The sequence below is a fragment of the Gordonia sp. VNK1 genome, assembly GCF_040049135.1.
GTDB lineage: Bacteria > Actinomycetota > Actinomycetes > Mycobacteriales > Mycobacteriaceae > Gordonia > Gordonia oleivorans.
This window is the reverse complement of sequence record NZ_JBDZDJ010000013.1, coordinates 57,672-115,342: the sequence shown is the minus strand read 5'-3', so window position 1 is coordinate 115,342 and position 57,671 is coordinate 57,672. Positions and strand designations below refer to the sequence as shown.

The following is a 57,671-nucleotide window of genomic DNA, read 5'->3' as shown; positions in this document are numbered from 1 at the left end:
TCAGCCGACGGGTCAGTGCCACTTCGAAATTGGCGACGGTGAGGTCGTCGGCGTCGAGGAATCGTTTGACGTTCTGGAAGAAGTAGTCGGGGCGTCGCCCGCTCTGTTCCCAGAGCGTCGGCAGCGAGTTCGAGGTGGAGAACTTGTCGTCGGTACCCAGGATGTTGTCGCCGGTGAAACTGAGGACCAGTTGCTGCTCGACGGGTGGGGGCTCGACGACCGCACTCGTCGATCCCGCGTGTATCGCCACGGCCCCGGTCGGTACCGCCGACGCCGCCGCCACGGCGACGACGACAACCGCCAGCACCACACCCACTCCGACAGCGCGCCATCGGGCTCTTTCACCGAACACCCTTGCATCCAACACGATTCACGTCTCGGGCGCGCGTCGTACAAACGGTGGAAATCGGCGGTGGCGCCCTGACGCGGGTCAGCGGCCGGGCAGGTACTTCAGTGCGCGCATCGCCATCGGGGTCAGCGCACGATAGACGTCCTTGGGGATTCCCGGTGCGCGGTCGATGCCGAGGAAACGTTGTTCGGCGATCGTCTGGGGCTCGGTGTACTTGAGCAATCCCTCCTCGCCGTGACGCCGCCCGACACCGGAGATGCCCATGCCGCCCATCGGGGCGGCCGTCGACGCCCACGCCGCGGCGTATCCCTCGTTGATGTTGACGGTGCCGGCGCGCAGTTTCTCCGCGATCCGCTGGGCTTCCTCGCTGCTGCCCGCGAAGACGCTCGCGTTGAGGCCGTAGTCGGTGTCGTTGGCGAGTTTGATGGCCTCGTCGATGGAATCCACCGGATAGATCGACACCACCGGACCGAAGGTCTCGTTGCCGTAGCAGGTCATCGCGTCGGTCACGCCGGTCAGGACGGTCGGCTCATAGAAGAACGGGCCGAGATCCGCGCGGCGTTTGCCACCGGCAATCACCGTGGCGCCCTTGGACACCGCGTCCTCGACATGCGCCTCGGTGGTGTCGACCTGCGCCGCCGAGGCCAACGAACCCATGTCGGCACGGAAGTCATAGGTCGCGTCCAGCTTCATGTTGCGCACGTATGCACCGAACTTCTCGGTGAATTCGTCGGCGATGATCGCGTCGACGTAGAGCCGCTCGATGGAGATGCACAGCTGTCCCGAGTTCGAGAAACAGGCCCGCGCGGCGCCCTCGACGGCCCGGTCGATGTTGGCACCGGCGGTCACGATCATCGGGTTCTTGCCGCCCAGTTCGGCGGAGAACCCGATGAGGCGTTGACCGGCCTGCGCCGCCAGGGTCGCGCCGGTCGTCGAGGAGCCGGTGAACATCACGTAGTCGGTGGTGGCGACGATGGCCTGCCCGACGACGCTGCCCGGGCCGGGAACGACGGCGAAGAGTTCCTGCGGCAGACCCGCCTCGTACAGCAACTCGGCCAGCGCCAGGGAGCAGTACGGGGTCTGGCTGTCCGGCTTGATGACGACGCCGTTGCCGGCGATGAGCGCGGCCACGGCGTCGGACACCGCGAGCGTCAGCGGATAGTTCCAGGGACTGATGACGCCGACGACGCCCTTGGGCTGGTAGCGCACCCGCACATTGGTCGCCCCCGGGATCAGGCCCTTGACCTTGTGCTCGGCCAGCGCCTTGGGCCCGACGGTGGCGTAGTGCCGCGCGGTGAGGGCGACGTCGATGACCTCTTCCTGCGCGTAGATCCGGGCCTTGCCCGACTCCGCCTGCGCGATGTCCATCAGCGAGTCGGCGTGGCGGTGCACGAGCTCGGAGAACTTCGCGATCACCTTGGCGCGGTCCGCAGCCGGCCGCGCGGCCCACCCTTCCTGCGCGACGCGCGCCCGGGCGACGGCGGTTTCGAGGTCCTGGGCCGTCCCCACCGGAATCGTGGCCATCTCGACGCCGCTGAACGCCTCGAGCACCGGACGGGTCGGACGCTTGTCGGCGTCGTCGATGGCCACCAACGCGCCCAATCGCGCGAAGTACGCAGACGTGGGTTTCGGCATGACGGGACTCCTCGGTGAGTGGTGCGGTCGGAAAGGTCAGACGGCGGCGACGAGGACGATGCCGTCGTCGTCGGAGTAGAGCGTGTCTCCGGGGGCGAAGGTGATCCTACCCAGTTCCACCGGGACATCGCGTTCACCGACACCGGTCTTGGTCGACTTGCGCGGGTTGGTGCCCAGGGCCTTCACACCGATGTCCATTCCGCCGATCGTCTTGGCGTCGCGGATCGCACCGTTGACGACGATGCCGACCCAACCGTTGGAGCGGCCGAGTTCGGCGATGAGATCGCCGACCAGCGCGGTGTGCACCGACGCATCGCCGTCGATGACGAGGACGCCACCGGGGTTGGATTCGCCGAGGATGGACTTCAGCAGCGCATTGTCCTGGAAGCATCGGACGGTGCTGACGGTTCCGACGAATTCGCGGACGCCACCGTACTGGGTGAACTGGGTGTCGCAGCTGCGCACGTCGGCGCCGATCTCGTCGACCAGATCCGCGGTCGGGGTGAAAGTGAGCTCACTCATGCCGACCAGCATAGGTGTTACCCGCGGGCACACGTATGGCCGGTGTGAGCAGGATGACCGTCGGCGCCCCGACAGCTGAGTCACACCTGAAGTTAGCCTTACCTAATCCTTAGGGTAGGGTCGGTTCTCGCCGACCGCCGCCGAGCAAGGAGACCCGACGATGCCGCTCCGGAGCACCTCCGCCACATCCGGATTGCGTCGTCCACGAACGCGCCTTGCGGTCTGCGCCGTCGCCGTGCTCACCACCGTCGGACTGGCCACCGGCGCCGGGCAGGCCTTCGCGGTCGACCCGACCGTCGTCCGGGACGGGTGTGCGTTCACCAGCGACGCCGATCGCGCGGCCAACATCCAGACCTGCTGGGTGTGGTCGGAGTCGATGCAGACCTCGGTGACGGTCAAGATCCGGCCGTCGGATCAGGAGGCAGGCGAATCCGAACAGGCCGTGTACTTCCTCGGCCAACTCAGCGACCCGAGCACCAACGGTCGCGGCGATCTGTACGGCACCGAGTACAACCTCGTCGCCATCCCCGACTCGGCCACCACCTGGTCGGCGAACTGGCAGTCGACACCCCGCGACAACGACGGCAACGTCCTCACGACCTACGAGGGCGGCGAGTTCGATCCGGCCTGGGAGACCTTCGTCGGAGAAGAACTGCCCGCATACCTGAATGAAGAATTCGATATCAGCACGTCGGGGAATGCCATTTCGGGTCTCTCGATCTCCGGCGGACAGGCCATCAATCTGGCGCTGAAATATCCCGACGTCTTCTCCGTCGCGGTGTCCCGTTCGGGCTATTACCAGACCGACAACATCTTCGGGTATCTCGCAGTACCGTTCATTCTCGCCACCCGACAGGGCGTGTCCAACGGCTTCGACGCCCTGTGGGGCAATCCGTTCCTGCCGGGTAACACGTGGGCCGCCAACGACGTCGCCGCGCGGATCGCGGAGGCGAAGGCCAACGGGCAGACCATCATCGTCTCCACCGGCAACGGCCTGCCCGCATCGCAGGCCGAGTGGGACGAGATGATGGCCCAGGGCGGGATCATCAACGTCGCGATCGGCGTCGGCCTCGAGGTCGTGTCGTTCGCGTCGACACTGCTGCTCAACGCACAGGCCGACCTCCTGGGACTGCCCATCGAGTTCATCTACACCGACGGCGCCCACACCTGGAATCGGTGGATTCGCACCGACGCCGAAGAAGTCGCCAAACTCGAAGAGGCACTGGAGAAGTACGCCGTCACCTCGCCTGCGGCCACCTCGACCGCGACCACCTCGACTGCGGCCGTGTCCGCACGCGCCGTATCTGCGGTGTCCGCATCGGAATCGTCCACATCGGAATCGTCCACATCGGGAGCCGATTCGGCATCGACACCCACGACATCGACGCCGGTGGCCACCTCTTCCGCCGAGACCGAGGACTCGCCGGCATCGTCGACGACACCAACACCGACGACACCAGAACCGTCGACCTCGGCGCCGACGTCCACACCTCCATCGGCGTCGACCGAGCAGAGTTCCGACCCGGCCACCCCCGACACGACGACACCCGCCTCGGAAGCAAGCGTTCCGGAATCCGATGATTCATCGGCCCCCGAAATTGCCACTGCCACATCCGCTGCACCGATAACAAAGAATGCACCCTCGGACTGAAAGAATGCGCATTCCCACTCGGTGATGGGCAAAAGAATCTGCTACATTCTTCCCGTGCCGAAAACGCGCTCCCGACAATTGTCGTCGACATTCCTTCGCCCCATTCTCACCCTCGGCGTGGTCGCCGCAGCCGTGGTCACATCTGCCGTGGTCGCGGCCGATCCGGGCGACGCACACGCCCTCGACCTCGGATCGTCGTCATCGGCCCGGTGCACCGCAACCGCCGCCGCCCAACATGGCTGGGGCACGCCCGATCACGCCGATGACTTCAACTCGCTGAGCAACTGGCACGTCTACGAGGGCGCCGGCCATGCCGGGAACGGCAGCCGCACGCGCGACGCGGTGTCCATCTCCGACGGCGCATTGGCGATCACCTCGAGCATCAACGGCGACTCCGGTGGCGTCACCCCCACGTGGGCGGGACGCAAGTACGGCCGCTGGGAGATCTGTGCTCGCACCACCATCGCATCACCGAACTGGCATGCGGTGGCGCTGCTCTGGCCCGACGCCGAGGACTGGCCGGTCGGCGGCGAGGTCGACTTCATGGAGATCGTCGACGCCACCCGGCAGGCCGTGCAATACAACCTGCACTACGGGGCGCAGGACACCGTCGAAACCCACACCACCTTCGTCGACGCCACCGCCTGGCACAGTTGGGCGGTGGAGTGGACACCGACGCACATCGCGGTGTTCCGTGACGGTGTCCAGTGGGCGATCAGCACCGATCCCGCACGATTCCCGCCGCGCGCCATGCATCTGGCCCTGCAACTCGACAACTTCGGCGGCATCATCGTCCCGACCGGGCAGATGTTCGTGGATCGGGTCGCCGAATACGGCATCTGAGTGGGCAATTCGGCCGCGGAGCCAGGCTCAGGCCGAATCGTCCCGATCGCCGAAGAGCCGGTCGACGTCGACCACATCGCGGACCGACGCGTCACCGATCTCGAAGTACTGGGCCGGCGTCACCCGATGCAGTGACGCCACCACCGAGGCGGGCACACTGCCGATCCTGGTGTTGAGCGCGCGGACATTGGCGTTGTAGAGACGCCGCGCGGCGGCGATCCGGTCCTCGGTGTCGCCGAGTTCCCGTTGCAGCACTTCGTAATTCCGTACGGCACCGAGGTCCGGATACTGTTCGGCCAACGCACCGAGCCGCCCGAGGGCGGCGGTCAGCGCATCCTCGGCGTCGCCCACCGCGGCGACGTCGATCGCCGCGGCCGCACCGACACTCTCGGCCCGCCGACGAGCCTGCGTCACCGCCAGCACGGTGTCCCGCTCGTAGTCCGCGGCCCGTTCCACGGTGGCCACCAGGTTCGGCACCAGATCATGTCGGCGCCGCAACTGCACATCGACACCACGCCACGACTCCGCGACCAGATTCCGCAGGCGCACAAAGGAATTGTAGGTCGCCACATACCACCAGAGCGCCCCGAGCACGACGGCCACCACCACGATGACGATCCAGATCATCAGAACTCCCTCCCGACCCGCGGCACTCCACGGTCACGCCAGACGAATCGGGGGATGCCGTCGGCGATGGTGACCAGTGCGTCGAAGACCTGGGAGATCTCCACGGGACGATTGCCGCGGGTGGTGATGGCGACGAACTCGTCTCCCAGGATCTCGAACTTCGTCAATGCCAGGGTGGCGTCACGGCGGGACAGGGTCAGCAGGGCGTCGATGGTCTGCGGGGTGAACACCGCGTGCGCGAATGCCGCGTCGGGGCAGTACACCATGAAGCGGTCGTTGAAGTCGCTCGATTCGAACAGCACCCGATCACCGGTGGAGGTGTCGACGTTGATCCCCAGTGTCAGACGGGGCAACGCAGCCGGCAGTCGCAGTGCGAACACATTGCGGTAGTGACTGCTCATCTGAATGCGGTTGTTGTTCCACCACGTGTAGTGGAAGTACGTCGCGGGGTACGCTCCGCGCCACCCGGTCATGCCGTCCCGGACGCGCTTGCGACGGGCCCGGCGGACCGAGAACGGCGGCACCTCCCACTGCGGTGCCGGCCACTGCGGATCACGCCGATAGGTGAAGTCGTTGGCGGTCGCCCACGCCCGTGTCCACCGACGGCGCATGACCTTGAGAATGACGCCCGCCGGGAGGAACGCCAGCAACGGCGTGGCGATGAGCAGCACCCACGTCAGCGGACGTCCGTGGTCGTGCCACCACCAGATCTGAGCTGCGAGCAGGACCACGAAGGTGAGTGCACTCAGCGAGTTCAGGAACGCCGACCGCGACCAGAACGGAATGCCCGCCTCTCTGCGCACATCCTCTCTGCGCACATCCTCTCTGCGCCCATCCTCCCCACGCACACACGCCCCACACCACGTGGTGCCCCCGTCACTCATGCCTGCAGGGTAGCCACCGCACGTGGGCACCGCCGAATCAGTTCTGCGGCCCGGTCGTTCCCCCGAATGGCCTCGGCAACGCCCGCACCTCGTCGACGATCCGCGCAAGTGCCTCGGGTTGGTCGAGGACGATGAAATGCCGTGACCGGATTGCCCGGATCGAACCGCCCAGCATCCGGGCATACCGTTGCTGCTTCCACCGCCAGACCCGTTGCCACACCGACGGTCCGGACAGTGCCACCACCACAACCACCGGCACCGGCGGGATCTCGGTCACCTTCCGCATCTGCCGAAGCGCTCCGTTGATGGCCGGGAATGCCGCATTCTCCACCAGCGTGGCCAGCAACATCGACGTACCCCCGAAGAGTTGCTCGGCCCACGCCTGCTCCGCCTCGCCGAACCCTTCCGGCGGTTGCGGCAGCAACCGAGCACGGAGCAACGCCCGACCGTGCAGCCGAAAGTCGGTGCGCCGGGCGACCTCCCGCAGGACGGCGATCAACCGGTGGGCGTTGGCGACGCGGAATGCGGTCGGCACCAGCCGCCACGGCAGCAGGACGAACGATCCGTCGAGCATCACCACCGCGGCAACCCTACCGGGATGTGCGCGCGCAAAGCCCTCGACGTAGAGCGAGGCCAACGAATGCCCCACCACGACCACCGGATCGGTGACCCCCACCGCGTCGAGAACCGCACGCATGCGCTCGATTTCGTCGTCGAGCGTCGGGATGTGACCGGGTGCCGGCTCCTCGGAGAAGCCGTATCCGGGGCGGTCGTAACGGATCACCCGCCGCGATCGTGCGCGCAGCCGCCAGGCGATCGCATCGAGATCGAACCAGTTGCTGCCCAGCGCCGCCATCAGCAGCACCGGATCGCCGACCCCCTGATCGACGACATGTGTTCTCCGCCCGGCGATCTCGATGAACCGCCCGGGTGGTTGCCGCACCGTCGTCAGATCCTGCATCGGCTATCCCTCGTCCGGTTTGACCAGCGGGAACGGCAGGGATTCGCGGATGGACTGGCCGGTGATGAGCATGACGACGCGGTCCACGCCGATGCCGAGGCCACCGGTGGGCGGCATCGCGTACTCCAGGGCCTCGAGGAAATCCTCGTCGAGTTCCATCGCCTCCGGATCACCGTCGGCGGCCAGGATCGACTGCGCGGTGAGCCGGGCCCGTTGCTCCACAGGATCGGTCAATTCGGTGTAGGCCGTGCCCAATTCGACGCCCCACGCCACCAGATCCCAACGTTCGGCGACACCCGGACGGCTGCGATGCGCGCGCGTCAACGGCGACGTCGACGTCGGGAAGTCGATGTAGAAGGTCGGGAAGGTGGTGCGGTCCTCACCGAGATGTTCGTAGAGTTCGAGTACCAGTGCGCCGGCATCCCAGTCGGGACGATGCGCGATCTCCAGCCGATCGCAGATGCGACGCAGGTCCTCGGCACTCGTCTCCGGGGTGATCTCCTCACCGGCACCTTCGGACACCACCTCGTGCACCGTCTTCACCGGCCACGGTCCGGAGATGTCGATGCGCTGGGTCTCGCCGTCGTCGCCGGTCCGGTAGATCACCGGTTCACCGTGCGCGGCGGTCGCGGCGAACTGGATCATCTCCCGCGTCAGATCAAGCATCTTGAGGTAATCACTGTGTGCCTCATAGGCTTCCAGGCTGGTGAACTCCGGGTTGTGGGAGAAGTCGACACCCTCGTTGCGGAAGTTGCGGCCGATCTCGAAGACCCTCTCCACCCCGCCGACGCACAGCCGCTTGAGATAGAGTTCCGGCGCGATCCGCAGGTACAGGTCGAGGTTGTAGGCGTTGATGTGGGTCTGGAAGGGGGTCGCGTTGGCGCCGCCGTGAATTCGTTGCAGGATCGGTGTCTCGACCTCGAGATAGTCACGGGTGGCCAGGAAGTCGCGCAGCGACTTGACCACCACGCTGCGGATACGCAGCAGATCACGACTCTGCGCGTTGGTGGCCAGATCCAGATACCGTTGCCGCACACGCGATTCCGGGTCGGCCAGGCCGGCCCACTTGTCCGGCAGCGGACGCAGGCATTTCCCGTTGATCCGCCACGCGTCGATGAGGATGGACAGCTCACCCTTACGGCTGGTACCGACCTCGCCACGTACCTCGATCAGGTCACCGAGATCCACATCCGAGCCGAAATCCGGTGTGCCCGGGATGATCCGGTCGGCCTCGACGAGCAGCTGCACCTGTCCCGACCAGTCGTGGACGTCGGCGAAGATGACCTTGCCGAAGTCGCGGATGCGGGTCACCCGCCCGGCGATCGTCACCTGCGTACCCATCGGCTCGGCGACGGCCCGCGCGATGGTGTGGGTCGGGGCGTCCGCGGGTGGATACGGATCGAATCCTTCCTCGACGAGCCGCTCGAGTTTGGCCATCCGGACCCGCACCTGCTCGGGGCGGTGGACCTCCACGGCGCTGCGGTCGGCCTCGGACTCGAACTGCGCGATCAGGGCGTCGACGTCGACGCCTGCCGGGATCGACGGCTGGCCCGCCTCATAGTGCTCCTTGCGTCCGAACCGCGGCAGCCGGACAAATCCCTCGGTGACCACGCTCGCCAGGCCCGCGCGCGGCAGCATCCGGGCATCCTCGAAGCACAGGAACCGCGGTTGCCAATCCGGCAGGTACTTGGCGTTGGACTTGTAGAGCGATTCCATCTGGAAGAACCGGGAACCGAACATCAGCACCGAGTAGGTGGCCCGCATGACCGGGCCGGCACCGATCTGGCCGCCCTGTTCGAAGAACGCGCGGAATGTCGCGAAGTTGAGTGAGACGTCGGTGACTCCGACCTGCTCGGCCTGCCGGCACAGTTCGGCGACCATCGTCTCGACGACGCCGTTGACGCCGTTGCGGTCGCGGCGCATCAGATCCAGCGATACCCCGCGCCGCCCCCACGGCACGAAGCTGAGCATGCCGATCACCCGTTCGGCGCCGTCGTCGCCGGTCTGGATCGCCTCGACGAGCAGACAGTTGTCGTCGGCCGGATCGCCGATCCGGGAGAGCGCCATCGCGAATCCGCGCTCCTCGTCGGTGTCGCGCCACGCGTCGGCACGCGCCACGACGTCGGCCATCTCGGCGTCGGTCAGCTCCCCGTGCCGGCGAATACGCACCGTCACCCCGGCCCGACGGTTGCGGGTGACGGCCTGACGAACACTCTTCATCGCCGACCCGGACAGACTGAACTCGCGGGTGTGGATGATCGCCTCGTCGCCGATGTTGAGGGTGTTGAACCCGGCCGCATCGTAGGCCTCCGCGCCGCGTTCGCCGGCGCCCATCGCCGCCGGATGCCACCCGTACCGTTCACACAGGGTCAGGAACTCCGCGATCGCGCCCGGCCACGTCTCCCGGTCACCGATCGGATCACCGCCCGCCAGGCCGACACCCAACTCCACCCGATAGGTGATGGCGGCACGGCCGTCGGGTGAGAACACCACCGCCTTGTCCCGGCGGGTGGAGAAGTAGGCCAGCGAGTCGTCGTCGCCGAAGCGGGTGACAAGCGCGCGGATGAGCCGTTCGTCCTCCGCCGTCATCAACGATTTCAGGCGTTGCGACCGGAACAGCACGATCGCCGCGCCGATGAGTGCCAGTGCGCCGAACAATCCCAGGAGACCGTTGATCGGCGCGTGGGCGTGACCGTCGAAGGTGCGTTGGTCGATGGTCGCGAAGGCCACCACCCGGTTGAAGGCGTACGGCAGACGCTCACCGGACTGCAGCGTTCCGGGGAACAGTGCCACCAGCGCCCACCCGAGGAGGGTGGCGACGAACAGGCCCACGATCAGGACGACGAGCGCGCGCAGCAGCGCCGCGCGCCGGACCCGCGTGTAGAACTGCCGATAGGTGAGAAGCAGGAAGATCAGGATCGCGACGTCGATCCCCAAGCCGATGACGAGGTTGACGCGTTCGGTCCGCGAAATCTCGAGTTCGTCGGCGACCGCCGGGATCAGCAGCAGGGAGTTGGTGAGCATGAACAGCACCAGGATGATGACGCAGATCCACCAGGCGATGCGTTTTCGGGCGGCCAGCGCGATGGCCACGAGCGCCAGCACATACGCCCACGCGAAACTCGTCTCCGGCATCGCGATGATGTAGTTGTCCACATAGTCGCGGGGCACGTGAATCCAGTGCCGGAAGAACGGCAGAATGCTCGACGCCAATGCGATCGCCGCCATGACGCCGACGACGGTGCCGGCGATCTGCGGTGCCCGATGTCCGAAACCCCGCGGGTGCCGGATCTGCTCGAGCAGATCCGCCGACCGCCGGTCGGCGACCGTCCGGTCGGGCTCATGCGGGACGTCGGTGCCGGTACGCGTGGGTGGGGTGTCGACCGCCATGGCAGCCAACGTTAGTCGGCGGTTGCGGTCGCCACGAGTGGTTCATTACGGGCACTATGGGCGTGTGTTCGACGTGACGATCAGAGATGACACGATCCGCCTCGGCCAGTTCCTGAAGCTGGCCAACCTCATCGAGTCCGGGGCGGAGGCCAAGGAGGTCATCGCCGACGGCGAGGTCTCGGTGAACGGTGAGGTGGAGACCCGACGCGGCCGGCAACTGGTCGTCGGTGACGTGGTCGAGTTCGCCGGCGAGTCGGCGCGGGTCGTCGCCGAGTAGCGGTACGGCCACCGCAGGCGGCCGCGGCGCGGGCTGACGCGGGCTACAGCGCCAGGCGCTTGAGTTCGGCGGGGGTTGCCAGTCGTTCCGCCTCGGCCGGGAACATCCGGGCCTGCCGGCGGCCACGCCGGTTGGCCAGCGCGGACAATTTGGAGGGGCGTCGGTGAGAGTTGATGCTGTCAGTCAATTTCATGACTTGAGGCTTCCCTGATCAGTACAACGGATACGAACTTCAAAATACTGTAGTTGTCGATTCCCCAATCGCAACTCACCCGTGTACGTCGATGATGACACGCCGAACGTTACCGATCCGGTAGCGACGCGCCAGCGCGTTGACCTGCGGAAAATCTTCCGAGTGGCACACGCCACACAGATTTCAGCGGGATTCGAGCACCTGTGTCATCTGTTTCGGCACCGAATCGGCCAGCCGGCCGAAGATGAATCCGAACAGCGGTTCGCCGATGAACGCGAACCGGTGGAAGTCGACCAGCGCGCGATACGTGATCGTCGTCCCGCCGCCGTCGGCGTCGGCGAAGGACAGGTCGTCGGACGTGGTGGCGGTCTTGTTGCTGCCGGAGAACACGACGTGGTCGGCGTCGTCGCGGACCAACTCGTAGGTCAGTTCGGTGGAGATGCCGTACAGCTTCGACTTGTTGTGCCAGCGGGTGCCGAGCCCGATCTCCCCCGGTGTCTCCTGCGTGCACTCGACGGTCCCGGGATCCCAGGCGGTGGCGTTGGCGAAGTCACGCAGATAGGCCACGACCTCTGCGCGCGGACGGCTGACGGTGAAGGTGCGGGATACGTCGACCACGGATGAGTCCTCTCGATCGGGTTCCCCAGCGATTCGACGGCGTCGCAGCTTCGGATGAGAGAAATTGGGTCCTGTTGGAAAATATGTGTGCTGTAGCACCCAGATTCTCCAACAGGACCGCCGTTTGCTCCCATACGGTGTCGGCTCGATCCCGACCAGTCACCGACCAGGCCAGAGCGACGCGTCGAGTTCACGTCGCATCGAGTGCTCGCGCAGATATCCGGCTGCGGATTCGGACAAGCGTCCGATATGGTGTGATCGAACTTCATATTTGATCCACGATGGTGGATCACCACTCTCGAAGGATCGGGGACCGATGAGATACCGAAACCGTGTGGCGATCGCGTGCGGCGCGATGGCGCTGGCCGCGACGTCGCTGACCATGACCGCATCGCCGTCACAGGCGGCGTCGCGGTTCCAAGACGGTGAATGTGAGTTGCGTGGTGACGGGCCGCTGCTCCCGTGCGAATACAGCACATCCAGTTCGACGCAGAGTTCCTACCCGGACGACGCAATCGGAACCGTCAAGGTTCACATCGAGGCGAAGACCAACACCGGATCGTCGATCACCTGCACACTGTCTGCGCGCGGAGTTCCCGAACTGGGAACCGACGAGGACTGGGCCGGCAGGACCTGGATGGATCTCGAGTTGCCCCAGAGAGCGGCCGAGACCCGCTACGACATCACCTGCGAGAGCTTCCTGTCCAGCGACGGCGAACTATCCGGCTCATTCGTGATCGACAGCAGTAACTGACGCCTGTCGCCGCCTCGGATTCGAGGCGGCGACAGACGATTGAGGCTCGTGGCGCGTGCCGATCAGCGCTGAGCGACCTGCGTCGGATAGATCGGCGAGGGCAGATCGGTCTGACCGGCGAGGAACGCGTCGGCGGCCGCGGCGGCCGAACGGCCCTCGGCGATGGCCCACACGATCAGCGACTGGCCACGGCCGGCGTCACCGGCCACGAACACACCCTCCTGGCCGATCGCCCGGAACTCGTCGTCGCGCTTGATGTTTCCGCGCTGGTCGTACTCGACGCCGAGCTTGTCGAGCAGATCATTGCGCTCGGGTCCGACGAAGCCCATGGCCAGCAGGACGAGGTCGCATTCGAGCTCGAAGTCGGAGCCCTCGACCTTCTGGAAGCGACCGTCGACCATCTTCACCTCGTGCGCCTGCAGCGCGGTGACCTTGCCGTTTTCGCCGACGAACTGCTCGGTGTTGACCGAGAACACCCGCTCGCCGCCCTCCTCGTGGGCCGAGGAGACGCGGTACATCAGCGGATAGGTCGGCCACGGGGTCGATTCGGCGCGTTCCTGCGGCGGACGCGGCATGATCTCGAACTGATGCACGATCTCGGCACCCTGACGTAGCGAGGTGCCCAGGCAGTCGGCGCCGGTGTCGCCGCCACCGATGATGACGACCTTCTTGCCCTTGGCGGTGATCTGGGATTCGACGGTGTCGCCCAACTGGATTCGGTTGGCCTGCGGCAGGAACTCCATCGCCTGATGGATGCCGTCGAGGTCACGGCCCGGGATGGGCAGGTCACGACCGATGGTCGAACCCATCGCGAGCACCACCGCGTCGTAGTCGGTGCGCAGCTGCTCGATGGTGATGTCGACGCCGACGTTGACGCCGGTGCGGAAGACGGTGCCCTCGGCCTTCATCTGCTCCAGACGACGGTCGATGTGGCGCTTCTCCATCTTGAACTCGGGGATGCCGTAGCGCAGCAGACCACCGATGCGGTCCGCCCGCTCGTAGACGTACACGGTGTGACCTGCGCGGGTGAGCTGCTGTGCGGCAGCCAATCCCGCGGGACCCGAGCCGACGACGGCCACGTTCTTGCCGGTCCGTTCGGTCGGCAGCACCGGGGTGACCAGACCGGAATCCCAGGCGTTGTCGATGAGTTCGACCTCGACCTGCTTGATGGTCACGGCGGGCTGGTTGATACCGAGCACGCACGACGCCTCGCACGGCGCCGGGCACAACCGACCGGTGAACTCCGGGAAGTTGTTTGTGGCGTGCAGCCGTTCGATGCCGGCATCCCACTGGTTCTTGTAGACCAGGTCGTTCCACTCGGGGATCAGGTTGCCCAGCGGGCAACCGTTGTGGCAGAACGGGATACCGCAATCCATGCAGCGACTGGCCTGCGTCTTCAGCTCATCCTTGCCGAAGTCGGTGTAGACCTCTTTCCAGTCGAGCAGCCGCAGGTCGACGGGTCGACGGTCGGGCAGCTCACGCTCGGTGTGCTTGAGGAATCCTCTGGGGTCAGCCACGTGCGGCCTCCATGATCGCTTCGTTCACGTCTCGTCCATCTCGCTCGGCCGCTGCCGCCGCCGCGAGCACCCGCTTGAAGTCGCGGGGCATCACCTTGGCGAACTGGGTCTGCGTGGTCTCCCACTCCGTGAGAACCGCTGCGGCAACCGGAGATCCGGTCTCGTCGCGGTGCTCGGTGATCGTCGCCGACAGGAACGCGATGTCCTCGTCGTCGAGCGGCTCGATCTCCACCAGTTCGGTGTTGAGGTTGTCGGCGAATCGTCCCGCCGGGTCGTACACGTAGGCGATGCCGCCGGACATGCCGGCCGCGAAGTTGCGCCCCGTGTCACCGAGTACCACCACGCGGCCACCGGTCATGTACTCGCAGCCGTGATCGCCGACGCCCTCGACGACGGCGGTCGCACCCGAGTTGCGCACGCAGAACCGCTCACCGACCACACCGCGCAGGAAGATCTTGCCCGCTGTGGCACCGAAGCCGATCACGTTGCCGGCGATGATGTTGTCCTCGGCCACAAAACCTTCCGGCGCGTTGGTCGCCGGGCGCACCACGATACGACCACCGGAGAGTCCCTTGCCGACGAAGTCGTTGGCGTCGCCCTCGAGGCGCAACGTGATGCCCTTGGGCACGAACGCACCGAAGCTGTTGCCCGCCGACCCGGTGAAGTCGATCATGATCGTTCCGTCCGGAAGACCCTGCGCGCCATAGGTCTTGGTGACCTCGTGGCCGAGCATGGTGCCGACGGTGCGGTTGACGTTGGTGATCTTCGAGGTGAAGCTCACCCGGGTACCACTGTCGATGGCCTCGCGGCTCTGCGCGATCAGCTGCTGGTCGAGGGCCTTGTCCAGACCGTGGTCCTGCACGCCGGAGCAGTACAGATCCTGGTTCATGAACGGCGACTCGGTCAGCGCCAGCACCGATGACAGATCCAGCTTGCCGGCCTTCTCCGACGCCCAATGCGCTTGCGCCTTACCGGTATCGAGTGCCTCGACGTGTCCGACGGCCTCCTGCAGCGTCCGGAATCCCAGACGCGCCAGCAGTTCCCGGACCTCTTCGGCGATGAACAGGAAGAAGTTCTCGACGAACTCCGGCTTGCCGGTGAAACGCTCACGCAGCAGCGGGTTCTGGGTGGCCACACCCACCGGGCAGGTGTCGAGGTGGCAGACCCGCATCATGATGCAGCCCGACACCACCAGCGGCGCGGTGGCGAAACCGAACTCCTCGGCACCGAGCAGCGCTGCGATCACCACGTCCCGACCGGTCTTGAGCTGACCGTCGACCTGCACCGAGATGCGGTCGCGAAGTCCGTTGAGCAGCAACGTCTGCTGGGTCTCGGCCAGACCGATCTCCCACGGCGCACCGGCATGCTTGAGGGAGGTCAGCGGCGACGCGCCGGTACCACCGTCGTGACCGGAGATGAGCACCACGTCGGCGTGTGCCTTGGACACACCCGCGGCGACGGTGCCGACACCGATCTCACTGACCAGCTTGACGTGAATCCGCGCCTGCGGGTTCGCGTTCTTCAGGTCGTGGATCAGCTGCGCGAGATCCTCGATCGAGTAGATGTCGTGGTGCGGCGGCGGCGAGATGAGGCCGACACCCGGCGTCGAACCACGCACCTCGGCGACCCACGGGTACACCTTGTGCGGCGGAAGCTGCCCGCCCTCACCGGGCTTGGCGCCCTGCGCCATCTTGATCTGGATGTCGGTGCAGTTGGTCAGGTAGTGCGAGGTGACGCCGAAACGTCCCGACGCGACCTGCTTGATCGCGCTGCGCCGCCAGTCGCCGTTCTCGTCGTGGTGGAAGCGACGCGGATCCTCGCCGCCCTCACCGGAATTCGACCGGCCACCGAGACGGTTCATCGCGATCGCCAGGGTCTCGTGCGCCTCGGCCGAGATCGAGCCGAAACTCATGGCGCCGGTGGAGAATCGCTTGACGATCTCGCGGGCGGATTCGACCTTGTCGATCGGGATCGGGTCGCGGTCACCGAAATTGAAGTCGAACAAACCACGCAGGGTGGCCAGCTTGCGCGACTGATCGTCGACGAGCTTGGTGTATTCCTTGAACACCTTGTACTGCCCGGTGCGGGTGGCGTGCTGCAGCTTGAACACCGTGTCCGGGTTGAACAGGTGGTACTCACCCTCACGGCGCCACTGGTATTCACCGCCGACCGGCAGTTCGCGGTGCGCCCGCTCCGAGGGACGCTCACTGAACGCGAGTTGGTGGCGGGCGGCGACGTCGGCGGCGATCTCGTCGAGACCGATACCACCGAGCTGGCTGCGCATGCCGGCGAAGAACTCGTCGACGGTCTCGGTGTTGATGCCGATGACCTGGAAGAGCTGGGCGCCGGTGTAGGAGGCCACCGTCGAGATGCCCATCTTGCTCATCACCTTCAGCACGCCCTTGCCCGCGGCCTTGATGTAGTTGGTGCGGGCGGTCTCGAAGTCGATGTCGCCGAGCACTCCACGTTCGACCATGTCCTCGATGGACTCGAACGCCATGTACGGATTGACCGCTGCCGCACCGAATCCCACCAGCGTGGCGACGTGATGCACCTCGCGGCAGTCGCCGGATTCGACGATCAGGCCGACGCGGGTGCGCTTGCGCTCACGCACCAGGTGATGGTGCACCGCGGCGGTCAGCAGCAGCGACGGGATCGGGGCGAGGTCCTCGTCGGATTCCCGGTCGCTCAGGATGATCAGGTTCACCCCGTCGGCGATCGCGGCACTGACCTTGGCGCGGACCTCGTCGAGGGCCTTGCGCAGTCCGGCGCCACCCTCGGCCACCGGATACAGGCCGTGGATGTGGGCGCTGCGGAAGTCGGGCAGGTTCTCGTCGTCGTTGATCCGGACCAGCTTGGCCAGGTGATCGTTGTCGAGAACCGGTGAGGGCAGGGCGATCTGGCGGCACGACTCGGGGCCCGGGTGCAGCAGGTCGGCCTCGGAGCCGATGGTGGCACCGATGCTGGTGACGATCTCCTCGCGGATCGCGTCCAACGGCGGGTTGGTCACCTGCGCGAAGAGCTGCTGGAAGTAGTCGAAGAGCATCCGCGGCCGCGCCGAGAGCACCGCGATCGGGGTGTCGGTGCCCATCGAGCCGATGGCCTCCGCGCCGGTCTTCGCCATCGGCGCGACCAGCAGGTTCAGCTCCTCGGTGGTGTAGCCGAAGGTCAACTGGCGCAACGTGACCCGGTGATGCGACATGTGCTCATGCGGCAGTGCCTTGACGTGATCGATGTGCACGAGCCCCTGGTCCAGCCACTCCTGGTAGGGGTGCTCGGCGGCGAGTTCGTCCTTGATCTCCTCGTCGTCGACGATGCGGCCGGCCGCGGTGTCGACGAGGAACATGCGGCCCGGCTGCAGGCGCATCTTCTGCACCACGTCGGAGTGGTCGATGTCGAGGACGCCGACCTCCGACGCCATCACGACGAGGCCGTCCTTGGTGACCCAGATGCGGCTGGGGCGCAGGCCATTTCGGTCGAGAACCGCGCCGACGACGGTGCCGTCGGTGAAGCACACCGACGCCGGTCCGTCCCACGGCTCCATCAGCGTCGCGTGATACTCGTAGAACGCGCGATGCTCGGGCTTCATCGACTCGTGACGTTCCCACGCCTCGGGGATCATCATCAGCACCGCATGCGGCAGGCTGCGGCCACCGAGGTGCAGCATCTCGAGCGCCTCGTCGAAGCGCGCGGTGTCCGACGCTCCGGGCGTGCACACCGGGAAGATCTTCTCGGCCGTGCCCTCGCCGCCGAAGAGTTCGGTGTCGATGAGCGCCTCACGGGCCCGCATCCAGTTCTCGTTGCCGGTGACGGTGTTGATCTCACCGTTGTGGGCGACGCGGCGGAACGGGTGGGCCAGCGGCCACGACGGGAAGGTGTTGGTGGAGAAGCGCGAGTGCACCAGGCCGAGCGCGGACTCGACGCGCGAGTCCTGCAGGTCGACGTAGAACTCCCGCAACTGCGGGGTGGTCAGCATGCCCTTGTAGACGAAGGTCTTGCCGGACAGGCTCGGGAAGTACACGGTCTCGCGGCCCGGGCCGTCGGCGCCGGCGCCCTTGTTGCCGAGTTCGTGCTGGACGCGCTTGCGGACGACGAACGCCTTGCGCTCCAGCGCCATGCCGTCGGCGTCCTCGACGTCGTCGGGCAGCGACAGGAACACCTGACGGAAGGTCGGCATCGCGTCGCGTGCGAGCGCCCCGAGACCGTTCTCGTTGGTGGGCACCTCGCGCCAGCCGAGCAGGTTCAGGCCCTCGGACTCGATGATCTTCTCGACGCCCTTGACCGCCTCGGTCACATCCTTGGAGCCCTGCGGCAGGAAGGCGATGCCGGTGGCGTAAGCACCCTCGGCGGGCAGCTCGAAGTCGACGACCTCCCGCAGGAAGCGGTCCGGAACCTGGATCATGATGCCGGCACCGTCACCGGTGTTCGGCTCGGCGCCGGCGGCACCGCGATGCTCCAGGTTGACCAGCGCCATGATCGCCTTGTCGACGATGTTGCGGCTGCGTCGACCGTGCATGTCGACGACGAAGGCGACACCACAGGCATCGTGCTCGTGGATGGGGTCGTACAGACCGGTCGGACCGGGAGCATGCTTCATATTCGCCCTCACTTTGCGCGCGACTCTGCGCACCGATTCATCCGTATACGTCTTGTGCGGACTCGACACCCCCGACCCCGTCTCGACAGGCCCCGGTTGGTGGGCTGACCTGGGCATTGTCGAGGGTCGAGCGGTGGCGTCCCGAGGGTCAGCGCCATTGCTGACTGATTCCACCCGACATCAGTTGTCGGGCAGGACTCACCCTGCTCGCTGAGCATTGTCAATTATTTTCTCACGGCGGGTACCCAGTATCGAAATCCGGTTACCACAACGATGCCGTCCACGCAGCGTATGAGGCATTGCGTGTCCTCCCCAAGGTCCTCCCAAGGTCCTCGCTGACAGCGCCCGCCACCCCACTGACAGCGCCCTCCCCCACGTTGACAGCGCTCGATTTCGCACCGACAGCGCCCGATTTCCCCCACCGAGGGGCTCCGCAGGCATAGTGTCGCGTTTGTGAACCCCACGTCAGGTGCCGCGGCGGAGCTGCCCGACACCAACGATCCCGCCGCCACGGGCGCCCACGACACGGACACCCACGACGCCCCGATTGACGACCGGCATCCCTCTTCGGCCCTCGCGTCGCGGCGGACGCTGGCACTCAACTCCTATCTGCGTCGGGTCACCCGCCCGCTGATGGCGGGTGCCCGCTACGGCTCCCCCGCCATCACCGCGCAGGTCATCCGCACGACCCGACCGGGACTGAACCGGGCGCTGGAGGCCATGAGTCCGATCCCGGAGCGCGTCGTCACCCGGCCCGTCGCGACGCGATTCGAGGGCGGGCAGGTCCGCGGCGAATGGGTCGGCGACAGCAGCCGTCACGGCGTGCACCTGACCATCGGCCGCGATCGCCCGGTCATCTATTACCTCCACGGCAGCGGATACGTCGTCTGCTCGACGCGCACCCACCGCGGACTCGTCGCCCGGTTGGGCCGACGGACCGGATGTCTGGCCTTCAGCCTCGACTACCGACTCGCACCCGAGTATCGGTGGCCGGCCGGCGGCGACGACGCGATCCGCGGATATCACTGGCTGCTGTCCCAGGGCATCGATGCCGAGCAGATCATCGTCGCCGGCGATTCCGCGGGCGGGCATCTCGCGCTCGACCTCCTCGCCGACAACCAGCGCACCGGTACTCCGCAACCGGCCGCGATGACGCTGTTCTCACCACTGTTCGACCCCACCTTCGACACCGCCGTCGCCCACCAGCGCGCCGGCGCACGCGACCCGATCATCGACGCGATCGGGGCACGCAAGATCCTGCGCCTCTACACCGGCAACGCCGATCCCGACCACCCCCGCATGCGCATCTCGGTCGACGATCGAACACCGTTGCCGCGCACACTGATTCAATACGGCGGTCTCGAGGTGATGGGCCAGGACGCCCGCAACTATCACCAGATGCTGACCGATGCTGGTGCCGACGCCCGGATCGAATCGTGGGCCGGGCAGGGGCACGTCTTCCAGATGTTCCCGCGCCTCTCACCCGAATCCGGCCACGCGCTGCGCAGTGCCGCCTCATTCATCTCCGAATCCGTGACGACGCCCCGAACCAACACACCCCGAACCAACACACCCTGACACAACACCCCGACCCAAGGAGTAACGACGTGTCCGACATCGACGACCTCATGTCCCGACTCCCCATCGGCGACATCGCCGGCCAGCTCGGCGTCGACGAGACGACCGCGCGTTCCGCTGTCGCGCAAGCACTTCCGGCCCTCGTGGGCGGTCTGCAACACCAGTCCGCCGACGAGTCCTCGGCACAGGGCATCGCCACCGCGTTGTCCGCCCACGACAACGATCTCGCGCAGGGCACCATCAACATCGACGACGTCGACACCGCCGACGGCGACAAGATCGTCTCGCACATCTTCGGCGACAAGACCGATTCGGTGGCCACCGCGCTGAGCGATCAGGTGCCCGCCGCCGCGGTGGATCAGGGCCTCATCAAGAAGCTGCTGCCCATCCTCGCCCCCATCGTCATGAGTTTCCTGGCGTCGAAGATCCTCAACAAGGGTGGCGCATCGTCCACCACCGCGTCCGGCGGTGCCGGAGACCTCGGCTCCATCCTCGGCGGCGCCCTCGGTGGCGGCGCGGGCGGCGGGCTCGGATCCATTCTCGGCGGTGTTCTCGGTGGTGGCTCGAGTGGCGGCTCGGGCGGTGGCGGTGGCCTCGGGGATCTGCTCGGCAGCATCCTCGGCGGCCGCAAGTAGCGCTGGGCACCAGGACGTCTCGGACGGCGGCACCCGACCGGCTCGACGCGTCGCTCGGGCGAATGACAAGCGCCGCTCGCGATGAGAAACACCTGAGGATTCGTTGTTAACCTCCCGGCATGTTCGCACGACGCATCCTCGCCGCCCTGACGCTGACCGTTTCCCTCACCGGCGTCGGCCTGGCCCTGTCTCCGGCCGCGCCGGCCGCGGCCTACGACTACAACTTCGGCGCCATCGCCTACGACAACTACGGCGGAACCGCCGCCGCCTGGAACTACCCGACGGCTCAGGCGGCGGCCGACGTGGTCGAGGCGCAGTGCGGCGAGGAGTGCGGCTACTTCACCTTCTACAACTCCTGCGGTGCGGTCGCCTACTCCAACGACGGTGAGTCCGTCGCCTGGGCCCGCGGTTACGACACCCACGAAGGGGCGCGTCGCGCAGCGTTGCGCAAGCTCGGCGCCGGCGTCCCCGGCCACATCGCACGGTCGGTCTGCACCGACCGCTGACACACGCGTCGATCCGTCAATCATCAAGCACCCCAGCCCGTCACGGGTCTGGGGCGCTTGATGTCTGCCCGCTCGGTGTCTACTCGCGCGGTGTCTGCTCACTCGTGGCGGCTACAGTGCCGTACCCCGTTCGGAGCCGTATCCCTGCCGGTCGGGGTCGGCGGCGAGCCGACGGTCGAGCGGCACCGTCCATTCCTGGGCGAGTTGCACATCGAGGGCCTCGAGTCGTTCGAGAATCGGCGATTGCTGATCGTCGGCGCACTGCGCGGCGAGCGTTTCATAGAGGGCGCGTAGCCGACGGTGTACCTGCGCCTGGCCATGGCTGTGGCGGCGGATCTCGTCGGTGCCGATGGCCACGTAGTCGGCCCAGCTGCGCCGGTAGCCGCGCACGAACCGCGACCGGCGGGCGGCGCGTACCCGTGGTGCCAGCATCAGCAACAGATCCTCGATGTGGTCGAGGGCCAGGACCGCACTGCTCGGATCGTTGCCCGCGGTGGAGATCGCCTTGAGTGCGATGTCGGTGATCGCCTGCAGCGCCGCGGCCGGACTCACCGACGGCTGATGGGTGTCGCCGAAGAGAAGGCAGCCCAGCACTTTTCGCTGGAACTCCGCGTCGCCTCCAGGCTTGCCGCCGGTGCTCGGCCCGATGACGGCGATCACCCCGACGTTGTGGGAGACGTTGTCGCCCACCCGGACCAGCAGGTCGAATCGCACCTGCCGCGACGCGGCGTACCGCTCCAGCATCGGCACGTTGACGGCCAGGAGTATCCGGCCGCGGGCACCGAGTTCCGGAAGTGTGATGGTGGTGCGCGATTCAGTTGCGGCACTGGCCCATTCGTCGAGTTCGGAGCCGTGGTCCGTGGTCTGCCCACCGACGACGGGATACTGCCGCCGGATCGCCGAACGACCGTCGGCGGCAATCCACCGCAGCAACTGAGCGGAGTTGAGCACCGAGCCGACCTTGGTCACCAGGGCGATGAACAGGATCGCCGACACCACGGTGAGGAAGGCCGCGATGGCGGTCGACGCGCCGGGGGTGCCGTCGTCGGGCCCCGACAACGCCAGGTCCATCGCGATGATCACGCTGAACACGAAGGTCGCCAGGAAGAAGCCGATGGACCAGCGCATCACCGGTTCGCGCTGCAGCATCGGGATCACCCGCACCGAGATCTGCGACGCCCCGAACTGCATGGCAAGGGTCACCGCCGTGAAGACCAGACCGGTGAGTGTGGCGGTCGCACCGGCGATCACCCCGAGCACGGTTGCCAGCGTGCCGGAATCGACGTCGAGACCCAGGTTCTCATCGATGGTCACGCACGCGATCGCCGCGATGATGGCCAGCATCACCAGGATCACCGGAAGCCGCCAGGTCGGCACCACCTTCAGTTCCCGCCGGATGCGGCGCCAGCGGATGGCGGTCGCGATGCGGTTGGGCATCTGCACGGACGGGGATTGCGCGATCGGGGCGGGCACCGGCGCGACCGGTTGCGACGCCGGCGGGGCGTCGGGCACCCCGAATCTGCCGGCGAGCGCCTCCTGCACGACGATCTTCCACCGGATCATCGGTTCACGCAGTCGTCGCTCGCGCCGGATGGCCTTCTGGTGCTTACCGTCTCGACTTCCGTAGAACCACCGCGCCCACGGGGAGGCCGGTCGGGCCACCCGGATGGCACCGACCACGAGCAGCACCGGGATGAACATCCCGATGAGCCCGGTCCATAGTTTGCCCTTCACCAGGGTGATGATCGCCAGCACCACGTTGACCGCGATGCCCACCACCACGACGATCCGACCCACCACGTCCGGGTCGTCACGGAATTCGCCCACCGCCGAGGAGAAATCGAGTGGACGAAACCCCATCAGGAACAGCAGCCCGATGGCGATGGCGACGAACACCGCGTCCACCGACGCGCGTCCTTCCTTCTCCCAGTAGACGTCCCGCAGATGCAGGATCAACGCGAACTCGTCGAGCACCAGCGCACATCCGACACCGAACAGCGACGCGAGCACCGCGTCGGCGATCGGGGTGTCGAACCGTGACACGGAGATCAGCCCGAACCCGGACAGGGTCATCACGATGACCCCGAAGAATTCGTGATGCAGATGCAGACCACCGGGGGTCACGTTGCCCGGCCACCACCGGACCTGCGCCCGAATCATCCGGACGCTGAATCGGATGAACAGGAAGGTGAGGATGAACGCGACCAGGAAGACGAACAGCGGCAACCGCCCCGGGTCGACGATGGTGCGGGTGAACCACGAGGTCACCGCGCCCGCCTCGGATGCACGATGGGGCGTCGGCAGTTCATGGCGGTGAGTCTAATTCGCCCGCCGACGGGGCACCGACCGTTTGACTCTCCCTGCCCCCCGATTCCGGGCGCAGCCGCCTCACATCATGTGTTTGGGATGCACGTTCTTCGGCATCAGTTGCAGCAGCGACATGTCCCACACCGCGTTGCGGAGTCGGCCGACCGGCTCGGCGTAGAGATCCTCGAGGGCGGCCTTCCCGAGATTGTGGGGGCCGACGATCCGGTAGCACGACTGGTTGAAACTGCCGAACCACAACTGCTTGAACAGCTTCGGGTTGATCAGCATCCGCCACATCGGGACCAGGACACCCATCTCCTTCGCGATCGAATCCAGGTAGACCACCTGCGAGGGAATCGATTCGGTGTGCCGAGGACTCAGCGCGGTCCAGTACTCCTCCCACTGCTTCTCGCGCAGGATGCGGTCGTCGACGTCCGCCGGGAGCTTCTGCTTTCCGCTGCACAGTCGCGCGAAGTAGCGGGCCTGCATCTCCGCGCAGATCGGGATACCGCCGGAGAAGGGCCGCACGAACCCGATGAACGCGGCGGTCCCGTCGTGCTCCGGCGGAATCGAATGCTTGTAGAGGTTGCGGACGTTGCCGTCACGGACCGTCAGGTCGCCGATCGCGAGTCGTTCGGTGGTGAATCCGGTGCACAGTACGACGGTGTCGAAGTCGGCGGCCGTCGCATCCTTGAAGAAGACCTTCTTGCCGTCCGACCGATCGATCCCGGCGTCGTTGAGCGTGACCTTCCCGGACACGAGGCTCGGGATGAAGGTGACGTTCTTGCAGAAGATGCCCCGCTGGGTCCAACTGCCGTCGGGATGCGAACGCCGGTTCCAGGTCCGCAGCATCTCCCAATTCGCCTCGTCCTCAGGCGTTCCCAGATCCATCTTGAACGGGCGGACCGGCTCACCCATGGGATTGAGTGCGGGTTCGTCCGGTTTCCGTCCGGTCCGGCGGGCGAGTTCACCGCGCAACCCGCCGACGCCGGCCGTGATGAACCCGAGGATCACCGAGGCTGCGAGGAACACCGCCTTGGCGAACCTGTTGCGTCCCCAGAACGTCTGCAGCGGGAACGGGTAATCCGTTGAGCGACGCAGCATCTCATGGTGGTGGGAGCGGACCGTACCGTAGTCGGTGGTCTTGTCGCCTTCGAACACCCGGGGCAGCAACCACGTGTAGGAACGGATCGACAGCGTGGCGGACTCGGCGACGTCGCCGATCTCGCGGACGATGTCGGCGCCGGATTCGGCGAGGCCGACGATCAGGACGCGCTTACCCCGGAAGCGTTCGTTGTTGCGGTACTGGGCGGAGTGCACGATCTCACCGTCGAAACCCTCGAGGCCGGCGATGGCACGGTTGGGAGTCTTGAACGGGCCGGAGCAGATCGCGACGGCGCCGAACTCCTCGCTCGACTCGACACCGTCACGGCGCACCGACACCATCCACGACCCGCCGGTCTTGCGGACGTCGGTGACCTCGCTGCCGAACCGGATGTGATCGCGCAGCCGGAAGCGGTCGGCGTAGTCGCGCAGGTAGCCGTAATACTGCTTGCGTGAGTAGAAGACCCGGCCGCCCTTGAACGGATGGTCGGAGTAGGCCATCAGTTTCATCGAGATGGTGAGCATCAGGTTGTCGAAGGCCTTCATCTCGTCATCGTCGCCGGCGTGCCGGAGCCAGATCCCGCCGATGTCGGCGTTCTTGTCGAAGCAGACGACCTCATGTCCTTCGTCGCGGAGTTGCTTGATGGTCGTCAGGCCGCAGGGGCCCGCTCCGACGACACAGACCTTCATGGACTACCTCCGCCTGACTCAGGCGCATGCTGTACCGCCGACCACGGACAGTTTCCGCAGTGTAGGCTTACCTTACTATGCGTTCTTCCGTGTCGACCGGCCCAGGCGGCTTCCGCACCATGATCGGGACCTTGGTCCTGGCCGTCGTGTCCGCCTTCGCGATGGCGCCGTGGGCCACCGCCGCGCCGCAGCCGAGCACCGGGTCGACCGGTGGGTTGACATTCGTGGAGCAACTCGACGACAACCTGTGGCTGGCCACCGCCCATTCGGCGGCGATGAACGCCGACATCCCGCTCCAGGTGATCCGACCGGCGGGCAATCCGGCCGACGCACCGACGCTGTATCTGCTCAACGGCGCGGGCGGCGGGGAGGACGGCGCCAACTGGCTCGCCCAGACCGATGCCCGGACGTTCTTCGCCGACAAGCTCGTCAACGTCGTCATCCCGATGAAGGGCATCGGCAGCTACTACACCGACTGGGTGGCCGACGACCCGAAGATCGGCCGCCCGATGTGGGAGACCTTCCTGACGCGGGAACTACCGTCGGCCGTCGACGCGACGTTGAAGACCAACGGACGCAACGCGATCGCGGGCCTATCCATGTCGGCGACATCGGTCCTCACCCTCGCCGGCGAGACCGGTGACCTCTACCGGTCGGTCGCGTCCTACAGCGGTTGCGCACGGACGAGCACTCCCGAGGGCGCGGCCGCGGTTCGGGCATCGTCTACACCGCCGCCGGCGCCAATGTCGACAACATGTGGGGACCCACCGGCTCCGCCGACTGGATTCGTCACGATCCGTACATCAATGCGGCCAAACTCCGCGGCCGGACGCTCTATCTCTCCGCCGGCAGCGGCCTCGCCGGGCGCTACGACACACCCGAACACCAGGCCCCGGGCGCTCCGCCGGTGGCCAATCAGATCGTCGTCGGCGGGGCACTGGAGGCCGCGGCCCGTCAGTGCACCGAGCAGATGGCGCAACGACTCCGTGATCTGAACATCCCTGCGACGGTGAATCTCCCTGCCACCGGCACACATTCGTGGATGTACTGGCAGGACCAACTGCATCGATCCTGGCCGACGATCGCCGCCGGCCTGAACTCATGACCCACTGCGCCCACGGTGCCGACGACGACTCGCCGCCGGTCGACCTCGACACCGTCCGCCGCGGGCTACCGGAAACGGCCGTGGCGCACTGGCGGGCCGTCGCCGCGGCCCGCGCCGACGAGATCGCGATCCTCACCCCCGAGGCGTCCATCGGCTTCGCGGAGGCGTTGGCGCACACCGAGGATCGCGCACGGGCGATCGCCGCGGTCACCGACGCGGGCCGCCCGGTGGCCGTCGACACCGAATCCGACGTCGACTCGGTGCTCGCCCTGCTGTCGGTACTGATGTCGGGACGCCCGGTCATCATGCTCGACCCGCTACTGCCCGACGACCGCCGCGAACACATCCTGCAGCTGTCCGGTGCAATCCCGATGAGTCCCGCGCGGATCAACGAATTGCCCTCCAGTGCAGAACCATTGGCAGATCCGGCACCCGATGACCCGGCCGTCGTCATCTTCACCTCCGGTTCCACCGGAAAGCCGAAGGGCGTCATCCATTCTCAGCGCGGCTGGGTCAACCAGGCGGTCGACGCACACGAGTTCATGGGCCTCGGACTGGCCGACCGCGCCGCGGTCCTGCTGCCACTGAGTTTCGGAGCCGGATTCGACTGCCTGATCATGACGCTGCTCAACGGCGCCACCATGATGCTGTGGGATGTCCGGCGCCGCACCACCACCGGCCTGCGAGACTGGCTGGACACCACCGACGCCACCACCCTGCACTGCACTCCGTCGCTGCTGCGTTCCTGGCTGCCCGATCTCGACGACCCCGACCTCGACGACACCTCGCTGCACTCGCTGCGACTGGCCTCCACCTGCGGCGAGCCGGTCACCGCCGCCGACGTGGCACTGCTGCGGCGAACGGTTCTGCGCCACGGCGTCTTCTGCAGCTGGTCGGGTTCGTCGGAGATGGGCGATCTCGCCTTCAATCGCTTTCCGCCGGAACGGGATCTGCCCAGCGGTCCCATCCCCGTCGGCACCCCCGCATCGAATAAGCAGGTTCGGATCGTCGGTGAGGACGGAGGTGACCTCCCCGCCGGGACCGCGGGTGAGATCGTCGTCGAATCCGCTTATCTCGCACTCGGTTACCTCAATGATGCCGATCTGACCGCCCGCCGGTTCGTCGCACTCGACGACGGCCGGACACGGCTGCACACCGGCGATCTCGGCCGTTTCGACGACGCCGGTCACCTCCATCTGCTCGGTCGCCGTGATGACGCGGTCAAGATCCGCGGATACCTCGTCGAACCGATCGAGGTGGAGGCGGCGCTGCGGGCTTTGCCCTGGACCGTCGACGCCGTGGTCACCGGCGACCGTGACGCCGGCCGGCTCATCGCCCACGTGGCGGTGGACCGGGAGAAGTGGTCGCCGTCGCCGGCCGAGATCCGCATCGCGTTGGCAAAGACGTTGGCCCCGTGGATGATTCCACGTGACGTCGTGGTGATGACCGAGTTGCCACGCACCGAACGAGGCAAGGTGGATCGTGCGGCGCTGCCGCCGGTTCCCGAGCGCGGCGATGTCGTCGGACCGCACGGCCCGACGGAGGCGATGCTCACCCTGCTGTGGCAGGACACGCTCGGTATGGACCCCGTCGGACGGGACGAGGACTTCATCTCCCTCGGCGGCGATTCCCTCGCCGCGCGCACCATGCTGGCCGACCTCGAGCACCGCTTCGGGGTGCGGCTGGACACGGCGATGCTCTCGGCCGCCCCCACCATCGCCGAGTTCGCCCGCGTCCTCGACGCCGCCAACGATGAACGAGCCCGCACGGCAACCGGAAACACCATGGTGCAGTTGCGGACCGGTGCCAGTGAGCCGATCTTCGTCATCGCCGGAGCGGGGTCCCTCGCCACATCACTGACCCCGCTCGCCCGCGCCCTCGACACCGAACGTCCGGTGTACGGAATCCAGGCCCGCGGCATCGAGGGCCGTGGCCGCACCGACCATTCGATCGCGGCCGCCGCACGCCGCGCCATCGCCGACATCCGTTCGGTCCGGCCCCGCGGCCCCTACCGCATCTGCGGATACTCGATGGGCGGCTTCATCGCGATCGAGGCGGCGGCCGCCCTGACCCGGGCCGGACACGCATGCGAGCAGGTGATCGTCCTCGACCCACTCATCGACCCGATCCTGGCCGATCGGCTCGTCGGTCGCGAGATCGGTGGCCTCCGCCGCCTCCGAGCCGAATTCGCCGCATTGACAGCCGATCACGCCGTCCTTCCGGACCGTTCCGCGACGGCGGCGGCCTCCACCCGGACTCGGTTCCAGCAGGCCTGGAATCTGCTCGCGATGAACGTCCTGATGATCACCGCTGGGCTGGTCCGGTTGCCGACCACCCTGCAGTGGACGGTCTTCTTCGACCTCGGCACCCGGATGATCCGGCGCTACCGCCCCAGCGGTTACGGCGGTCCGATCCACATCATCCGGGCCCGCACCAATCACGACGACCCGGCCCTGTGGACGCATGTGACCTCCGGTGAGGTGACGTTCACCGATGTCGCCGGCGACCACCACTCGATGGTGCGCGCGCCGTACGTCTCCGAGACCGTGACGGCCTTCGACGAGGCGTTGTCCGACGTGCCGGCGGGTGCGCCGTCATGACCATCGCCCCCACCGGCGTCGCCGCCGTGATCAGTGCGTTCGAACCCGACGAGGCCCTGGTGGCCACCGTCGACTCGGTTCGCGATCAGGCCGGCCAGGTGATCATCGTCGACGACGGATCACCCTCTTTGTCAACCGATCCCGACGGTGCGGTCGCACAGATCCTGGAGAAGTGCGCCGCCGCCGGCGCGACCGTCCTGCGCTCCGGTGACAACCGCGGCATCGCCCACGCACTCAACCGCGGCATCGAACTCGCCCTGCAGGAGGGCGCCGAGGCGGTCCTCACCCTCGATCAGGACACCGACCTGCCCACCGACTACGTCTCCCGCATGCTCGATCACCTCGCGTTGACCCGGTCACTCGACATCGACCTGGTGATGCTGTCGCCGAGCCTGATCAACGACGACGTCGCACCATTCTGGTTCGCCCACAAGGGTGTGACGTTGGCATTCGAACCGATCCAATCAGGCATGATGTTCCCGCGGGCGCTGCTGGAGCGGGTCGGTCTCTTCGACGAGGGACTCTTCATCGACTGCGTGGAGACGGAGTTCTATCTGCGGGCCCGCGCGCTCGGAGCCCACGCGGTGATCGTGCCGGGTACGCGCATCACCCACCGGCTGGGCCGGGCGGCGCAATGGACACCGCCGCGCCCGCTCCGCTGGATCTTGCGGGGCCGGGCCGCGGGCGCCATCGAGTTCACCGAGGACGCACCGTTCCGGCATTACTACATTGCGCGCAACCGGCTCACGCTGTATCGCAGATATGCTCGCAGCGAGGCGCTGTGGACCGCGGCATCGATATCGAAGGACGTGTTCCTCCGCGGCCGCGCAATGGCGATCGGAACCGATCGACTCTCCCGGATCTATCTGACCGGCAGCGGATTACGCGCATCCCTACGTGACGAGGTGGGACGCATCCCACCCACCGTCCTGCGTCGGGCGCAGCGACTCCGTCACGACGGTGACTCGCAGGCCACTCCCCCGCGTGAGCGACATTCGAATCGATCGCGGCAGTTGCCCGAGCTCGTATCGGTGGTGATCCCGGTGTTCAACGCCCGCAACGTCATCGATCTGCAGCTCGACGCGCTGGCCGATCAGACCTACCAACGCCCCTTCGAGGTGATCGTCGCCGACAACGGCTCCACCGATGGGTTGCGTGACCACCTGTCGGATCATCCGCTCCGAGATCGGCTGCGGCTCAAGTGGGTCGATGCCGGCGCGACGAAGGGCAGCGCGCACGCCCGCAACGCCGGGGTCGCCGCGTCCGATGGGGACTTCGTCGCCTTCTGCGACGGGGATGATCGCGTCGATCCGGCGTGGCTCACCGAGTTGACGAGGGTGGCAACCTCCTACGATGCGGTCGGCGGAGCGGTGGAGACATCGACTCTCAATTCCGTTCGCGCCCAGAGCTGGCGGGGCATGCTCCCGCCGGAACAACCGTACGAGTTCCCCGGATTCCTGCGCGTCTCACCGACCTGCAACCTCGGGGTCTGGCGCGACACCTTCGACCGGGCCGGCGGATTCGACACCGCGTATGACCGCGGCGGTGAGGATTCCGACTTCACCATCAGGGTCCAGCTGACCGGCGGAGCGCTGGGCCATGCGCCGCGAGCGCTGGTCGCGTACCGACTGCGCGATACCTTGGCGGGCATCTGGGATCAGTCGGTGATGTGCGGCGAGGGCGACGCCCGCCTGTACTCCGACTACCGTCACTACGGAATGCCGCGGCGCCCCTGGTACGCGACGCTCGACGTGATAGCCTACCTCCTTCTGCGGAATCCCCTTCTACCGACCCGTCTGACCCGTGTTCCGCTGGGTCGCTGGCTCTTTCATGCCGGGAACCTCCTCGGCAGGGCGAAGGGCAGCATCCGACACCGCAGCCTCTACATCTGAACCGATCCGCCACCGTCGAGAGCTACCGACGGGTGGCGGCCACCCGGTAGCCGACGACCGCAGGGCCTGCGCAGATGACTGCCACACCGACCGACCACGCGAGGGTCGGCAGCAGCGGCCCGACGATCGGGCCGCCGTCGGCGAACGCGCGGATGGCGTCCACCGCGCAACTGAGCGGCTGGTATCGAACGATGGGCTGCAGCCATTGCGGATACGCGTCGGCGGGTACGAATCCGGTGTTGAAGAACATCGCCAGATTGGTTCCGATGGCGGTCCACTCGACGATGTGCGAGTCGCGGCTCAGCAGCGCCATCGCAGTCACCATCATCGAGAACGACAGCCCGAACAACAGCGCCACGCCGATGATCGCCGCGTAGCCGAGTACGCCTGTGCTGATGCGGAATCCGATGATCGTGCCGACCAGCAACACGGCGCTGACGGTGACGACGATCCGGACCGTCTCGGCCGCCAGCCGGCCCACCATGGCCGACGCACGATGGACCGGCAGCGTCCACGTCTTGGTCAGCAACCCGGATTGGACCTCGCGTCGCAGACCCAGCCCGCTGATCGACGCACCCGACATCGCGCCGATCAGGGCCACCATCGGCACCATGCCGAAGACACTGGACGATCCGGCGTGGTCGGTCACCGAACGGTCGAGTACCAGCCAGAACAACAGCACCATGAGCGCGGGGAACAACAACGATTGCAGCAGGGTCACCGGGTCCTTGACCCACTTCACCAGGATCCGTTCGCACTGAATCCGAGAACACCGCACCAGTGCCCGCACAGTGGCTTCGGGAGCCCACGCGTCGCGGTCCGGGAACGGCATTCGCACGCCCACCACCACACCGTCGTCGATTCGAGAGCTCACGGTTCCAACCGCCGATGCGTCTCGACGTAATAGGCGGTGATCACGAAGACCACCGCGAGAGCACCGAGCCAGATCAGCGCAGGCATTGCGGTCTGCCACGTCGGATCACCGGCGGCCAACCCCCGCATCGTGGTGGCGAAGTGCGAGATCGGCTGATTCCGCGCGAAAGGTTGTGCCCAGTCCGGGAAACCGGATTCCGGCACGAATCCGGTCGACAGCAGCCCGAGGACGAGCTGGGGCAGCACCAACAGTTGCGACGTCGCCTCCGGCCCGCGCGCGACCAGGCCGAGGGAGTCGGCGCCGAGGGCGAAGACGAGACCCACGGCAAGTCCGAACGCCACGAAGGCCACCGTGTCGAGCACACCGCCGTCGAACGAGAAGCCCAGCATCGCACCGAAGATCAGGGCGGCCACCACCGACACGGTCGACCGTGCCAGCGATGTCGACATCCGCGACAACAGCGGCACCAGCGGACGCACCGGCATCGACGCGAGCCGCCGGGTCATTCCACGGATTCTGTCCAGGCTCGCGCGCTGTGCAGCGGCAACCGCCGTGAATGTCACCGCCTGCAGCACGATGATCGGCATCAGGAACTGCGCGTAGTCGATCCCCTGCTCGGCCATGATGAGCCGCAGCGGCAGGTAGAAGCCGAGCGCGAAGACGAGCGGCATCACGATGGCGATCGTGAACTCGCCCTCCTTGTACGCCGACCGAATGGCCCTGGCGGTCATCGTCTTCCACTGCCGGAGGAAGAACCAGCGGGTCGTCGCGACGGCCGGATCGTCCCGATCCGGCCAGGTCAACCGCGGTGGCGAAACCGGAGTGGTCACGGCTCGTCTCCGGTGCGTGCGGTGTTGCCGGTGAGGATGAGAAAGGCATCGTCAAGCGACGGACTGCGCAACGACACGTCGTCGAGACCCACCCCGGCCGCGCGGGCGATCTCGATGACCGCGGCCATCGTGTCGACGCCGTGCGGAGCGGTCAGGGTCACCGCGGAGTCATCATCCACCGCGGCCCGGTATTCCGGACCGAGGTGCCGGGTGAGCGTGGCGGAGAAGTCGGCCGCCACCGCCGGGTCGGACATCACAACCCGGCAATGAGTGCCACCCACCTTGCGTTTGAGGGATTCCGCGGTCCCCTCGGCGATGACCTCACCACCGTCGACGACGATGATGTTGTCGCTGAGGCGATCCGCCTCGTCCAGGTACTGCGTGGTCAGCAACGTGGTGATGCCGTCGGCCTTCAGCTCCTCGATCAACGACCAGACGTCCTGCCTGCTGCGGGGGTCGAGGCCGGTGGTGGGTTCGTCCAGGAACACCACCGACGGCCGCACCACCAGTCCGCAGGCGATATCGAGGCGTCGGCGCATCCCGCCGGAGTAGCCCGAGACCGGCCGCTCGGCGGCGGCGGTCAGGTCGAACCTCTCCAGCAGGTAGTCGGCGCGCTCACGAGCCGACCGACGACGCAGACCACGCATGCGGCCGAAGAAGACGAGGTTGTCGCGACCGTCGAGCGTTTCGTCCAGTGCGGAATACTGCCTCGTCATCGAGATCAGCTCACGCACCGCAGCCCCGTCGGTGACCACGTCGTGTCCGGCGACACTGGCCGAACCCGAGTCCGGCGCGAGCAGGGTGCACAGGATGTCGACGAGCGTCGTCTTACCTGCGCCGTTGGGTCCGAGAACGCCGAGGACGCTACCCGGCGGCGCCTCGAACGAAATCCCTCGCAGGGCATGAACATCGTCAAAGGATTTGGTGACCGCGTCCACTTTCAGCGCGGGCAGATAGTCGGCGCCGGCGTCGTCGGTGATTCCGGCCATCATCGATCACCCGGCTTTCCCATCGAACGCGAACGGCGACTTTGCACCGACTGACATCATGTTAAGGTTAGCCTGTGCTAATTCATCCGCGCGAGTCCACCCCTCGATGGGCGTACCGACTCACCTCCGATGATGCCGCACCGGGCGAGGCACCGATGTAGCGGTCCCCCGTCCACCACCGTCGACGACGAACCCCGCCGCGGCGATTTGCGCCAGGAAAGGCACTCACCCCCACGGGCCGCAGAGCCCGCCATGTGGCGTGCCCACATAGTCCAGAAAAGTTGACACAGCGTGACAATCAACGACATTCGCGAGTCATCGCGAACGGAAGAGGCCCCGGAACAGCCCCGCCTACACGGCGATCTCGTGGTCCCCCTCTCCGCTGCACAGCGCAGCATCTGGTTCGCGCAACAACTCACGCCCCACGTCCCGTTCTCCATTGCCCAATACGTCGACATTCACGGCGATGTGGACACCGAACTGTTCACCGACGTCGGACGGCGGGTGATTCGGGAATTCGGCACGGCAATGGTCCGATTGATACCGAACACCGACGGTTCCGGCGAACCTGCGCAATTCCTGGACGATTCCTTACGGGATGAAATGGTGCACATCGATTTTCGTGATCGACCCGATCCGGAGGCCGCCGCACATGAATGGATGAATGCGGAATTCCGCCGCCCCCTTGACCTCTTCACCGATCGTCTGATCGAGTCGGCAACGCTGCGCGTCGCCGATCACCGCTACTTCTGGTACACCCGCGTCCACCACATCCTGCTCGACGGCTACGGCGCCGCCGCCTTCGCCGAACGTGCCGCCGCGGTCTACACCGCCCGCGCCACCGGGACGGAGATACCGCCGAACCGGGCCGGGACGCTCACCGATCTGCATGCCGACGACGTCGCCTACCGGTCCTCGACCCGCTTCGACCGCGATCGCCGGCATTGGGACGAGCGACTTGCCGAACTCCCCGATCCCATCCGCCTCGCCGATCCGGTGACCGGCAGCCGAACCGACGTTCCGGCAGCCCAATCACATACCGCCGGTGGCTCACTCGATCCCGCAGTGCGCACCGCCATCGAAGCCTTCTGCACGGCGCACAACTCCACCGTCGCGGCGGTCGTCGCCACGGCGGCGTCGGTGTTCATGGCCCGGATGTCGGGCAGCGACGACGTGGTGCTGAGCCTGCCCGTCTCGGCGCGCACCAACGCACTGCTCCGCCGATCCGGTGGCATGGTGTCCAACGTCGTTCCGGTCCGCACCCACATCGACGCGCACACCACCATCGGTGACCTGCTGGCCGCGGTGACCACCGAACTCACCGGCGCACTGCGTCATCAGCGTTATCGCTTCGAGGATATGCGGCGAGCCCTGCCACGATCGGCCGCCGACACCGCGGGCCGCGGATTCTTCGGACCCGCGATCAACGTGATGATGTTCCGCAACGAGCTCACCCTCGGCACCAACACGGGGCGCAGCCACATCCTGAGTACCGGCCCGACCGAAGACCTCGCCTTCACCGTCCACACCGGCACGGGCGAACTGCTCATCGACCTCGAGGGCAACGCGGCGGCCTATCCCGCCGAGGATCTCGCGGCCCTTCGCACCCGGTTCCTCACCGTCCTCGCCGCGCTGGTCGACGCCGATCCGGCCGCCCGGGTGTCCACGCTCGACGTGCTCACATCGGCCGAAAGCAGCCACGTCGTCCCGGCCCGAGGTGCCAGCCCCGCCGTGCCCGAAACCCTCCCCGATCTGCTCGCCCGGGTGGCCCACACCCACTCGTCGGTCACCGCCCTCATCGCCGGCGACACCGATCTGCGCTACGACGAGCTCTGGAATCGCGTATACCGCATCGCGCGGGTCCTCATCGCCCACGGCGCCGGACCGGGATCGATTGTGGCGGTGCTTCTCCCGCGGGGCACCGCGTCGATCGCCACCGAACTCGCCGTACTCACCGCCGGTGCCGCCTTCGTCCCCATCGACCCGTCCCTGCCCGACGAACGCATCGCCTACCTGCTCGCCGACAGTGGCGCCGGCCTCGGTATCGCGTCATCGAAGGCGGATCGCCGTCTCGACGGGATCGACGGTCCCGCAACGTGGTTGCATCTCGACGACGAACGCGTTCGGATGGCTTACCGGCGCGCCTCGGCCGAACCGATCACCGACGCCGACCGCATCCGGCCCCTGCACCTCGACGATCCCGCCTACCTGATCTACACCTCCGGGTCGACCGGCACACCCAAGGGTGTCCTGGTGCCCCACCGCGGTCTCACCTCGTTCATCGCCGAACAGCGACGCCGATACCGTGTCGCTCCCGGGGAGCGCACCCTGCACTTCGCCTCTCCCAGCTTCGACGCCTCGATTCTCGAACTGCTGCTCGCCGCCGCGTCGGGCGCGACGTTGGTGATCGTCGATCCCGAGATCTACGGCGGCGCCGAACTGGCGCGGCTGCTCCGCGTCGAACGCATCACGCACGCCTTCCTCACCCCCGCCGCGCTGGCGTCGGTACCCGACGGCGACTTCGACGATCTGCGTACCGTGATCGTCGGCGGTGAGGCGTGCCCGCCGGATGTGGTGGCCCGATGGGCTTGCGGGCGTGCGATGTTCAACGCCTACGGCCCCACCGAGACCACCATCATGGCCACCCTCGCCGGTCCGCTCGACCCGCATGCCCCGGTGACGATCGGCTCGCCGATCACCGGCACCACCGCCGTCGTCCTCGATCACCGCCTGCAGCCCGTGCCCCTCGGCGCCACCGGGAACTCTATGTCGGCGGCGTCGGCGTCGCGCTCGGATATCACCGTCGGATGCCACTCACCGCATCACGGTTCGTGGCCGATCCCTACGGCCCCAGCGGTTCTCGCCTCTACCGCACCGGAGACCTGGCGCGCTGGTCACCCGCCGGCGAACTCGAGTACCGGGGTCGCGCCGATCGCCAGGTCAAGATCCACGGATTCCGAATCGAACTCGGCGAAGTGGATGCGGCGATCGGCGGGGTACCCGGCGTCGACTACGCGGTCACCGAACCGCAGGTCATGCCCACCGGGCAACGGGTCCTCGTCGGCTATCACGTCGGCACCGCCGACTCCGACGACATCCGTGACCGGCTGCGCGCCACCCTCCCCTCCCACATGGTGCCCGCGGCGATCGTCGCCCTCGACGAACTCCCGATGACCGGTTCCGGAAAGCTCGATCGTCGGGCGCTACCGATCCCGACCATCCGCACCGCACCGTACGTGGCTCCCCGCGGAGAGACCGAAGAGATTGTCGCGCAGGCATTCGCGGAATCCACCGGCACCGACCGGGTAGGCCGCGACGACGACTTCTTCGCCATCGGCGGCAACTCGCTGGTCGCCACCGCACTGGTCGGCACCCTGGCCACCCGACTCGGCATCGACGTCCCGGTACGACTCGTCTTCGAGGCCCCCACGGTGGCCACCCTCGCCGACCGGCTCGCCACCTCACCCCGGCGTAGCACCCCACTCCTGCAACACGACGCCGCCACCGACGCCGTGCCGGTCTCTCCGCAGCAGAAGCGGATGTGGATCATCAACCAGCTCGACCATCGGTCGGCGATCTTCAACATCCCACTGGCACTGCGCCTTCGGGGAGACCTGGACACCGCGGCACTGGCCGCCGCGATCACCGACGTCATCGGACGCCACGAACCCCTCCGCACGGTCTACCCCGACAGCCCCGACGGTCCGGTGCAGCAGGTGCTCGACGCCGCACCGGTGAACCTCCTCGGAACCATCGAACAGGTCACCGCCGCCGCCGTCGACGACCGGCTGGCCGAACTCGCCACCATCGGTTTCGACGTCGCCGCCGAGATACCGCTCGCGGTCCGGCTGCTCCGGCTGGCCGCCGATGACCACATCCTGGTGTGCGTCGCCCACCACATCGCCGTCGACGGATCGTCGACCGCACCCCTCGCCCGAGACCTCGCTGTCGCGTATCACGCTCGGCGGCAGGGACTTTCACCGCACTGGGCGCCACTGCCGGTCACCTACCGGGATTACACGCGCTGGCATCACGAACTCATGGGTGCCGAACGCGACGCAGATTCCCTCGAGTCACGTCAGCTCGACTTCTGGCGTCACCACCTCGACGGACTACCCGACCTCCTCGGGCTGCCCACCGATCGCCCGCGCTCCGCGACGGCCGGCGGCCGGGGAGGCGAGGTCCACCGCGAACTTGATCCCGCAGTCGTCGGCCAACTTCGGACGCTGGCCGCCGAGTCGGGAACCACCCCGTTCATGGTCGCCCATGCCGCGCTGGCCATCGTGCTGGCCCGGCTGGCCGACACCTCCGACATCGCGGTCGGCACCCCGGTGGCCGGGCGTGGGCACCCCGATCTCACCGAACTCGTCGGAATGTTCGTCGGAACGGTGGTGTTGCGCACCCGCATCGCGCCCGAATCGACCGTCCCCGAACTGCTCCGGCAGATCCGGGAGGCAGACCTCGCGGCGTTCGAGAACGCCGACATCCCCTTCGACCGGCTGGTCGATCTGATGCGGCCACGCCGCTCACCGGCCCATCATCCGCTGTTCCAGGTCGGCTTCTCCTATCAGAACATCACGCTGACCGGCTTCAACCTCGACGGACTCGACGTCGAGCTCCTCGAACCGTCACTGGGCGTGGCGAAGTCGGATCTGCATCTCACCCTGGTCGAGTCGACCGATCCGGACCCCGACACCGGAACCGCCGTCGATCGGCTTCGGGTGCACTGGGATTGCGACCGAGATCTGTTCGACCACAGCACCATCGAGCGATGGCATGAGTTCTTCGTCGACGTCCTCGCCGCCGTCTCCACCGCCGAGGACACCCCGGTCGGCGATCTGGCCGCCGGCGGACCCGCGTCGGCCGGCTCCGGTGTGCTCACCGGACCGGACTCGGGACGCGCCGAGGCCACCCTGACCGCGCTGCTGCAGGCGAGTGTGGCACGACATCCGGACGCCATCGCCACCCTCGACGACCGTGATGGCCGGGCCGCCACGTACCGCGAGACCTTCGGTCGGGCGAACCGGTTGGCCCGCAGACTCATTGCCGCCGGGGTGGGTCCCGAGACACGCGTCGCGGTGGCCATCGGACGCTCCCGCGATCTGGTCGAGGCGATACTCGCGGTGCTGATCGCCGGCGGCGCGTACGTCCCCGTCGATCCGTCGGCGCCCCGGGAGCGGACCCGACTGATTCTCGATTCCGCCCGTCCGACACTGATTCTCACCTGTGGCACGATCTCCGCCGACGAGGTGGACCCCGCCGGACTCCCGGTGATCGACCTCGCCGACATCATCCCGGAGTCCGGGTTCTCCGACTCGCCGGTCACCGACGCCGACCGTCGACGCCCGCTGCGGCCGGACAACACGGCCTACGTCATCTACACCTCCGGATCCACCGGGACCCCGAAGGGCGTCGCCGTCGAGCACCGGGCCATCGCCGCCCAGTTGCGGTGGAAATCGGAGACATTCCCGGTCGGTCCCGACGACACGCTGCCCCTCAAGACGCCGGTCACCTTCGACCTGTCGGTGTGGGAGTTGTTCTGGCCGTTGATCAACGGCGCGCGATTGGGCCACGCCGGACGGTCATCGGGATCCCCGCTATCTGGCCGGATTCTTCGCCCGCGCCGGAGTGACGTCGGCGCACTTCGTTCCGTCCCTGCTCGACGCCCATCTCGACGCGATCGGCGACGGCGCGGCACCCGCGCACCCGCTCGCCGAGATCCTGTGCATCGGCGAGGCACTGAACCCCACCACCGCACACCGTGCCGCCGATGTTCTGCGTGGGCGGGCGATCAATCTCTACGGTCCGACGGAGGCGGCCGTCGGGATCACCTACACGCCGGTGGTCTCGGAGACGGTGGCATCGAAGACTGTGGCATCGGAGACTGTGGCATCGGAGACGCCGGCATCGGGGAGAGCTGTGTCTGCCGTGCCGATCGGCGTCCCCGTCGACGACGCCGCCGTGTCGATTCGCGACCGCCGATTGCACCGCGTACCAGCGGGAGTCGTCGGTGAGATGTATCTGCACGGCCCACAGCTGGCCCGCGCGTACGAGGGCCGGTCCGATCTCAGCGCCGAACGGTTCGTGGCCGATCCCGACGCCGACGGCCGGCGCATGTACCGCACCGGCGACCTCGCCCGCATCGACGGCGACGGGCACCTCGACTATCGGGGACGCAACGACTTCCAGGTCAAGATCCGTGGTCAGCGGATCGAACTCGGTGAGATCGAGTCGGCACTGGCCGTCGATCCCCGGCTGGCCGCTGCCGCCGTCACCGTTCACCACGACTCCCTCGTCGCGTACCTGGTTCCCGCCGGCCCCGAGACCACCACCGACCCCGACGCCGGTCAACACTCCGCGCCACAGCTTGATTCGGACGTCGTCCTCGCCGGCCTGCGGGAGCGCCTGCCCGCCTACATGGTGCCGTCGGCGGCCATGGTGCTCGAGAGGCTGCCGCTCAGCGCCCACGGCAAGATCGATCGCGCGGCACTGCCCGCTCCCGAACACGTCGAACGCGCCCATGTCGCACCGCGCACCGCCACCGAGTATGCCCTCGTCGACATCCTCACCGCGCTCGTCGATCCCGAGCCCGACCGCCCGATCGGCTGCGAGGACGACTTCTTCGACCTGGGCGGCAACTCACTGCTGGCCGCGCGGCTCGTCGGCCGCATCTCCGACCTCCTCGGCGTCACGCTGCCGGTTCGCGAGGTGTTCGAGGCATCGTCGGTCGGTGACCTCGCCGCCCGCATCGACACCTGCGCGGGCGACAACCGCCCGGCCATCGTGCCCACCGATCGGAGCACTCCGATCCCACTGTCCCGAGCGCAGCGACGTATGTGGCTGCTCGATCAACTCGATCCGGGTAGTGGTGTCTACAACCTGCCGCTGGCCCTGCGTGTTCGCGGCCTGAGCACCGAGCGACTGCACCTCGCGCTCCGGGCCGTCCTCACCCGGCACGAGGTGCTCCGCACCACCTATCCCGCCGCCGACGATGTACCCCACCAGCGGATCCACGACGTCGACGACGCGCTCGCCTTGCTCGAGCTCGACGACAGCGGTTTCGACACCACGGACCTCCTCACCGAGGACGCCGCAACCGACCACCTGACCGCGACCGCGGCGCGCGGCTTCGATCTGACCGAGCGACTCCCCCTGCGCGTCACCGTCTCCCGGACCGGACCCGACGAGCACCTTCTGCTGCTGGTGATCCATCACATCGCCGCCGACGGCTGGTCGCTTCGACTGCTGCTCGCCGAACTCCTCACCGACACACCCCCGCAAGCCGTGTCCGACACGGTCACGGTGCAGTACGCCGACTACGCGCGGTGGCAGGCCGAGATGCTCGGCGATGACGGCCACCCGCGCCACCCCGCGGTGATCCGCCAGGACGACTTCTGGGCCACCGAGCTGGCCGGGCTCCCGGCACCACTCGACCTCTCGCCCGACCGGAAACGACCGGTGGATCCCACCCACCTCGGTGGCACCGTCGACGTCGAGATGCCACCGGAACTCACCGACCTGCTGGTGTCCTTCGCACGCGGACAACGTATCTCGCTGTTCCATCTGGTCCACGCCGCACTCGCGGTGGTCCTCGCACGGCTGTCCGGTTCCGCCGACATCGTGATCGGTACCCCGGTGGCCGGGCGCCCGAGCGCCGTCCTCGACGACGTCGTCGGGATGTTCGTCGAAACCCTCGTCCTGCGTACCCGGATCGACGAGTCCCTGACGATCACCGACTTCCTCGGCTCGGTACGTGACGGAGATCTTGCCGCGCAGGCCAACTCGGAGATCCCGTTCGACGAACTCGTCGATCGATTCGAACCCGACCGCGCCGGAGCGCACCATCCGATCTTTCAGGTGATGCTCGCGTTCGGCGATCCCTCCCCCGGACCGATCCGCACTGAATCGCTGACCGCCGACATCGTCGAGGTGGAGCTGCCGCTGTCGCGCTTCGATCTGCACCTGACGGTGGACGTCCCGGCAGATCCGTCCACCCCGAGCACCCCCATCCGCACCCGATGGACCTACTCGCGGGACCTCTTCGATCACTCGACCGTCGCCGCGGTGGCCGCGGGACTGCTCCGGGTGCTGCGGGGAATCGTCAACCGCCCCGATCGGCGGGTCGGGGACATCGATGTCCTCGATCCCGCCACCCTCACCACCCTCGAACGGTGGTCGGGCGTCGCCGCACTGCCGGCGGGCACCCGGCAGCCGGTCACGCTGCCGGATCTGCTCGCCCGGCGTCCGGTCGGCGACGCATCCTTCACCTGTGCCCCCGTCACCTATGCCCCCGTCACCTATGCCCCCGTCACCTGTGCCCCCGTCACCTATGCCCCCGTCACCTGTGCCACCGTCACCGACGCGACCGAAACCATCGACGCGGCGGAGTTCGACCGCCGCGTCGCGCGCGCCGCCCGAGCTCTCATCGTCGCCGGTGCCGGTCCCGAAACCATGGTGGCCGTGCTGATTCCGCGGTCGATCGATATGTTGGTGGCCATCCACGCGATCGTCGCCGCCGGCGCCGCGTATGTACCGGTCGATCCCACCGTGCCCCTCGCCCGGATCGAGACGATGCTCACCATCACCGATCCGGTCGCCATCTGCGCGAGCGCCTCGAGCCGGGCGTCGATCCCGGCGGCATTCGGCGACCGCCTCGTCGATCTCGACGCGGCCGGCCGGGCACATCCCTCGCATCCGGTCACCGACTCCGATCGCCACTCGCCGTTACGTCCGGACCATCCCGCCTACATCCTGTTCACCTCCGGCTCCACCGGGGTACCCAAGGCGGTCAGTGTGCCGCACGGCGCCATCGTGAACCGGTTGCGGTGGATGCAGGACCGCTACCCGATCGACGGTGACGACGTCGTCGCCCAGAAGACCCCGATCACCTTCGACGTATCGGTCTGGGAGTTGTTCTGGCCGTTGGCATGCGGGGCGCACCTGGTGCTGGCCGCACCGGACGCCCACCGCGACCCACTCGAGTTGTCCGCGCTGATCGCCGCACACCGCATCTCGGTGATCCATTTCGTCCCGGCGATGCTCGACGTGTTCCTGGCCGCGCGCATCGACGACGCCGACCTGCGTTCGCTGCGTCTGGTGTTCACCAGCGGTGAGGCACTCGGATCACATTCGGCGACGGCGATACTGGAGCGCACCGACGCCGGCCTGCACAATCTCTACGGCCCCACCGAGGCCGCCGTCGACGTGACCGCCGCGGAGATCACGACCGAGCTGCTGAAGGTCGGGCCGGTACCGATCGGGCGCCCCACCGACGGCAACACCACCCACGTGCTCGACGCCCGGCTGCGCCCGGTCCCGCCCGGTGTCGCCGGCGAGCTGTATCTCGGCGGCGTGCAACTCGCCCGCGGGTATCACGGACGTGCCGACCTCACGGCGACCCGCTTCGTCGCGGCCCCCTGGGGAACGGGTGAACGTCTCTATCGCACCGGCGATCTGGTGCGGTGGCGGCGGGTCGCCGACACCGACTCGCCGACGCTGGAGTACCTCGGCCGCACCGACTTCCAGGTCAAGATCCGTGGTCAACGCGTCGAACTCGGCGAGATCGAGACCACGCTGCTCACCCATCCCGGCATCGCCGCCGCCGTCGTGATCCGGCACGACGACGACCGGTCGGGCCCGCAGCTCGTCGCCCACATCGTCCTGTCCTCGCCGCGTCCCGATCCGGGAAGCGCGTCCGTCGACGTGCGCGCATATCTGCGCGAACGACTCCCCGACCACATGGTGCCTGCCCATGTGCAGATCGCCGACCGGTTGCCGGTCACCGCCAGCGGCAAGATCGATCGCCGGGCGCTGCCCATCCCCGCCCTCCCGTCGCTCGGCAACGGAGTCGAGGCCCGAACCCGCACGGAAGCAACGATTCTCCGGATCATCCGGGATCTCCTGGGCGACGAGGTCGGTGTCGACGACGACTTCTTCACGGTCGGGGGCAACTCGCTGATGGCGACCCAGGTGGTCGCCGGAGTCGCCGACCACCTCGGTGTGCGGATACCGGTGCGATCGGTGTTCGACGCACGGTCGGCGGCGGGTATCGCGGCCGTCGCCGATCGGGCGGAGCGTATCGCCCCGCGCCGCGCGGTGGTGCGTCCGGACCGAATCCCGTTGAGCCCGACTCAGCTTCAGATGTGGCTGCACAATCGGATCGATCCCGGCTCGACCGCCTTCGTGATCGTGGCCCCGATCCGGGTACCCGGCACCCTGGATGCCGACGTCATGGCCGCAGCCATGACCGATGTCGCGGTCCGCCACGAGGTGCTGCGCACGATCTACCCGGAAAGCCCGGCGGGACCGTATCAGCAGGTCCTCTCCGTCGACGACGATCGTCTGCAGCGGATCGTCACCTTCCTCGACGACGCGGTGGCGCAAAGTGTTTCGCCGGTCCAGGCCGCCGTGGACGCCGCGCTCGCGTCTGAGTTGGACCTCACCCGCGACCTACCGATCCGGGTGTTCTGCCGCACGGACGGCGACGAGACGGTCCTGGTACTCGCCATCCACCACGTCGCCGCCGACGGGTGGTCGCTGCGGGTTCTCGCCCGCGATCTCGACCGGGCGTATGCCGCGCGCGTCGCCGGTCATACACCGGACTGGGCGCCGCTGCCCCTCCAGTACATCGATCACATCCTCGAGAGCGAGCGGCGCCGCGGCAGCGCCGATGATGCGGATTCCGCAGTGGCACAGCATCTGTCGCACTGGCGGCGGGTGCTACATGATGCGCCGGCCCGGTCCGGCCCGCGGGTCGATGGCGATGAGCACACCCCCGGCGAGGTCCACCACCACCGTCTCGATCCCGCGCTCACCGCGGCCATCCACACCCTGGCCACCGAACACCGGAGCACCACCTTCGGCGTCCTGCACGCCGCACTGGCGTACACGCTGAGCCGATTCGGTGGCGGCTCCGACGTCAACAGCTCCGACGTCATTGTGGGCACACCGCTGGCCGGACGTACCGATCCCGCCGTCGCCGACCTCGTCGGCATGTTCGTGACGGTGGTCCCGCTGCGGAGCCGTGTCGATCCACGGCGCGGGTTCGGTGCACTCGTCGACGCCTCCCGCGACGTGATCGTCGGCGCGCTCGACCACGGCGAACTCGACGTCGAGGAGATTGTCGAAGGACTCGGGATTCCGCGTGACGGTTCCCGGCATCCGCTGATCTCGGTGACCCTGACCGTCGACGGTGACCAGCATCCCGCGATGGGTGCCGGATCGGCCGATCCGTCTCGGACCGCGGAACGCCCGGACATCCCGGTGGCCCGGTTCGACCTCGAGTTCACCGCCACCACCACGCCCGACGGTGGTCTCGACGTCACCCTCGTGCATCGCGGTGCGGCCTACCGTCCGGAGACCGCCGCCCGTCTGCTCGATCACCTGGGTCGGGTCCTGCGCGTCGCGGTCGCCGATCCCGCCACGGCACTGCGCCACCTGGACACCCTGTCGTCGGCCGACCACGACGTCCTCGGCCGCCTGGAGCGCTCCGCATCGGCACCACCTCCTCCGGCGACGCTGGCCGACATCCTCACCACCCCCGGACACCGGCTGGTGGCCACCACCGCCACCGGACAGCGCAGCGAGTTGACGGCCGACGAACTGGACGCACACGCCAACCGTCTGGCGCGTCTGCTCATCGCGCGCGGAGCGGGACCGGAAACCGTTGTCGCGCTCTGCCTGTCGCGATCGTTGTCATCTGTGACGGCGATCCGTGCCGTCGCGGTCACCGGGGCCGCGTTCGTGCCGGTCGACCCGTCGTATCCGGCCGACCGCATCGCCTACATGCTGGCCGATTCCGGCGCTCCCATCATCGTGACCACGACCGCCGAGCGCACCCGCATGGGCACCGCGGGGATGGCCGCGACCGTGATCGTTCTCGACGATCCGTCCGTCGCCGGTGACCTGGCCGCCCTGCCGTCGGCGCCTGTCCGTGACGACGAACTGCTCGGTACCCGCCACCTCGATCACCTGGCGTATCTGATCTATACCTCGGGATCGACGGGCCGCCCCAAGGCGGTGTCCGTCACGCATCGGGGTCTGGCCTCCTTCGTCGCCGAGCAACGCCGGCACGGCGTCGAATCTGTCAGTCGTGTCCTGCATTTCGCGTCACCGAGTTTCGACGCCGCCATCCTGGAGATCCTGCTGGCCGCGGCCGCCGGTGCCACCACCGTGATCGCCGCACCCGACATCTACGGGTCCGCCGATCTCGCCGAGGCGATGATCCGTGAGGAGATCACCCACGCCTTCCTCACGCCGGGCGTCCTCGAATCGATCTCGCCCGCATCCTCCGAGGAGAACCCGTTCCCGGCGCTGCAGACCGTCATCGTCGGTGGCGACGCCTGCGCCCCGGCGACCGCCCGACGCGCAATCGGCTGGGGCACGGCATTGTTCAACGCCTACGGGCCCACCGAGACCACCATCATGGCGACCATGTCGGGTCCGGTCGGCACCACGCAGACCGACCCGATGACCATCGGCGGCGCCATCACCGGCACCGGGTTACGTGTCCTCGACCCCGCGCTGTCGGTGTGCCCGCCCGGCGTAGACGGCGAATTGTATGTTGCCGGAGCAGGTCTGGCGCGCGGATACCACGGTCGCGCCGCCCTCACCGCAGCCACCTTCGTGGCCGATCCGAACGGGCCGCCCGGCTCGCGGCGGTATCGCACCGGAGACCGGGTGCGCGTCGTGGTGGGCGACGAGCCCGCGCTGACCCATCACGGCCGGCTCGATCAGCAGCTCAAGATCCGTGGCATCCGGATCGAGACCGGTGAGATCGAGGCCGTGCTGCGGTCGCACGCACAGGTCGGCGGCGCGGTGGTCGTCGGTCAGCGCCGACCCGACGGCGACGTCGCGTTGGTCGCCCATGTGACCGTCACCGGGGACACACCTCTCGATCGCGACTCGCTGCACGCCCATCTGCGGGCCGCGTTACCCGCCCACGCGGTCCCCACGGCCATCGTCACCACCGAGGCCCTGCCCTTCACGCCGTCCGGCAAGGTCGACCGCGCGGCGCTGCCCGACGCCGAGTTCGCCTCCGCCGCATACTCTGCGCCGCAGACACCGGAGGAGATCCTGATCGCGGCGGCCTTTTCCGAGGTGCTCGGCACCGAGCGTGTCGGCGCCCACGACGATTTCTTCGCCGCCGGTGGCAACTCGCTGTCGGCGGCCCGGGCGGTCGCCCGCATCCGGGAGGTCAGCGGACGTGACCTCGGTGTCGGCGATCTCTTCGACGCGCCGACACCGGCCACTCTCGCCGAACGTCTGGCGACCTCGGCCGGCCGCAGCGGCCCGGCGCTCGGTGAACTCGCACGCCCCGAACGCATTCCGCTGTCGCCGGCACAGGAACGCATGTGGTTCCTCAATCGGTTCGATCCGGATGCGCTCACCGAGAACATCCCCCTCGTCGTCCGGATGCGCGGGACGCTCGATCCCGACGCACTGACCACCGCCCTCGCCGGGGTACTCGAGCGGCACGAGGCGTTGCGAACCCATTACCCGGATTCCGACTCGGGACCGCACCAGGTGATCGTGCCGACCACCGACATGCCCCTGTCCCTGGAACGTCGCACCGTGTCGGCCGAGGAGCTGCCCGCCGCCATTGCGTCGATCACCCGCACCCGCTTCGACGTGACCGCCGCACCACCGGTCCGGGCGGCGTTGGTACGCATCGCATCCGACGACGCCCCGGTCGAGGACCACGTCGTCGTGTTCACCGCCCACCACATCTGTCTCGACGGCACGTCGGTGGTGATCCTCGCCGAGGAACTGTCGCGGCGCTACGCCGCGGCATGCGCGGGCCGGCCGGTCGACATCGAGCCGCTGCCCGTGCATTACGCCGACTTCGCGGTGTGGCAGCGTGCCCGCCTCGCGGATGGCACCGGCACCTCGGGCGCGCTGCTCGACGCCTGGCGCGACCGCCTCGCCGACGCCCCGGCCGTCATCGATCTGCCGCGCGATCACCCGCGTCCGCAGGCCCCCACCCATCGCGGTGCGCGGATCGACTTCACCATCGACGCCGAGTTGCACTCCCGGATGGCGGCTTTCGCCGAACAGCACGGAGCGACGGTCTTCATGGTGGCCCACACCGCACTTGCGGTCCTGCTCGGCCGGGTGGGTGACAACCGTGACGTGGTGATCGGTACCCCCGTCGCCGGACGTGGTGACCCACGCCTCGACCGGATGGTGGGCATGTTCGTCAACATGCTCGCCCTGCGCACCGTGATCGACGCGGGGACGACCGGCGAATCGGCACTGGCCGCCACCCGCAGCGCCGCGCTGCACGGCTTCGCGCACTCGGAGGTTCCGTTCGACCGCATCGTCGAGGCGCTCGACCTGCCGCGCACGACCGCCCATCACCCGGTGTTCCAGGTGGCCTTCTCGTTCCAGAACATCGGAGGGCTGCAGCTGTCGATGCCCGGCCTGGCTGTCGAGGCGATCGACGACGACCAGCACATCGCGGAATTCGATCTGCATCTGTCCCTTGCCGATTCGTGGGATGCGGACGGCACACCGGCCGGGATCACCGGCCAGTTGGTCTATGCGACCGACGTGTTCGAGGCCGCCACCGCGGAGACGCTGGCGCAGCGCTTCTGCCGGGTCATCACGGCACTACTCGCCTCACCCGGGACACCGGTCGGTGATCTCGACGTCCTCACCCCGACGGAACGGACCGTGCTCACCGCCACCGCACCGTCACCGCCCACGCTCTCGCCGAACCTGGCCGCCGGCTTCCACACGCAGGCGGCGCGGACCCCCGACGCCGACGCGGTGATCTGCGCGGACCGGACCCTCAGCTATGCGGAGATGGCGCGACGGGTGCTGCGACTCGCAACAGTGCTGTCTCGCAGCGGAATCGGTGTCGAAGACCGGGTGGCCGTCACCGCACCCCGCGGCCTGGCCCAGCTGACCGCGCTGTACGCGGTGGCGACGGTCGCCGCGGCGTATGTGCCGGTCGACACCACCGCATCCGCCCGGGCCGAGGTCATCCTCGACACCGCGGCACCGACGCTGGTTCTCGGGATCGGCACCGCGGGACCCGTCGGTGACCTGCCGTATCTCGACCTCGACGGCGTCGATCTCGATGACCCGGTCGGCGGCACCGAAGGCCCCACCGACATCGAGTCCTTCGCTGCCACCGGCCATCCCGATCAGCTCGCCTATGTGCTGTTCACCTCCGGCTCCACCGGAACCCCGAAGGGTGTGGGCGTCTCCGTTGCCGCCGTCGGTGAACAGCTGCGCTGGATGGCCGAGCATCATCCGATGGGGACGGGCGACACCGTCCTGGTGCGTACCGCGGCCGGTTTCGACCTGTCGGTCTGGGAGTACTGGTGGCCATTGCAGACCGGGGCCCGCATCGTGCTGGGCGAGAACGGAATCGAACGCGATGGCCGTGCCCTTCTCGATTCCCTGCATCGCCATGCGGTCACGACGCTGCCGACCGTCCCGTCGGCGTTGTCGACGCTGCTCGACGTGGGTGCGCTGCCCGCGTCCCTGCACACGGTGCTGTGCATCGGCGAGGAGTTGCCCGCCGACCTCGCCACACGCGTGCGGCAGTTCCTCGGTGACACCGTCTCCTCGACCACCGGCCTGTACAACCTCTACGGCCCGACCGAGGCCGCGGTCAGTGTCACCGGATACCGCGTCACCACCGACGAGCACCGGCGGGTGGCCATCGGCGCACCCCAACCGTCGGTCACCATCCGCATCCTCGACGAGCGTCTGCGGCCGGTGGCACCCGGCACGGCCGGCGAACTGTATCTCGGCGGCGTTCAACTGGCCCGCGGCTATCACGGCGAATCGGCACGAACCGCAACCGCATTCGTTGCCGATCCATTCGGCCCGGCCCACGGCTCGGGCGCCCGGATGTACCGGACCGGCGACCGGGTCCGACTTCGTCACGACGGCAACCTGGAGTACCTCGGCCGCACCGACCGGCAGCTGAAGATCCACGGATTCCGCATCGAACCCGGCGAGGTCGAGGCCGCATTGCGCGGCTGCACCGGTGTCGTCGACGCGGTGGTGACCGCCCTTCCCGGACCCGACGGCAATGCTCGTCTGGTCGGCTTCGTCACCGGAGAATCGCTGTCACTCAACGCGGTCCGGCGCGACGCCTCGCGACTGCTTCCCGCCTACCTGCGTCCGGAACTCCACACCATCGACGCGGTGCCCTACACCTCCAACGGCAAGGTGGATCGCGCCCGACTCCCCCACCCCGAACCGGCCGAACGGTCCTACGTCGCACCCCGGACCGACCTGCAACACCGGGTGGCCGATGCCATCGCCGAGGTGACCGGAGCGGACCGAGTCGGTCTGTCCGACAACTTCTTCGCCGTCGGCGGCACCTCCCTGTCGGCGACCCGGGTGGCGGTGGCGCTGGAATCCGCACTCGGCGTGCCGGTTCCGGTGCGACTGTTGTTCGACAGTATCGATGTCGAGGACCTCGCCGACGCCATCACGGCCGGCACACCGGAGGAGTCCGCGGAAGGGCCCGCACTGGTCCGGACCGACGACCGGTCACCGGTGCCGTTGGCGCCCGCGCAACGCCGGATCTGGGAGGCCGTGCGGGCCGGCACCGGTCACGACTGGAATGTGCCGATCGCCCTGCGGTTCACCGGCCCCCTCAACGTCGAGGCGCTGCGCGGGGCGGTGCTCGACATCGTCGACCATCACGAGGCCCTGCGAACCTGTCACCGCGACAACGGGAACGGCCCCGAACTGCATGTGCTGCCGACGTCGGGGGTCACCGGCATCGTCGACGACGGTGTGGTACCCAGGGACGTTGCCGAGGCCGATCTCCCCGGTGTCACCGCCGAATTGGCCTGGTCTCCACTGGATGTGATGTCCACGGCGCCGATCCGGGTGCAGCTGCTGCGCCTCACCCCGCAGACCCACGTGCTGGTGTTGGTGATACATCACCTGAGTGCCGACGGTCCGTCGATGGCGACATTGGCGCGCGACATGCTCATCGCGTTCACCGCACGCAGCGGCGGCGACGTGCCCGAGTTACCCTCGGCGGCCGTGCGATTCACTGACTACGCGCGGTGGCGGTCGGAGGCGCTCGGCCGACCCGGCGCCCGCACGCCCGAGTACGCGCGTCAACTCACCCACTGGTCGCATGTGTTCGGTGACCAGCTGCCGTCGCCGGAGACGACATCGTCGCGCCACAACACACCCTCGGAATGGGATTCGCGTGGCGCGACGGCGCAGTTCGGGATCGACGCCGATCTGCACGCGGCGCTGGAGCGATGTGCCCGCTCGGCGCGCGTTGGGCTGTTCTCGGTCCTGCAGGCGGCATTCGCGGTGATCCTCGCCGAACGCACCGGCTCCGCCGACGTGCACGTCGCCACCGCGAACGCCAATCGGCCACATCCGGCGCTGGACGGGGTGGTCGGTAACTTCGCCGAGGACCTCCCGATGCGTCTGACCGTCGACGACGCCATGCCGATGGTCGACCTGATGCGGGAGGTCGCCCGGCAACTCGCGGACGGGCTGGCGCATCCTGACATCTCGGTGCCCGATCTGATCGACGAGTGGGACCTGCGACGCGACCCCGCCGGACCGTCCGGCGATCCGCTCTTCGCCGCGACCCTCATCCTGCAGCAGGCCGAGCTCGGGCAGACCGACACGGCCGCCATCGATCTCGGTGGCATCCTGGTCGCGCGTGAACCAGTGGACAACAGGGTCGCCAAACACGATCTGGAGTTCACCCTGGTGGAACTCCGCGACGGTGACCGACCGGCAGGCATCACCGGCACGTTGCTGTATCCGCTTGCCCGCCACGATGACGCCACCGCGGCGGCGGTCGTCGACGGTCTGCTCACCATTCTGCGGACGCTGGCCGCATCCGGCGCCGACGACCTGCGCGTCGGCATCCTGCGGGAGTTGCTGCGATGAGCGTGTCGGTCGTCATCGCCTGTTATCAGGGGTTGCCGGACCTCGACGTCCAGTTGTGGGCCTTGGCGCGTCAGGATTACACCGGGGACTTCGAGGTGATCATCAGCGACAACGAGGGCAGCGCCGCGTTACGTCGGCACGTCGACACCCATCCCCTGCGGGAGCGGCTGTCGCTGCGGTGGGTCGACTCGTCCGACGTCGCCGGCACGTCGCACGCCCGCAACGTCGGAACACGCTGCGCCGTATACGACTTCATCGCCCACTGCGATCAGGACGATGCGGTGCACTCCTCGTGGCTGCGCACCCTCTCCGATGTGGGCCGCAATGCCGACCTCGTCGGCGGGCCGCTGGAACGCGACACCCTCAACGATCCGGTGGTGGCGGCCTGGCGCGCCCTGCCCGACCCGTCGGAGCCGGTCGTGCTCGGCCGTCATCTGCCGATGACCTTCGGCTGCAACCTGGGCGTGCGGCGCGCGGTGTTCGACGCGGTCGGCGGCTGGGACGAAACCTACCCGACGGCCGGCAGCGAATCGAATTCTGTTGGCGTATCCAGGAAGCCGGATTCCGATTCGGCTTCGCCCCCGACGCGATGGTGGCCTACCGGTACCGCACCGACATCGTCGACACCTGGCATCAGGTGATCGACTACGGTCGCGAGGAGGCCCGGGTGGCCAAACAGTACGGCGCCCCCGGCCGGCAATGGTGGTGGCTGCCGATCCACGCCGGTGTCGTCATCGCCTTGTGTCCGCTGTGGCCCTGGGCGTGGTCACGCCGCCGCCGGGGCGAATGGGCATGGGTCACCGGCAATCTCGTCGGCCGCGTGCTGGGCAGCATCCGCTATCGGATCTTCTATCCCTAACACCGGGAGCCAGAGAAACCGCGCACAGTATGGTCCGGAGCGTCGCCCGCCCGCGATCGTTTCACCGCCGGATTTCGCGCGACGGCCCGTCTCGGGTGCCCCGGGCGAATACCCTGGGCGAATGGATCCTCTGGTGACGGCCGTCGTGATCGACGATCATCCGTTCTTCCGCGACGGCGTGGCCCGCGGGCTGACGCAGAGCGGACGCATCCGCGTGCTGGGGGAGGCGTCCGACGGTGAGACCGGGCTCGCCCTGATCAAACGGGAACTGCCCGACGTGGCCGTCGTCGACTATCAGATGCCCGGCAAGTCCGGCGCCGACGTCGCGCATGCGGTCACCCGGGACGGACTCGCCACCAAGGTGTTGCTGCTGTCGGCGGTCACCGACTCACCCATCGTGTTCCGGGCGCTCGAACAGGGCGCCTCGGGATATCTCGCCAAGGACGCCGACCGCGACGAGATCGTCGGCGCCGTCACGCGAGTGGCCAAGGGCGAGACGGTGGTTCCCCCGGAATTGGCCGCCGGTCTGGTGGGCGAGATCCGGTCCCGGGCGACGTCGGACGCCCCGATCCTCAGCGAGCGTGAACGCCAAGTGCTCGACGGCTTCGCGCGCGGCCTGTCCATCCCGCAACTCGCCGCCGAGCTGTACATCGGCGCGTCGACGGTCAAGACCCACACCCAGCGTCTCTACGAGAAACTCGGCGTCTCCGACCGCGCGGCCGCGGTCGCCGAAGGCATGCGACGCGGGCTCCTCGAGTGACACCGGCCGACGGACCGGCCGACGGACTGGCCGACGCGGCACCACTCCTGGGCCTCGCCGAACTCGCCGACGAACGCCGCATCTCCCGCATCCTGCTGGACAACGCCCTGCACGGGATCCGCATCCAGGTGGCGTTACGTCTGCTGCTCGCGGTCTTCGTCCTGCTCACCGTCACCGTCGACGCCCCCGCCGAGCATGCGGTGGCATGCATCGCCATCGCCGCCGCGTATGCGGTGTGGGCGGTGGTGGGTGTCGTCCTCGCACCGCGCGGCGGTCTGGACGTCATCCGCTGGTCGTGGACGGCGTTGTTCGTCGACCTCGCGGTACTGGTCGCGGTCACCCTGATCGCCGGCGCATCCGATGAGACCAGTTGGACCGCCGACATTCTCGTCGCCGGATTCTTCGTGGTGCCGATGATCGCGGCGGTCGGATTGCGGCCGGGGGTCTGTGCGGCAGTGATGATCCCGACGGTCGTGGTGTTCTTCGTCGCGAGTGCGCTGGCCAAGGACCCCAACGGCCGGCCGTGGTCATACATCCTGCTGAGCACCCTGGCCCTGGCGACCCTCGCCGTCGGCGCCGTGGCGCTCTCGCGTCTGCAACGCTCCCGGGTGGTGACGATCGGTTCGCTCGCCGCGGCCCGCGCACGTCTTCTCGACGACGTGATCCAGATCGAGCAACGCGAACGCCGCGACCTGGCCGAACACCTGCACGACGGCGCGCTCCAGTATGTCCTCGGGGCACGCCAGGAGCTCGCCACCCTCCGCGACGCTCCCGCCGATCCGGAGACGATCGCCCGTATCGACGAGGCGCTACGCGAGTCGGGAAAACTGCTGCGATCCACCCTCGGGGAGCTCCACCCGGCCGTCCTGGAGCAGTCCGGGCTCGCGGTCGCACTGACCGACCTGGCCCGCGCGATCGAGCACCGCTCCGGCATGCACATCGCCGTCGACACCGCCGGATGGCCCGCCGGCACCAGCACACCTGCCGACTCGGTGCTGTTCTCCACCGCCCGTGAACTGCTCACCAACGTCGTCAAACATGCGCGCGCGAGCTCGGTGGAGGTGACCGCCGAACTCGACGACGGCCGGGCACGGCTCGTCGTCCTCGACGACGGCATCGGCATCGACGACGCCGCGGCCGCCCGGCGGATCTCCGACGGCCACATCGGATTGGCGTCCCGTCGAACACGTCTGGAGGGTCAGGGCGGCAGCCTGGAGATCATCCGGCGTCCCGGCGGCGGCACCGTCGCGATCGCCGTCCTCCCGATGACCCCGGCCGGCTGAGCCGCCGGGGGACGAGCCGGTCCCCCGATCGGTGGAGGGACCCTTCCACCATCACATCCCCCGGTCGGCCGAATCCCGGAGCGGACGATCCACGGCAGAGTTGTCGGTGTCAGCAGGACACGGGCCACACCACCGAGGCCCACACCGAAAACATCTACGGGACACCGTGATTCACGATCAGGAGACACTCATGACCAGCACCGCCCACCTCAGCACCGCCCGCCTCGCCGCCGCCGGAGTCGGCCTCGCCTGCCTCACCGCCGGCGCCCTCGCACTCACGGCCCCGGCCGCGCACGCCGGCACCCTGCCCGTCACCCACCCCGGCGAGCCGACCATCGCGATGACGATCACCAACCACACCGATAAGACCGAACACCTCCTCAACGACGGCACCAGCCCCAACGGCATCTGGGTCAACGCTCCCCGCCAGACCCTCGCCCCGGGTGCCACCGAGATCGTCACCGCCGTCGCACCACACGGCACCACCCTCGACATGCACGTCGCCTACCGCGTCGGACTCGCCGGACCCACCGCGACCTACGAGGTCAGCAACAACCAGCACAACACGAACATCGCCAACACCGGGATGACCGGTCCGTTCGCGAAGAACTACTGGATCAACCACACCTTCTCCAGCCACTACCCCAACACCAACATCGGTTTCGATCTCTGGTGAGGACATCACCGACGGCTCCGCTCACGCGGGCGTTCCGCATCCACGCGGCACGCCCGCGTTCGCGCGCTCTGTGCAATGACCGCGCGACTGAGCAGGTACCACGCCGAGCAGAAGCACCCGCGCCGAGCAGGCGCCGCGTCCACCAGAACCACCCGCGCCGAGCGGGGTGGCATGATCGACCGGTGAGCACCATCGTCTTCGTCCACGCCCACCCCGACGACGAGGGAACCGGCACCGCGGGCAGCATGATCCGCGCCTCCCGGGAGGGGCACCGGGTGGTCGTCGTGTACTGCACCGACGGCGATCCGGGCGATGTGCCCGACGATCTCGCGCCCGGCGAGACGGTGGCGAGCCGACGACGCGGCGAGGCCGAGGCATCGGCGGCCATCACCGGCACCGAACGGATCGTGTGGCTGGGATACGCCGACTCCGGGATGACCGGGTGGGCGCAGAACGAGGCCGACGGGGTGTTCTCCCGCGCCGATCTCTCCGAGGCGGCGCGTCGGCTGGCCGACATCCTCGACGAGGAGAGCGCCGACGTCGTCGTCGGTTATGACTGGCACGGCGGCTACGGCCATCCCGATCACATCATGCTGCACAAGGCGACTCGCGCCGCGGCCGATCTCGCCGCGACGACGCCCCGCTATCTCGAGGTCACCATGAACCGCGACCTGATGCGGGAGTTGTTCGTCCTCGCGACCGCGGCGGGCATGGACGGGTTCGACCCGGACACCGCGGGCGACGACGGCAACCCGATCGGAACGCCTGAGGCAGAACTGCATTGGGCCGTCGACCTCGGTGACGACGTGATCGCCAAACGCGAGGCGCTGGCGTGTCACGCCAGTCAGACCGACGTCAGACAACTCCTGGAGATACCGGTCGAGATGTTCCCGTTCGCCTTCGGTACCGAGCACTACCTGGAACCGGGCCGACCGACCGGCATGGTCCGCGCCTGGTGGCTCGACGAGACGGCCACCGACGCCGACACCGACGCGCCGACCGGGTGACCGGCCGGCGCGTCGCAGGTGGATTCAGACGCCGACCGCAGCCCCGGTCAACGGCGGATTCTGCTCGAGGACGACATTCTCGTCCTCGGTGAATGCCCGTGCCCGGGAAAGGAATCGGACGCCCTCGGGTGATTCGAGACTGAATCCGGCGCCGCGTCCCTTGACCACGTCGAGGATGAGCTGGGTGTGCTTCCAGAGTTCGAACTGGTCGCCGTTGATCCAGACCCGCACCGCCGGAAGCGGTTCCGGGAGCGTGATCTCGCCGACCAACACATCACGTTGTCCCACACGGTATTCCCCGACCGGATAACACATCGGGGCCGAGCCGTCACAGCATCCACCACTTTGGTGGATCATGAGTCCGCCGTGCAGCTCCGACAATTTCGTCAGGAGCTGCACGGCGGCGTCTGTGGCGACCACCCGATCAGGCACTTGCTGTTCGGTGGTCATCGATTACCTCACTTCTCAGAAGAATCCCTTGGCATTCTGAGCGTAACCAACCAAGAGGTTCTTGGTCTGCTGGTAGTGCTCCAGCATCATCAGGTGGGTTTCGCGGCCGATACCGGACTGCTTGTACCCGCCGAAGGCGGCGTGTGCCGGGTAATCGTGGTAGGTGTTCGTCCACACGCGACCGGCCTGGATCTCGCGGCCCGCGCGGTAGGCGGTGGCACCGTCACGGCTCCACACACCGGCACCGAGGCCGTAGAGGGTGTCGTTGGCGATGTGGATGGCGTCGGCGTAGTCCTTGAAGGTCGTCACGGCCAGCACCGGGCCGAAGATCTCCTCCTGGAAGATGCGCATCTTGTTGTGGCCGTCGAAGACGGTCGGCTTGATGTAGTAACCGTCGGACAGATCGCCACCGAGGTCGGCGGCCTCGCCACCGATGAGCACCTTGGCACCCTCTTCCTGACCGATGGCCAGGTACGACTGGATCTTCTCGTACTGGTCGTTGGACGCCTGCGCACCCATCATGGTCTCGGTGTCGAGCGGGTTGCCCTGCTTGATCTTGCTGACGCGCTCGACGGCCTTGGCGATGAAGTCGTCGTAGATGTTCTCCTGGATCAGCGCGCGGCTCGGGCAGGTGCAGACCTCACCCTGGTTGAGGGCGAACATCGAGAAGCCCTCGAGGGCGCGATCGAGGAAGCCGTCGTCGGCGCTCATCACATCGTTGAAGAAGATGTTCGGGCTCTTGCCACCGAGTTCCAGGGTGACCGGGATCAGGTTCTCCGAGGCGTACTGCATGATCAGGCGGCCGGTGGTGGT

Annotated in this window: 35 protein-coding genes and 3 pseudogenes (2 of these 38 cut by a window edge); 20 read left to right on the top strand and 18 right to left on the bottom strand. The window is 67.7% G+C overall.

Annotated elements, in window-relative coordinates; genetic code table 11:
• The 3 genes from ABLE94_RS16735 to rraA form a co-directional block, all read right to left on the bottom strand.
• Positions 1 to 352 carry the 5' portion of a CapA family protein gene (locus ABLE94_RS16735; RefSeq protein WP_425476222.1) on the bottom strand. 836 nt of this gene lie to the left of the window's left edge, so the window shows 352 of its 1,188 coding nt (coding positions 1-352); its start codon is at positions 350 to 352; the stop codon falls past the left edge of the window.
• Between the two features lie 78 nt (positions 353 to 430).
• Complete coding sequence (locus ABLE94_RS16730; RefSeq protein ID WP_348807179.1) at positions 431 to 1,984, bottom strand: succinic semialdehyde dehydrogenase; 1,554 nt, start codon at positions 1,982 to 1,984, stop codon at positions 431 to 433.
• A 36-nt stretch (positions 1,985 to 2,020) separates the two neighbouring features.
• Positions 2,021 to 2,518 carry a ribonuclease E activity regulator RraA gene (rraA, locus tag ABLE94_RS16725; RefSeq protein WP_348807180.1) on the bottom strand — a complete coding sequence of 166 codons (498 nt, stop codon included), beginning with the start codon at positions 2,516 to 2,518 and terminating at the stop codon, positions 2,021 to 2,023.
• Between the two features lie 148 nt (positions 2,519 to 2,666).
• Here rraA and ABLE94_RS16720 point away from each other — a divergent pair, with 148 nt between their 5' ends.
• Positions 2,667 to 4,157: an alpha/beta hydrolase gene (locus ABLE94_RS16720; RefSeq protein WP_348809318.1), complete on the top strand. Its 1,491-nt coding sequence runs from the start codon at positions 2,667 to 2,669 to the stop codon at positions 4,155 to 4,157.
• 54 nt (positions 4,158 to 4,211) lie between these two features.
• The gene (locus tag ABLE94_RS16715; protein ID WP_348809317.1) at positions 4,212 to 5,000 is read left to right on the top strand and encodes a glycoside hydrolase family 16 protein; all 789 of its coding nucleotides are present in this window, start codon (positions 4,212 to 4,214) and stop codon (positions 4,998 to 5,000) included.
• A 27-nt stretch (positions 5,001 to 5,027) separates the two neighbouring features.
• Here ABLE94_RS16715 and ABLE94_RS16710 read toward each other — a convergent pair whose 3' ends face one another.
• The 4 genes from ABLE94_RS16710 to lysX are packed head-to-tail and all read right to left on the bottom strand — an operon-like array spanning position 5,028 to position 10,862.
• On the bottom strand, positions 5,028 to 5,627 hold the full coding sequence (locus tag ABLE94_RS16710) for a LemA family protein (RefSeq protein ID WP_348809316.1): 600 nt from the start codon (positions 5,625 to 5,627) through the stop codon (positions 5,028 to 5,030).
• Positions 5,627 to 6,511, bottom strand: coding sequence for a DUF3137 domain-containing protein (locus ABLE94_RS16705; RefSeq protein ID WP_348809315.1), 885 nt, complete (start codon positions 6,509 to 6,511; stop codon positions 5,627 to 5,629). Before ABLE94_RS16705 ends, ABLE94_RS16710 begins: the two co-directional genes overlap by 1 nt.
• A gap of 37 nt (positions 6,512 to 6,548) precedes the next feature.
• Complete coding sequence (locus ABLE94_RS16700) at positions 6,549 to 7,472, bottom strand: alpha/beta fold hydrolase (RefSeq protein ID WP_348809314.1); 924 nt, start codon at positions 7,470 to 7,472, stop codon at positions 6,549 to 6,551.
• 3 nt (positions 7,473 to 7,475) lie between these two features.
• The gene (gene lysX / locus ABLE94_RS16695; RefSeq protein WP_348809313.1) at positions 7,476 to 10,862 is read right to left on the bottom strand and encodes a bifunctional lysylphosphatidylglycerol synthetase/lysine--tRNA ligase LysX; all 3,387 of its coding nucleotides are present in this window, start codon (positions 10,860 to 10,862) and stop codon (positions 7,476 to 7,478) included.
• Positions 10,863 to 10,926: 64 nt separating this feature from the next.
• Here lysX and ABLE94_RS16690 point away from each other — a divergent pair, with 64 nt between their 5' ends.
• Entirely contained in the window at positions 10,927 to 11,139 is a 213-nt protein-coding gene (locus ABLE94_RS16690; RefSeq protein ID WP_348807186.1) for an RNA-binding S4 domain-containing protein, read from the top strand.
• Between the two features lie 43 nt (positions 11,140 to 11,182).
• On the opposite strand, the gene ABLE94_RS16685 is transcribed toward ABLE94_RS16690, so the two are convergent.
• On the bottom strand, positions 11,183 to 11,332 hold the full coding sequence (locus tag ABLE94_RS16685; RefSeq protein ID WP_348807187.1) for a hypothetical protein: 150 nt from the start codon (positions 11,330 to 11,332) through the stop codon (positions 11,183 to 11,185).
• Between the two features lie 183 nt (positions 11,333 to 11,515).
• The gene (locus tag ABLE94_RS16680) at positions 11,516 to 11,950 is read right to left on the bottom strand and encodes an SRPBCC family protein (protein ID WP_348807188.1); all 435 of its coding nucleotides are present in this window, start codon (positions 11,948 to 11,950) and stop codon (positions 11,516 to 11,518) included.
• 316 nt (positions 11,951 to 12,266) lie between these two features.
• Here ABLE94_RS16680 and ABLE94_RS16675 point away from each other — a divergent pair, with 316 nt between their 5' ends.
• Positions 12,267 to 12,704, top strand: coding sequence for a hypothetical protein (locus ABLE94_RS16675; protein ID WP_348807189.1), 438 nt, complete (start codon positions 12,267 to 12,269; stop codon positions 12,702 to 12,704).
• A gap of 62 nt (positions 12,705 to 12,766) precedes the next feature.
• Here the strand turns inward: ABLE94_RS16675 and ABLE94_RS16670 are convergent, their stop codons facing one another.
• Both ABLE94_RS16670 and gltB read right to left on the bottom strand, forming a co-directional pair.
• Positions 12,767 to 14,221: a glutamate synthase subunit beta gene (locus ABLE94_RS16670; RefSeq protein ID WP_348809312.1), complete on the bottom strand. Its 1,455-nt coding sequence runs from the start codon at positions 14,219 to 14,221 to the stop codon at positions 12,767 to 12,769.
• Positions 14,214 to 18,818 carry a glutamate synthase large subunit gene (gene gltB, locus ABLE94_RS16665; RefSeq protein WP_348809311.1) on the bottom strand — a complete coding sequence of 1,535 codons (4,605 nt, stop codon included), beginning with the start codon at positions 18,816 to 18,818 and terminating at the stop codon, positions 14,214 to 14,216. The genes ABLE94_RS16670 and gltB overlap by 8 nt, the downstream gene beginning before the upstream one ends.
• A 546-nt stretch (positions 18,819 to 19,364) precedes the next feature.
• Between gltB and ABLE94_RS16660 the strand changes: the two genes are divergently transcribed.
• From ABLE94_RS16660 to ABLE94_RS16650, 3 genes are all read left to right on the top strand, one after another.
• Complete coding sequence (locus ABLE94_RS16660) at positions 19,365 to 20,396, top strand: alpha/beta hydrolase (protein ID WP_348809353.1); 1,032 nt, start codon at positions 19,365 to 19,367, stop codon at positions 20,394 to 20,396.
• Between the two features lie 29 nt (positions 20,397 to 20,425).
• Positions 20,426 to 21,031 (top strand): DUF937 domain-containing protein, encoded by a 606-nt coding sequence (locus ABLE94_RS16655; RefSeq protein ID WP_348809310.1) that lies wholly within the window; start codon positions 20,426 to 20,428, stop codon positions 21,029 to 21,031.
• A 119-nt stretch (positions 21,032 to 21,150) separates the two neighbouring features.
• A complete protein-coding gene (locus ABLE94_RS16650) occupies positions 21,151 to 21,537 on the top strand; it encodes a DUF4189 domain-containing protein (RefSeq protein WP_348805653.1) in 387 nt (128 codons plus the stop codon).
• Positions 21,538 to 21,648: 111 nt separating this feature from the next.
• On the opposite strand, the gene ABLE94_RS16645 is transcribed toward ABLE94_RS16650, so the two are convergent.
• Both ABLE94_RS16645 and ABLE94_RS16640 read right to left on the bottom strand, forming a co-directional pair.
• Positions 21,649 to 23,805: a DUF2254 family protein gene (locus tag ABLE94_RS16645; protein ID WP_348809309.1), complete on the bottom strand. Its 2,157-nt coding sequence runs from the start codon at positions 23,803 to 23,805 to the stop codon at positions 21,649 to 21,651.
• A gap of 120 nt (positions 23,806 to 23,925) precedes the next feature.
• On the bottom strand, positions 23,926 to 25,638 hold the full coding sequence (locus ABLE94_RS16640) for a flavin-containing monooxygenase (protein ID WP_348809308.1): 1,713 nt from the start codon (positions 25,636 to 25,638) through the stop codon (positions 23,926 to 23,928).
• Between the two features lie 77 nt (positions 25,639 to 25,715).
• Here ABLE94_RS16640 and ABLE94_RS16635 point away from each other — a divergent pair.
• The 4 genes and pseudogenes from ABLE94_RS16635 to ABLE94_RS16620 all read left to right on the top strand — a co-directional run.
• Positions 25,716 to 26,282: pseudogene (locus ABLE94_RS16635) on the top strand (alpha/beta hydrolase); the annotation flags it as partial.
• A gap of 29 nt (positions 26,283 to 26,311) precedes the next feature.
• The gene (locus ABLE94_RS16630; RefSeq protein WP_348809354.1) at positions 26,312 to 26,743 is read left to right on the top strand and encodes an alpha/beta hydrolase-fold protein; all 432 of its coding nucleotides are present in this window, start codon (positions 26,312 to 26,314) and stop codon (positions 26,741 to 26,743) included.
• Positions 26,740 to 29,343, top strand: a complete 2,604-nt coding sequence (locus tag ABLE94_RS16625; protein WP_348809307.1) for an AMP-binding protein — start codon at positions 26,740 to 26,742, stop codon at positions 29,341 to 29,343. The genes ABLE94_RS16630 and ABLE94_RS16625 overlap by 4 nt, the downstream gene beginning before the upstream one ends.
• Positions 29,340 to 31,235 carry a glycosyltransferase family 2 protein gene (locus ABLE94_RS16620; RefSeq protein ID WP_348809306.1) on the top strand — a complete coding sequence of 632 codons (1,896 nt, stop codon included), beginning with the start codon at positions 29,340 to 29,342 and terminating at the stop codon, positions 31,233 to 31,235. Before ABLE94_RS16625 ends, ABLE94_RS16620 begins: the two co-directional genes overlap by 4 nt.
• A 22-nt stretch (positions 31,236 to 31,257) precedes the next feature.
• Here the strand turns inward: ABLE94_RS16620 and ABLE94_RS16615 are convergent, their stop codons facing one another.
• From ABLE94_RS16615 to ABLE94_RS16605, 3 genes are read right to left on the bottom strand one after another with little or no spacing between them, the layout of a single operon-like run.
• Positions 31,258 to 32,109: an ABC transporter permease gene (locus tag ABLE94_RS16615; RefSeq protein WP_348809305.1), complete on the bottom strand. Its 852-nt coding sequence runs from the start codon at positions 32,107 to 32,109 to the stop codon at positions 31,258 to 31,260.
• Positions 32,106 to 32,939: an ABC transporter permease gene (locus tag ABLE94_RS16610; protein ID WP_348809304.1), complete on the bottom strand. Its 834-nt coding sequence runs from the start codon at positions 32,937 to 32,939 to the stop codon at positions 32,106 to 32,108. The genes ABLE94_RS16615 and ABLE94_RS16610 overlap by 4 nt, the downstream gene beginning before the upstream one ends.
• The gene (locus ABLE94_RS16605) at positions 32,936 to 33,931 is read right to left on the bottom strand and encodes an ATP-binding cassette domain-containing protein (RefSeq protein WP_348809303.1); all 996 of its coding nucleotides are present in this window, start codon (positions 33,929 to 33,931) and stop codon (positions 32,936 to 32,938) included. The genes ABLE94_RS16610 and ABLE94_RS16605 overlap by 4 nt, the downstream gene beginning before the upstream one ends.
• Positions 33,932 to 34,219: 288 nt before the next feature.
• Here ABLE94_RS16605 and ABLE94_RS16600 point away from each other — a divergent pair.
• The 9 genes and pseudogenes from ABLE94_RS16600 to ABLE94_RS16560 form a co-directional block, all read left to right on the top strand.
• Positions 34,220 to 36,676 (top strand): annotated as a pseudogene (locus tag ABLE94_RS16600) (AMP-binding protein); the annotation flags it as partial.
• A gap of 59 nt (positions 36,677 to 36,735) precedes the next feature.
• Positions 36,736 to 39,441 (top strand): annotated as a pseudogene (locus ABLE94_RS16595) (condensation domain-containing protein); the annotation flags it as partial.
• A 115-nt stretch (positions 39,442 to 39,556) separates the two neighbouring features.
• The gene (locus tag ABLE94_RS16590; protein WP_348809302.1) at positions 39,557 to 51,823 is read left to right on the top strand and encodes a non-ribosomal peptide synthetase; all 12,267 of its coding nucleotides are present in this window, start codon (positions 39,557 to 39,559) and stop codon (positions 51,821 to 51,823) included.
• Positions 51,820 to 52,464 carry a glycosyltransferase family 2 protein gene (locus ABLE94_RS16585; RefSeq protein WP_348809301.1) on the top strand — a complete coding sequence of 215 codons (645 nt, stop codon included), beginning with the start codon at positions 51,820 to 51,822 and terminating at the stop codon, positions 52,462 to 52,464. Before ABLE94_RS16590 ends, ABLE94_RS16585 begins: the two co-directional genes overlap by 4 nt.
• Positions 52,413 to 52,682, top strand: coding sequence for a hypothetical protein (locus ABLE94_RS16580; protein ID WP_348809300.1), 270 nt, complete (start codon positions 52,413 to 52,415; stop codon positions 52,680 to 52,682). Before ABLE94_RS16585 ends, ABLE94_RS16580 begins: the two co-directional genes overlap by 52 nt.
• A gap of 121 nt (positions 52,683 to 52,803) precedes the next feature.
• Positions 52,804 to 53,442, top strand: a complete 639-nt coding sequence (locus ABLE94_RS16575) for a response regulator (protein WP_348809299.1) — start codon at positions 52,804 to 52,806, stop codon at positions 53,440 to 53,442.
• Positions 53,439 to 54,725, top strand: a complete 1,287-nt coding sequence (locus tag ABLE94_RS16570) for a sensor histidine kinase (protein ID WP_348809298.1) — start codon at positions 53,439 to 53,441, stop codon at positions 54,723 to 54,725. Before ABLE94_RS16575 ends, ABLE94_RS16570 begins: the two co-directional genes overlap by 4 nt.
• 190 nt (positions 54,726 to 54,915) lie before the next feature.
• On the top strand, positions 54,916 to 55,401 hold the full coding sequence (locus ABLE94_RS16565) for a hypothetical protein (protein ID WP_348809297.1): 486 nt from the start codon (positions 54,916 to 54,918) through the stop codon (positions 55,399 to 55,401).
• 182 nt (positions 55,402 to 55,583) lie between these two features.
• Positions 55,584 to 56,408 (top strand): PIG-L deacetylase family protein, encoded by an 825-nt coding sequence (locus ABLE94_RS16560; RefSeq protein WP_348805665.1) that lies wholly within the window; start codon positions 55,584 to 55,586, stop codon positions 56,406 to 56,408.
• A gap of 24 nt (positions 56,409 to 56,432) precedes the next feature.
• On the opposite strand, the gene ABLE94_RS16555 is transcribed toward ABLE94_RS16560, so the two are convergent.
• Both ABLE94_RS16555 and exaC read right to left on the bottom strand, forming a co-directional pair.
• Complete coding sequence (locus tag ABLE94_RS16555) at positions 56,433 to 56,858, bottom strand: DUF779 domain-containing protein (protein ID WP_348805666.1); 426 nt, start codon at positions 56,856 to 56,858, stop codon at positions 56,433 to 56,435.
• A gap of 15 nt (positions 56,859 to 56,873) precedes the next feature.
• Positions 56,874 to 57,671 carry the 3' portion of an acetaldehyde dehydrogenase ExaC gene (gene exaC, locus ABLE94_RS16550; RefSeq protein ID WP_348805667.1) on the bottom strand. The gene runs 726 nt beyond the window's last position, so 798 of the gene's 1,524 nt are visible here — the last part of the coding sequence; its start codon lies off the right edge, out of view — the gene reads right to left on this strand; it ends in the stop codon at positions 56,874 to 56,876.

Excerpts from the sequence above, each read along its gene's own strand:
- ABLE94_RS16730 (WP_348807179.1), bottom strand. The coding sequence starts at position 1,984 with ATGCCGAAACCCACGTCTGCGTACTTCGCGCGATTGGGCGCGTTGGTG.
- rraA (WP_348807180.1), bottom strand. The coding sequence starts at position 2,518 with ATGCTGGTCGGCATGAGTGAGCTCACTTTCACCCCGACCGCGGATCTG.
- ABLE94_RS16720 (WP_348809318.1), top strand. The coding sequence starts at position 2,667 with ATGCCGCTCCGGAGCACCTCCGCCACATCCGGATTGCGTCGTCCACGA.
- ABLE94_RS16710 (WP_348809316.1), bottom strand. The coding sequence starts at position 5,627 with ATGATCTGGATCGTCATCGTGGTGGTGGCCGTCGTGCTCGGGGCGCTC.
- ABLE94_RS16705 (WP_348809315.1), bottom strand. The coding sequence starts at position 6,511 with ATGAGTGACGGGGGCACCACGTGGTGTGGGGCGTGTGTGCGTGGGGAG.
- ABLE94_RS16700 (WP_348809314.1), bottom strand. The coding sequence starts at position 7,472 with ATGCAGGATCTGACGACGGTGCGGCAACCACCCGGGCGGTTCATCGAG.
- lysX (WP_348809313.1), bottom strand. The coding sequence starts at position 10,862 with ATGGCGGTCGACACCCCACCCACGCGTACCGGCACCGACGTCCCGCAT.
- ABLE94_RS16685 (WP_348807187.1), bottom strand. The coding sequence starts at position 11,332 with ATGAAATTGACTGACAGCATCAACTCTCACCGACGCCCCTCCAAATTG.
- ABLE94_RS16675 (WP_348807189.1), top strand. The coding sequence starts at position 12,267 with ATGAGATACCGAAACCGTGTGGCGATCGCGTGCGGCGCGATGGCGCTG.
- gltB (WP_348809311.1), bottom strand. The coding sequence starts at position 18,818 with ATGAAGCATGCTCCCGGTCCGACCGGTCTGTACGACCCCATCCACGAG.
- ABLE94_RS16650 (WP_348805653.1), top strand. The coding sequence starts at position 21,151 with ATGTTCGCACGACGCATCCTCGCCGCCCTGACGCTGACCGTTTCCCTC.
- ABLE94_RS16640 (WP_348809308.1), bottom strand. The coding sequence starts at position 25,638 with ATGAAGGTCTGTGTCGTCGGAGCGGGCCCCTGCGGCCTGACGACCATC.
- ABLE94_RS16625 (WP_348809307.1), top strand. The coding sequence starts at position 26,740 with ATGACCCACTGCGCCCACGGTGCCGACGACGACTCGCCGCCGGTCGAC.
- ABLE94_RS16620 (WP_348809306.1), top strand. The coding sequence starts at position 29,340 with ATGACCATCGCCCCCACCGGCGTCGCCGCCGTGATCAGTGCGTTCGAA.
- ABLE94_RS16605 (WP_348809303.1), bottom strand. The coding sequence starts at position 33,931 with ATGATGGCCGGAATCACCGACGACGCCGGCGCCGACTATCTGCCCGCG.
- ABLE94_RS16585 (WP_348809301.1), top strand. The coding sequence starts at position 51,820 with ATGAGCGTGTCGGTCGTCATCGCCTGTTATCAGGGGTTGCCGGACCTC.
- ABLE94_RS16580 (WP_348809300.1), top strand. The coding sequence starts at position 52,413 with ATGGTGGCCTACCGGTACCGCACCGACATCGTCGACACCTGGCATCAG.
- ABLE94_RS16575 (WP_348809299.1), top strand. The coding sequence starts at position 52,804 with ATGGATCCTCTGGTGACGGCCGTCGTGATCGACGATCATCCGTTCTTC.
- ABLE94_RS16565 (WP_348809297.1), top strand. The coding sequence starts at position 54,916 with ATGACCAGCACCGCCCACCTCAGCACCGCCCGCCTCGCCGCCGCCGGA.
- ABLE94_RS16555 (WP_348805666.1), bottom strand. The coding sequence starts at position 56,858 with ATGACCACCGAACAGCAAGTGCCTGATCGGGTGGTCGCCACAGACGCC.